The following is a 57,671-nucleotide window of genomic DNA, read 5'->3' on the forward strand; positions in this document are numbered from 1 at the left end:
TTGTGATATTATTTTAAAAAGTCATAAAAATGTAACATATTTCTATCTTATCAAACTTTTTGTTTGCTTTATATGGAGGGAACACAATGAATAAAACAAAAAATCGTTGGCTGATCGCTACAAGTGCTGTGGGGATTCATTTATCTATCGGATCTGTTTATGCATGGAGTGTTTTTACGAATCCTTTACATCAAACCTTTCAATGGTCATTAACAGAAATAAGCCTGACATTTAGCATCGCTATTTTATTTTTAGGTTTATCAGCTGCCTTTATGGGGCATTTCGTTGAAAAGTATGGGCCGAGGGCATCAGGGCTCTTCTCAGCTATTTTCTTCGGCATTGGGATGACTGGATCAGGGTTTGCTGTCCACATGTCTTCATTACCTCTCCTCTATTTATTTTATGGTGTACTCGCTGGAATCGGATTAGGTGTAGGCTATATTGCTCCAGTATCAACATTAGTCAAATGGTTTCCAGATCGAAGAGGACTCGCAACGGGTTTAGCCATTATGGGTTTTGGGTTTGCTTCTCTGATTTGCAGTCCCATTATTCAATTTCTCATTGAAAAAGTTGATATTGCAAACACCTTCTATATTCTCGGAATCTCTTATTTTATTATCATGGTCGTTTCATCTCTTTATTTATCACCACCAACACCTGATGATGTCAAACAATTTAACGTGCTAAAAACAAGCCAAAGGAAAATTCCTCAAGATTTATCACAGCTCACCGCAAATGAAGCCATTAAAACACGGCGTTTTTATTATTTGTGGGTCATGCTCTTTATTAATATCACATGCGGAATTGCTATTATTTCTGTAGCATCACCGCTTGCTCAAGAAAGTGTTGGTTTCACGGCGGGTGCAGCAGCTACTCTTGTTGGAATTTTAGGTGCTTTTAATGGGCTAGGACGGATCGGATGGGCATCCTTCTCTGATTATATCGGAAGGCCAAATACGTATACGATTTTCTTTACTATACAGCTCATTGCTTTTCCCTTACTTCCCTACTTAAAAGAACCGCTCATCTTTTCAATCGTGATGGCGATCATTTATACGTGCTACGGAGGAGGGTTTGCTTCAATTCCAGCCTATATCGGAGATTTATTTGGTACGAAGCAGCTAGGTGCCATACACGGTTATATTCTCACCGCTTGGGCCGCTGCTGGTTTAGCAGGACCTTTATTTTCCTCCTTTATTCGTGACATTACAGGCAATTACACACAAAGTCTCATGGTCTTCTCTGGCCTATTTTTCATTGCGTTTATCATATCTCTTCTCATTCGGAAGGATATTAAACAACTTCGTGAATCAAATCTTACTGCTCCTTCTTCTGTCACGGTCCGCTCTTAATATGAATTTGACAGAATGACAATCTACAGGTAATTTTTAGATATGAAAACGCTTTACAAAATGATAGGAGGGTGACGATATCATGGGAAAAACAAAACACAAGGGGCCTATTAAACTCAACAAAAAACCCTCACCAAAGCTATGGGCCTCTTTTGCTCCTATGGGGCTTGGAAAAGTAAAACCGAAACACATTCGAGACACAATGAAAGTGGCATGGGAGAACAAAGATAATCTCCCCTATGCGTACCGTATATTGACTCAGGGCGTTTGTGACGGCTGTGCTCTTGGTGTATCAGGTTTATACGATCAAACACTAGCAGGACCCCATATATGCACTACAAGACTGAATGTGCTACGGCTTAACACAATGCCAGCTATTGATCCAAAATGGTTCGAAGATATTGAGCGGCTCAAACAAATGGATAGCACGTCTCTTCGAAAACTTGGGCGTATTCCTTATCCCCTGATTCGAAAAAAAGGTGAGAATGCCTTTACACGCATTTCTTGGGATAGTGCATTAGATCAAATCGCCGCTAAAATCAAATCGATTGATAAACGTCAGCTTGCTTTCTATTTAACGGCTAGAGGGATTACAAATGAAGTGTACTATACTGCGGCGAAAGCTGCGCGATTTATGGGAACAAATCATATCGATAATGCTTCTCGTATTTGCCATTCACCAAGCAAAACCGCTCTTAAACGCTCCCTTGGTATAGGTGCATCCAGCTGTAATTACAGTGATTGGATTGGAACAGATGTATTGATATTTTGGGGCTCTGTTGCAGCAAACAACCAGCCGGTTTCGACTAAATATATGTACGCCGCTAAAAAGAAAGGAACCAAGATCATTGTCATCAATCCATATAAAGAGCCTGCAATGGAAAAATATTGGGTCCCTTCTATCCCAGAAAGTGCTTTATTCGGCACAAAAATAGCGGATGATTTTTATCAAGTCAATATAGGCGGCGATATTGCGTTTATGAATGGTGTCATCAAACATTGGTTTGATATGGAGGAGCAAGCGCCCCATTCCGCTCTTGACCATGAATTTATCCAAGCACATACAACCGGCATAAAAGATGTAAAGCAGCATGTCACTCAGTTAAAATGGTCGGATCTCGAAGCATCGTCAGGCTTATCTAAAGAAAGAATGAAGGAATTCGCTGTACTGCTTGCCAATGCCAATTCAGGGGTGTTTATTTGGAGTATGGGTCTCACTCAGCATCGCTTTGCAACTGATAATATATCACAAGTCGCAAACCTTGCCATGTTACGCGGATTTATTGGCAGAAAACATTGTGGCGTTATGCCTATTCGTGGCCATAGCGGTGTCCAAGGTTCAGGCGAAATGGGTGCCGATCCATTCGTATTGCCCGGCAGTGATTTTGATGAAGAGAATATTAAAAGAATCGAGAAGATATGGGGATTTGATATTCCAAAATGGCATGGTGACACGATTGGGCAATCATTTGAAAAAATGGCTCTTCCAAAAGAACACCCGCAAAAGCTGAAGATGCTGTTTACTAGCGGTGGAAACTTTTTAGAAACGATGCCAAATCCTGAAGCGATTGAAAAAGCACTATCCGAGCTTGAACTCCGTGTCCATCAAGATATTATTTTGAACACCTCTACACTGGTAGAAGCAGAAGAGACTGTGATTGTTCTGCCTGCAATGACAAGATATGAACAGCCAGGCGGCGGTACATCAACCAGTACGGAACGCATGGTGTATTTCAGTCCGGAAATTGAAGGACCTCGCATTGAAGAAGCCAAGGCTGAATGGGACATTTATATTGACCTAGCAAAAAGAGTTCGCCCAGAAGACGCGAAGCTGATTCATTTTGACCATGCTGAAGACATTCGTCGTGAGATTGCCATCGCAAATCGGAACTATGATGGGATCCAGCATTTGCGTCATAAAGGGGATGTCTTTCAATGGGGTGGCGCATGGCTTTGCGAAGATGGGGTGTGTCCAACACCGGATGGAAAAGGACACCTGCTCCCAGCACAGCTGCCTCAATACCGAAAAACTGAGGGGCATTTCAATATCACGACAAGACGAGGCAAGCAATTCAACTCTATGATTTACAGTGAAAAGGATGCCTTTAATGGTGGAAAGCGGCATTCTATCTTGATGAATGAAGAAGATGCGAAAGAGCTTTACGTCCAAGAAGGCGATCCCGTTGTCCTTTTTAATCAATATGGATCCTACCAAGGAGTTGCTCAATTCGGAGAGCTGAAACGTGGAAATATCGCAGTTTATTGGCCTGAAGGAAACGTGTTAATACCAAAAGGGGTTTACGAAAGCTATTCTCAGATTCCAGAATACAATACCACCGCAATATTAGAAAAAGCCGAAACCTTTCATGCAAGAAAAGATCAGCACTACGTGGAGAAACGGATTGATGAATTGGAAACGACTTTAAATTGATCCTTAATGAAAAAACAGCTGGGGGTTTCTCCCCAGCTGTCTTTTCACATCCTATTGACCAAAAGAGTTCGCTTCTTTTTGAAGAATATGATTCAATTCTTCTGCATTTGCTGCTGGTTGATATTGTCCACCACCAGCTTTGGCAACAGATTTTAGACTTTTTGCTTCTTTTTCATTTACATCGAAGCCAATGATATTGACGATTGTGTCAATACCTTCTTCATGTAATTGCTTTGCTGCTTGTGATGGGCTTCCGCCACATGTTTCCTCACCATCGCTGACAACATATACAATATTTTTTCCTTTAGCTTGGTGATCTTCAAAATCTTGTTTCGTATCAGTTAATGCTTTGGCAAGTGGTGTCCATCCTGTTGGACCATACACATTTAGCGCTTGTTGAAAGGTTGCTTGCTCATATGTTCCAAATCCATAAACTGCTTCGGAACTTGCACAAGAAACGGCTTTTCCTGCATTTTTATTCGTTCCTTCATGACCAAAAACACGAAGCAAGACTTGTGTATCTTCTGATAAAATACTTGCGAAACTTTGGATCGAGCGTTTTGCGATATCGATTTTCTTTTCGCCTTCAACCGATTGTGCCATGCTTCCGCTTAAATCAAGTAAAATCACCACATGAGCAGGCTCCTTTTTCGTTACAGCATGAGCTGGTGAAGAAAGAAGCAGAACAAGACTCGCTAAAATGGTTAATATAATATTTCTTTTCATTAAAAAATCTCCCTTTTTTTCATTTGTACAGAAAAAGAGAAACGAAAGCATCAATCAATCGTTTCCCTTTTCTTCAGCAAGTTATTCGTGTAGTTTTAATGATTCTGCTGTAAGGATAGAACCCATTTCTTTCCCAGTGCTTGCTTGGTAGTAATGACCTTTACCAGCTTTAGCTACTTGCTTCAATTGACCTTCATAGCCATCGTTAAAGTCTAATCCAATCACATTGACTACAGTAGATCCCTTTGAGTTATGAAGCTCTTTCGCTACTTTCACTGGATCTCCACCACAAGTTTCTTCACCATCAGTAATTAAGTACACAATGTGTTTTGTTCCCTTATGAAGCTGCTTATCTGCTTGCTTTGCACTTTCAAGAGCACGTGCAATCGGTGTCCAGCCATTTGGTCCAAGACCGTTTAGAGAGTTTTCGAAACTATCCTTTTCATAAGGCTGAACGCCATAAACGCCTCTAATGACTTCACATGATTGGGCTTTACCTGAGTTTTTGTTGTTTCCTTCAGACCCAAACAAGCTCATACGGATTTTAGCATCTTTCGGAAGAGACTGAGCAAATTTAAATACCTCTTGTTTTGCTAAATCGAATTTGCGCTCTCCATCCACTTTTCTTGCCATACTTCCACTTGCATCAAGTAAGATCGTCACTCTTACATCTTTCTTATGTTTTTTGGCTGATGCTGCTTCTGCAAATACTGGTGAAGAGATTGACATTGATAATGTCAATACAGCTAAGGTTACGAGTGTAAATACTTTTTTCAACATGCTTTTCCTTCCTCCTTATGTATTTGATTGAAACATCTTAATCGTAAAATATTCTGTCTTGGAATGGTATAGGACTCGATCCCTTTTTCTCTTTCATCAAAATCACTAAAATTCTGTCAGATGTCTAGATATATTCACCTAACGACTCTTTTGTCACCCTCGTTTTCTCATTCTTTCGAGGGGCTTTGTATCGGCCATCGGTTCTTGTCGGGATGTAAATGTTTAAGATTTCCTGAGGTGCGTCTTAAGTCGCAATTTGTCACATTCTGTTCAAACCTCTTCACACATAAAAAAAGATGCCCCCATTTTGAGGCACCTTTGCTTTTATTTCTTAGCCATATATGTGTTCAGAAAGCGATCAGCTGATTCAATTTTTATCCCTTGATAATAATGTTTCACGATCGCCTCTACTTTTTTGCCTGACTGTGCCATATAATGTGCACCATACTGACTCATGCCCACACCATGGCCATACCCTTTTGTCGTAATCACGATTTGCTGACCCTTTCGTTCCCATGTAAAGTCTGCAGAGTGCAATCCTAGTGATTCGCGAATGTCTCTGCCCGACAATGTTTTTCCGTTAATGACGGCTTTGGCTACTTGATTGCCTGGTGTTCGTTCTACAATTTCTCCCACCTGCTGCTGGCCAAGGGTCACACCCAGTTTTTGCTGAAATTCGCTCACTTTGATGGTTTTCTTGTTTTGGAATTTGGGTGATTTTTCGTCCCATTTGCTTGAGACGCTTTTCAAATAAGGGATTTCATTTTTCCAATAAGCTTCTGCATTTTCGGTTTTCCCATTACTTGTTGAAAAGAAGGAAGCATCAATTGGTTTTTCGTCATACGTCAGTACTTTCCCTTGTGTACTGGCGACCGCTTCTGTGACCTTTTTTAATTTCCAATTGTACGCTTTTCCCCAAATTTTCTTCAGTTCCTGTTTATTTTTGTACACTTGGAACATTTGGGTGTCATCTACAAGAGAACCCTGTGGAGATTTGACGGTTTTATCAATGATCATTTGTCTGACGATATACGTTCTAGCGGCGAGTGCCTGTGCCTTGAGCGCCTCTATTTCAAAATCGGCTGGCATTTCAGAAGCGACGACACCGATCACATACTCTTCTAAGGGGATGTTTTCTACCTGCTGATGCGCTGAACGGTAGACGGGAATGGAGACGGGTGATTGTTTCAATTTGACTGAACCTTTCACTTCTTTTTTAACTGATGGTTCTGCTGCTACGTGTTGGCTGGCTGCTGGTTTTCCTTGGAACGTCGGCAACACGAGTAAGGTTGGAATCATTAAAATGATGATGCAAATTCCTGCGATTGTCCATATCATTGGTTTCATATTGGCTGCCCCCATTTGTCATTGAATCTCTTTTATCCTATGGGCAAGGACAAGCTAATATGACAGCTTCTTTCATTCATTGGACAAGTCTTTTGCTGATATGTTTGTGCTCTTCATCATTTGATTTACTGTTCGTCTTTATGAATAAAATTTAAAATGATTGGATACACTAATGATAAGCTTTTGAAAATGCAACCAGTCTATGATTCTAAAAAAAATCAGCATGCCCAAATGGACACACTGATTTCTTTTATGATTATGCGTTTAGATCTGATACAACTTGTTCTTGTGTCACATCTGCTGATTCATCATTTACTCTTTCAATGTCTGCACCGATTGCTGCTAGTTTTTGGTGGAAGTTCACATATCCACGGTCAATATGCTTCAATTCAGTGACACGTGTATGACCTTCTGCCACTAATCCAGCAAGTACAAGTGCTGCTCCTGCTCTTAAATCAGTCGCTGCCACTTCAGCACCTTGAAGTTGAACAGGTCCATTGATTATCACAGAGCGACCCTCAATTTTAATATCGCCATTCATGCGGCGGAATTCTTCAGCATGCATAAAACGATTTTCAAACACAGTTTCTGTGATCATGCTTGTTCCGTTCGCACGAAGCAATAGCGCCATCATCTGAGATTGCATATCCGTCGGGAAACCAGGATGCGGCATTGTTTTTAGATCGATTGGCTTGAGCTCAGATGGTCCAATGACTCTTAAACCTTCTTCTTCTTCAATGATCTGAATACCCATTTCTTCCATTTTCGCCACAAGTGAAGTCATGTGCTCAGGCACAGCGCCTTTTACAAGAACATTTCCTTCAGTAATGGCTGCTGCCACCATAAACGTACCAGCTTCAATTCGGTCAGGGATGATGTTGTGTTTTGCACCGTGAAGAGTTTCTACACCTTCGATTTTGATTGTACCAGTTCCAGCACCGCGAACCTTACCGCCCATGGCATTGATGTAGTTTGCCAAATCAACAATTTCAGGTTCTTTTGCTACGTTTTCTAAAATCGTCGTTCCTTCAGCCAATGCTGCTGCCATGATGATGTTTTCAGTTGCCCCTACACTTGGGAAATCCAAATAGATTTTTGCACCTTTTAAACGACCATTTACTTCAGCCTCGATGAAACCATTACCTACTTGAATTTTAGCTCCCATTGCTTCAAAGCCTTTTAAATGCTGATCAATTGGTCTTGAACCAATCGCACAACCACCAGGTAATGCAACTCTTGCATGACCTGTTCTAGCTAAAAGTGGTCCCATGACGAGCACAGATGCTCTCATTTTACGGACGTACTCAAACGGAGCCTCAGTTTCTAGTGCATGAGATGCATCTACTGATACTTCGTTATTTTCAAAATGTACTTCTGCTCCTAAATGACGTAACACTTCATTGATTGTATATACATCGGAGAGCGTAGGTACATCACAAATTACGCTTTTTTCTGTACTTGCTAACAAAGATGCAGCGATAACTGGTAAAACGGCATTTTTTGCGCCTTCTACTTTAACTGTGCCGTTTAACTTTTGACCGCCGCGGACGATGATTTTTTCCAAGGTCTTCCCCTCCGCGTCCCAAATTCTCTATATTAATATTCAGTCGTTACGATTGGTGTGCCAACCGTAATCGTATGATTTTCGTTCATTTCCGAACTTCTGATGGCAATTTGAACATTCATTTTATCATTTGAAGTCATAATGAACTGTTCCCACTTCTCTGTGTAAGCGGAAAGCGACACAAAATTAGACTCAACGAGATACTCAACAGGTTTTGCTTGAAATTCATTTGCTATCATTTCAGCTTTTTTTTGCAAAACAACATCCATCATACCATTTACATGACCATCGAGACAAGTAAAAATCACAAATTTTTCTTGTAATATGCTTTTTGCATGACGTACGAACTGATCATATGTATGCTCCCAGGTATTCAGTGGGCGAGCACCTTTTTGCTCATATAATAAATACGACTTTTGGTTTGATTTTGTGTCGGTCTTCACGAGTAAAATTTTCGATAATGTATCATTTTTTTCATCTTTGTAAATTCCTGTGACTTTGGTGACATGTTTCTCTTTTTTTTCGGTCCACTCATACTGTCGTAGTTCGTCTTTCAAACGTTTCACTTTTTTTGAAAATTGTTCGGATGAAATGTCTATATTTGTTTTGGCATGAAGCGTCCATCCACTTACTTCGATTTGCTGGTTTTTCATACCTTCTGCTATTTGGGCGAGCGTGGATGTTTCTTCCGCCCGAACACCTTGAATCATCAGAACAAAAAAAAGAATAAATGCAAATAATGGCCAACCTTTTAAATACTTTCTCACTTGTCATTCCCCCTTGCTACAAGTGTTGCCGCAAGGAGATCAATGCATACGTGGAAAAGTCATCAAAGGCCATATTTTTGACACTTCTTTTTACGTTCCCGCAGAAGGCAGTGACCAAACCTTTTATGTTAAAACATATAAGGGATTTGTCTGGAGAAATTTAAATAATCAAGGAAGAAATTGCTGACTGCCGATGCAATAGCAATCGTGATCAGCATCATGAGCAATCTAGCTTGAATAATTTTTCCTTTTTTAATCAGTGGATCGATATTCACCGCAAGCAATGCCCACCACGTAATGGCAATAAAAAATAGGTGGATCACAATACTGACAATTGCTTGTTGTCCTACGTCTTCCATACACTTGAATCCTCCTTTTATTGATTTCTGTAAAGGAAAACTCCCTTTCATTATATCCTCCAAAATCGGAAAGATGAATCATTTGGAAAAAAGAGCTACATTTAGAGTGAATCCCCTCTTATTCTGATGCGAAGGAGATGATATACTGCGGTGGAAGGAGCTGATCATATTTGAAAGATTCTTTTCCTGACTTTGTTGATTTGTACGGAGAACTGGTTCCCTCATTTGAACATGAATGGGAAGCCATTGCTTTCTACTTTGATTATAGACAGACACAGCTAGAAGAATTAGCACAATTGTGTCATTTTCATAACATTTCTTTGGATTACTCAGAGGAAAGCCTTTATCAGTTAGAGTCATTATACTTCGATGCCTTCCGTCAGCAGCTTTTTGCTGAGTGGAAAATACCTATTGATGCATTGGAAGCGATGTTAAGTGTGTACATGGGTGAGGTTGTCATCAAGCATCATTCAGATGCTGATTGGGTCGTGCGGCCTTATATGGACTCTTCGCACCAATATACGCTTGGCTTACGCAGAAATAATAAAACATGGCATTGCAGTACGCAATTTTGCGAGCAGTTATATCTAGAAAAGCAAGCATCTCATCCTTATGTGTCGATGTATCAATCTCTCATGTCATCCTAAAAAAAATCCTTCTTATCACAGTGATAAGAAGGATTTTCTGTTTTATTTCCCTGCTACATTTAAACGGTTTAATGCCCGTTTTAATGCGAGTTCCGCCCTGCGTACATCACTTTCATTCGGGTGGTTCAAATGCTCTTCAGCACGCTGTTTCGCTGATTTTGCACGATCTACATCAACTTTGTCTGATGTTTCAGCAGCCTGAGCAAGAATGGTTACTTTTTCAGGGCGAACTTCAACAAATCCACCGCTTACTGCAACCAATTCAGTTGATCCACTATGTTTTAAGCGAACTGCACCGATTTTTAGCGGAGCAACCATTGGAACGTGGCCAGCTAAAATCCCAAGCTCACCGCTTTCTGCTCTTACACTGACCATTTCCACATCCGCTTCATACACTGGGCCGTCGGGAGTAACGATATTGACTTGAACGGTCTTCATGCTTTTACCCTCCTAAGGACCAGATTAGGCCTCTACACCCATCTCTTTGGCTTTTTCAACCACTTCTTCAATGCGGCCGACTAAGCGGAATGCATCTTCTGGAAGGTGATCGTATTTACCAGATAAGATTTCCTTGAAGCCTTTAACAGTTTCTTGCAATGGCACATAAGAACCTTTTTGGCCAGTGAACTGTTCTGCTACGTGGAAGTTTTGAGATAGGAAGAATTGAACACGACGAGCTCTGTGTACCACAAGCTTATCGTCCTCAGATAATTCATCCATACCTAAAATGGCAATGATATCTTGCAATTCTTTATAACGTTGCAATGTTTGCTGAACTTCACGCGCGATCGCATAATGCTCTTCGCCAACAATCTCAGGTGCAAGGGCACGAGATGTTGAAGCAAGTGGATCTACCGCTGGGTAAATCCCCATCTCTGTCAACTTACGCTCAAGGTTTGTCGTTGCATCAAGGTGAGCGAACGTTGTAGCTGGAGCTGGATCTGTATAGTCATCCGCAGGTACATAGATCGCTTGAATCGATGTAACCGATCCTACGTTTGTAGACGTGATACGCTCTTGAAGTTGACCCATTTCTGTTGCAAGAGTTGGCTGATAACCTACCGCTGAAGGCATACGTCCAAGAAGGGCTGATACTTCAGAACCTGCTTGTGTAAAACGATAAATGTTATCGATGAAGAACAATACGTCTTGACCTTGTTCATCACGGAAATGCTCTGCCATTGTCAAACCAGTTAGAGCTACACGCATACGTGCACCTGGTGGCTCGTTCATTTGACCGAAGACCATCGCTGTTTTTTCGATAACGCCAGAATCTTTCATTTCGTAGTAAAGGTCATTTCCTTCACGTGTACGCTCTCCAACACCAGCGAATACAGAAATACCGCCGTGTTCTTGTGCGATGTTGTTGATCAATTCTTGAATCAGAACGGTTTTACCAACACCGGCTCCACCGAATAGACCGATCTTTCCACCTTTGATGTAAGGAGCAAGAAGGTCAACAACTTTGATACCTGTTTCAAGAATTTCAACTTCTGTAGAAAGTTGATCAAAAGAAGGCGCTTGTCTGTGGATTGGGTCTCTTTGCGCTTCCACACCAAGTGGCTCATCTAAGTCAATGTTATCTCCCAGTACGTTGAATACACGTCCAAGTGTTACGTTACCAACTGGTACTGAAATTGGTTTTCCAAGGTCTACAGCTTCCATACCGCGCTTCACACCGTCTGTTGATGCCATTGCGATGGTTCTCACTGTATCATCACCTAAATGTAGTGCTACTTCTAAAGTTAAGTCGATATCAACTTCACTTTCGCTTTCCGCTTTATGCGAAACTTTGATCGCATTATAAATCTCAGGCAAGTGACCGTCTTCAAAACGAACGTCTACGACTGGTCCCATGATCTGACTGATGCGTCCTGTTTTCATTGCATTCCCTCCTGACAATTATTTCTATTCTAAGGCAGCTGCTCCGCCGACAATTTCTGTAATCTCTTGTGTAATCGCTGCTTGACGAGCACGGTTGTAAGAGAGTGTCAGGCTGTCGATCAATTCTTTTGCGTTGTCTGTTGCACTCTTCATTGCTGTCATCCTTGCAGCATGTTCACTTGCTTTGCTGTCAAGAAGCGCACCGAAAATCAAACTCTCTGCATATTGAGGAAGGAGAACTTCAAGAATTTCTTCTTCAGAAGGCTCAAACTCATAAGATGCGGAACGTTTATTTGGTGTCGCTGCGGCCGAAAGGTCCGTTAGCGGCAATAATTTTTTCTCTGTTACTTCTTGCGAAATGGCACTGACGAAATGGTTATAGAACATGTAAAGCTCATCAAACGCTTCATCAGAGAACATTTGCACTGTACTGCTTGCTAATTCTTTAATATCAGCAAACGCTACTTCGTCTCCAAGCCCTGTGACTTCAGAAATAACTGGAATACCACGCTTTTTGAAGAAGTCGCGTCCGATTTTACCAATCACAATCACCGCATATTCATCAGCAGATTGATGACGAGATTGAATGGCTTGGTAAGCGGCACGTAAAATCGAGCTGTTAAAAGGTCCTGCAAGTCCTCGATCAGATGTAATGACGAGATACCCTGTTTTCTTAACAGGTCTTGAAAGAAGCATTGGGTGCTTAGCACTTGTTCCAGTTGCGATTGCCGCAACGACTTCTTGGATTTTCTCCATGTAAGGAACAAAGGACTTCGCATTATTTTCAGCACGATTCAGTTTCGCAGCTGATACCATTTGCATCGCTTTTGTGATCTGACTCGATTTTTTTGTTGACGTGATCCTTGACTTAATATCGCGTAATGAGGCCAAAGATTTCACCACCTTTTTTCAGGAATCCGTGTTCATTTACGTGAAAAGAGAGAAAAAGAGAATCTTTTTCTCTCGGAAAGATTACTAATTAGTTGCTTGGTGCAAACGTACGTTTAAAGCCTTCGATCGCTGCTTTCCACTCTTCATCAGCAGGCATGTTTCCTGTTTGAGAGATTGTGTCAAACAAGTCTTTATGGTTTTCTTCAATGTACATGAATAACTCAGCTTCAAAGCGTTTGACATCAGCAATCGCTACATCATCTAAGTATCCTCTTGTCAGCGCATAAAGAATCGCTACTTGTTTTTCAACTTTCAGCGGCTTGTTCAAGTCTTGTTTTAAGACTTCAACTGTTCTAGCACCACGGTTTAATTTAGCTTGAGTCGCTTGGTCTAGATCAGATCCAAACTGAGCGAATGCTTCAAGCTCACGATAAGAAGCAAGATCCAGACGAAGTGTACCTGCTACCTTTTTCATCGCTTTGATTTGTGCAGAACCACCTACACGAGATACAGACAATCCTGCGTTTACCGCTGGACGTACGCCTGAGAAGAAGAGATCCGATTGTAAGAAGATCTGTCCATCTGTGATTGAGATAACGTTTGTTGGGATATATGCAGAGATATCACCAGCTTGCGTTTCTACGAAAGGCAATGCTGTGATAGAACCGCCACCCTTTTCATCACTAAGCTTCGCTGCACGCTCTAATAAACGAGAGTGAAGGTAGAAAACATCACCAGGGAATGCTTCACGACCTGGAGGACGACGAAGCAATAATGAAAGCTCACGGTAAGCTGCCGCTTGTTTAGAAAGGTCATCATACACTACAAGCACATGCTTGCCGTTATACATGAATTCCTCACCCATCGTTACACCTGCATAAGGAGCAAGGTAAAGAAGTGGAGCTGGCTGTGATGCAGAAGCTGTGACAACGATTGTGTAGTCAAGCGCACCATGCTTACGAAGTGTTTCAACAACACCACGAACAGTTGATTCTTTTTGTCCGATCGCTACATAGATACAGATCATGTCTTGATCTTTTTGGTTCAGGATCGTATCAATTGCAACAGATGTTTTACCTGTTTGACGGTCCCCAATGATCAATTCACGCTGTCCGCGTCCGATTGGAATCAAGGCATCAATTGCTTTAATTCCCGTTTGAAGCGGCTCATGTACCGATTTACGATCCATAACGCCTGGTGCTTCACTTTCGATTGGACGTGTTTTGCTTGTTAAAATTGGACCTAGTCCATCAACAGGCTGACCAAGTGGGTTCACAATACGTCCGATTAACTCTTCTCCTACTGGAACCTCCATGATACGACCTGTACGTTTTACGTCGTCACCTTCACGGATATCTTTGTAAGGTCCTAAGATTACGATACCTACGTTAGACTCCTCAAGGTTTTGAGCCATACCCATTACACCGTTAGAGAACTCAACAAGCTCTCCTGCCATAATGTTGTCAAGGCCATGTACACGCGCGATACCGTCCCCTACTTGAATGACTGTACCGACATCTTTTACTTCAATTTCAGATTGATAGTTTTGGATTTGCTGCTTTATCAGCGCGCTAATCTCTTCAGCTTTGATACTCACTAAGGTTTCACCCCTTCTAACGATTTTCGCCTGCAAGCTGACGTTCAATGCGGGAAAGCTTTCCGCTGACACTGCCGTCATAAATGCGGTTTCCGATACGGATTTTCACTCCGCCTATTAGATCCTTGTCAATCACGTTTTCTACACGCAGTGATGTGACTCCGGCTTTTTTGGCAAATACTTCAGATAAAGATTGAATTTCAGCTCCGCTGAGCGGTTTCACTGAATACACGATCGCATCGTCTATTTGTTTCGTACGGTTTGCAAGTTTCACAAACTCAGACGCCATTTCAGGAAAAATATTCGTGCGTCCACGGTCAATCAGTAAATACATTGTGTGCAAAACATATGTCGAAACACCTTTGAAAGCTTCTGCAATCAGATGTTTCTTTTTGTCTGCCGTAATCTTCGGATGAACAAGAAAGTCATTTAATTCTTGGTCAGCCTTGAGAACTTTTTTGATCTCATTCAGCTCTTTTTCAGTTTCGTCTACTGCCGAAGAAGCAAGAACGATGTCAAAAAGAGCAGAAGCGTAACGCTTAGAGACAATAGTCACGCTCATCGGCTTTCGCCTGCCTCTTTAAGATACTCTTGGATCAATTTCTCTTGTGCTTGCTCATCAAGTTCTTTTTCAATCACTTTAGAAGCAATTAATACAGAAAGTGATGCAACTTGCTCGCGCAGTGCAGCCACAGCTTGTTCTTTTTCTTTCACGATTTCAGTTCTAGCAGACTCTTTCAAGCGCTCTGATTCTTGACGTGCTGCTTGAATGATGTCTTCTTTTTGTTTCTCACCAATCTTTTTCGCATTTTCGATGAGTGTATGTGATTCTTCGCGTGCTTCTTTCAATAAGACACGTTGTTCTTCAAGAAGCTTTTCAGCTTGAACGTGCTTTTCTTCAGCACTTGAAATTTCATTTCCTATATAATCTTCACGCTGTTTCATAATCCCTAATAAAGGCTTAAGCGCAAATTTCTTTAAAAGTGCAAGCAGGATGAGCATAGCGATCAGCTGGAATATGATATCTCCGGTGTTTAGACCTGCTCCTAAAACTACTGGTAACTGAGACATTTAGTACGGCAACTCCCTTCTTTAAATAATATGTTAAGAAACAAAACATAAAGGAATGGCGAAGTTTCGAACTAATCTGATCTTCGCCATTAAAATTCATATTAGAACGCTTCTCACATATTAACCAAAGAATGCCAAGAATGCGATAACGACAGCGATAATTGGAAGTGCCTCAACTAAAGCTACCCCGATGAACATAAGAGTTCTTAGTTCTCTACCAGCTTCTGGCTGACGAGCGATTCCTTCAACTGTTTTAGATACGATTAGACCGTTACCAATACCTGCTCCTAGTGCTCCTAAACCGATTGCAATTGCTGCTGCTATTAAATTCATTAAAAAGCTCCTCCTTTAAAATAACGTCCTTTTTGGACTCTCAATTTTTTAGTGTTCGTCGCTGACTTTATGGGAGATATACACCATTGTCAGCATGGTGAAGATAAATGCCTGGATGGTTCCGACAAACAAACTGAATGCCTGCCATACAATCATCGGCACGATGGCACCTAATGTACCAATGATACCTAGTGCAAGGTTTTGCGAATAGAAATTAGTCGCAAGTCCTGCAAGTAAACCAAGAAGAATCTCTCCAGCGAAAATATTTCCATAAAGACGCAAACCAAGTGTTAATGTGTTTGCAAATTCTTCAATAATTTTCAGCGGTACTAAAAGTGGGATTGGTCTAAAGTAGTCTTTTGTATATTCCTTGACTCCTTTTGCTTTAACACCATAGTAGTGTGTCAATCCCATGACCATAACCGCTAGTGTCATTGTGATTGCAGGATCAGCAGTTGGTGATTTCCACCATAAGTTGTGATCGACCGTAATCGAGAATGGCAGTCCAAGCATGTTTGAAACAAATATGTACATGAGTAATGTAACGCCAAGCGCTAGAAATGGGGCTCCTGTTTTCATGTCCATCGAACTACCTATGATATTTCGAACAAAATCAACAATCCATTCCATGAAGTTCTGCGCCTTTGTCGGACGAATAGCCAGAACACGAGTAGTCAGCACCGCTATGAGAAGAACGATGATACTAGCAATCGTAATCATGAGAACATTGGATAAGTTGAACGTTAACCCTAAAAATTCTGTAGTTTTTGAACTGTGACCCAAAGAGTATTCACCTCTCTTCCATAGTAGAACGTTTAAGTTGAATGAAGGAATCTATCATAATGACAGGATATATTGTCATTAATCCTATAACAACACCTGCCAGATGAACTTCGTTAGGGTAACGCCAAGCAATCGCTACTGCGAGAATTGCGTTGGCCCACCTGGCTGTACTTCCCATTGAACGAATAGATTTTCCTTTTTTAACTGCTCGATCAAAAGCATGCATTCTCCGAATAAGCAGGAATAAATTAAAGAAAGCAAAAATTGTGCCGATAATGAAACCAAGAAACAGTGGTTTAAAACCAGGCATGGCATAGCCAAACACAAAAATTGCCAATAAATAGAACATATATTTACTCTGTCTGCGGAAAATGACGTTTGGATCGTTCATTCATCTGACTCCCGATGAAAAATATTGTAAAAAAGGTGATAAATGGTGATGAAAACTGCGTAGAAGACGGTTATGATAAGCCGTCCTATTTGAAAAAAATCAATCACCCATCGGTCTAATTGTGCAATCAGACTTGAAATCTTTAGATCTATGGGATTCTGCTTCATTCGCTGATACAAACCCTGATTATTAAAGGGTTCACAATGAGGATTAGTAGAGTGCTATAGGCTATGAAAACCTTACCATAATACCCTCGTTTAGCATACAATAGCGTCTATGATGTGTCAATCCGTTGAAAGTTAAAAAACTTTTCTATAATGAGAGAGCACACAAAATGTTCACAATTTCATCAAACTTTAGGAGAGTTGTGACATTCATTCAAAAAAACTGCTAATGTTCAGTATACATTGATTTTTCTAAGAACGATATCAAACGTTTGTCATATTTTTCAAAAAAGCCCACATGCACGTTTGCATGTGGGCTTTTCATGAATCTTTCTTATTTTGTTCCATACATACGGTCACCAGCATCACCAAGACCTGGGATGATGTAACCTTTTTCGTTTAACTTCTCATCTAATGCCGCAATGTAGATATCAACATCTGGATGATGTTTTTGCATTTCTTCTACACCTTCTGGCGCAGCAATCAGACACATGAAGCGGATGTTTTTCGCACCGCGTTTTTTCAAGCTGTTTAATGCTTCTACAGCTGATCCGCCCGTTGCAAGCATTGGGTCTACTACGATAAATTCACGCTCTTCCACATCAGATGGAAGCTTCACATAATATTCAACAGGCTTTAATGTCTTCGGATCACGGTATAAACCGACATGTCCCACTTTGGCAGCTGGAATGAGTTTCAAAATCCCGTCTACCATTCCAAGACCTGCTCTTAAAATCGGCACAACTCCGAGTTTTTTACCTGAGATCACGTTTGATTTAGCGACTTGTACAGGTGTTTCTACATCTACCTCTTCAAGCGGTAAGTCTCTTGTGATTTCAAATGCCATTAATGTTGCGACTTCATCCACTAGCTCTCTAAATTCTTTTGTTCCTGTATGAACGTCACGAATATATGTAAGTTTGTGCTGAATAAGCGGGTGATCAAATACATAAACCTTTGCCATTGCTTGCTACAACTCCTTTTCTGTCATCTTCCGGTGAACTTTGCACACTTCCTACAATTCTACATAAAAAGACATCATCTTTCAATATGATTCGCAAATCCTACAAAAAAAACCCACATGCCAAAAATAGGCAAATGGGTCTGCATCTTAATAATCTAATTCTTGATATAGAGGGAAACGAGCTGTCAGATCAGATACACGCTTTTTCGCCTCTTCTAATTTCGCTTCATCTTCATGATGTTTCAGAGCAAGCGCAATAATGGAACCGACTTCTTTCATCGCTTCTTGATCGAAGCCACGGCTTGTCACTGCTGCTGTACCTACACGTACACCACTTGTAACAAATGGTTTCTCTGGATCATATGGAATTGCATTTTTGTTCACCGTGATACCAATTTCATCAAGAACGTTTTCTGCAATTTTTCCTGTAATGCCAAGAGAGCGCAAGTCGATGAGAACAAGATGGTTATCTGTTCCACCAGATACAAGCTGAATATCCTCAGATAAAAGTGTTTCAGCTAGTTGTTTTGCGTTATCAATCACGTTTTGTGCATATGTTTTGAAATCTCCGTTCAATACTTCACCGAAAGAAACAGCTTTTGCAGAGATCACATGCATGAGTGGTCCACCTTGAATACCAGGGAAGATCGATTTGTCGATCTTTTTACCAAACTCTTCACGGCATAGAATCATTCCGCCGCGAGGTCCGCGCAATGTTTTGTGAGTTGTCGTTGTCACAAAATCAGCGTAAGGAACAGGATTTGGATGAAGACCTGCTGCAACAAGACCCGCGATGTGAGCCATGTCCACCATAAAGTAAGCACCGACTTCATCGGCAATTTCACGGAACTTTTTGAAATCAATTTGACGTGGGTAAGCACTTGCCCCCGCTACGATTAGTTTCGGCTTATGCTCACGTGCTTTTTCAAGTACATCTTGGTAGTCGATATGTTGTGTTTCTTTATCTACACCGTATTCTACAAAGTTGTACTGTACGCCGCTAAAGTTTACAGGGCTTCCATGTGTTAAATGCCCGCCATGTGATAAGTTCATGCCTAGCACTGTATCGCCATGCTCAAGGATTGTAAAGTATACGGCCATATTCGCTTGAGCTCCTGAGTGAGGCTGTACGTTCACATACTCAGCGCCAAAAATTTCTTTTGCGCGGTCACGTGCGATATCTTCTACAACGTCTACATGTTCACAGCCGCCATAGTAGCGTTTACCAGGGTAACCTTCTGCATATTTGTTTGTTAAGACAGAACCCTGCGCTTCCATGACTGCTTCGCTTACGAAGTTTTCTGATGCAATTAATTCGATTTTGTCCTGCTGGCGTTTCCGCTCTAGTTGAATTGCTTTGAATACTTGTGCGTCTTGCTCAGGTAAATGTTTCATCAGCGAAATCCTCTCCAATCTATTTCCATTCGATGTTTTCACCATCTCATTGTACACGGTTTTTGAGTAAAATGTAAAAGTTTTTTTTGGAAAATCGACTTCTTTTTTATGAAAACCCGAATATTCAAAGGGTGAAGCGTCTTCATCATTCAACATTATATTAGAAATATATCCTAACTATGATCTTGTATAAACGGCTCGTTCTCCGCCAATCAGCTTTGGACGAGTTTTTGCAAACGTCACATGTGCTTGTCCTAATTGATGACGGCTGAGACGGACCGGTACGGCTACCCGCTTTAAGTGCATGCCGATTAATGTATCACCGATATCAATCCCTGCATGTGCTGAAATGGATTCAACCAGCACAGGGTGTTCCATTTGCTGATACGCATGCGCCGCCATAGAACCACCCGCCTTACGGACAGGTACAGCCGCTACAATTTCTAAGTTAAGCCGGTACGCCACCTCTTCTTCCACAACGAGGGCACGATTCAAATGCTCGCAGCATTGGAAAGCCAATTCGATTCCTGTCTCGCGTCTCAGTTGATCGAGCTCTTGATAAATAGCTTCAGCAATTTGCTCACTTCCCGCTGTCCCAATGTGCTCGCCAGCCACTTCTGACGTACTGCAGCCAATCACTAAAATGTGGCCGGCTCGCAGTTCAACTGTTTGATGAAACTCTTTTAACATTTCAAGCCAATCTTGACCAATGTTCATGTTAAGCGCTCCTTACAGATGCTTTTCTTCGTAATCAGCGATTTTACCAATCCGCACAGCATGACGTCCTGCAGTAAATTCTGTTGTCAGCCAAATGTGAGCAATCTCTCTTGCCAATCCTGGTCCAATGACTCGTTCTCCCATCGCAAGAACATTTGTATCGTTATGTTCTCTCGTCGCCTTTGCACTGAATGTATCATGCGCCAGTGCACAGCGGATGCCTTTCACTTTGTTTGCTGAAATGCTCATTCCGATACCTGTCCCGCAAATCAAAATGCCGCGATCGACTTCCCCGTTTGCCACCATATTGGCTACAGGAAAAGCATAGTCAGGGTAGTCTACAGAACCTGATCCACATTCACAACCCATATCAATGTATTCAATCTTTAATTCATCCATTAGTTGTTTGATTTCTTCACGAATATTCGTTCCGCCGTGATCGGATGCAATGGCTACTTTCATCGGGCAATTCCTCCTAAGGGTGAGTTAATCTGTCATGTCTTACATTCATTCTTTATTTACAGTTATATTTTAACCTCTGCCTAGTCATTTGCAAACAAAAGCAGAAAAACCGTTTGCGCAACGGTTTTACAGGTTGTCCATTTATGAGGATTTGTGATCCTGTTTAAGCTTTTTAGCAAGTTGATACAATAGCGTTTCTAGTTCATCTCGTGTCTCCTGATAAATGGAGAGGCTCCCTCCAAATGGATCCGACACGTCACCTTCTGATCCTGTCGCAAATTCTTTTAGAGTGAAGACCTTGTCTTTCACATGAGCATATTGCTCCACAATCAACTGCTTATGCTGAATCGTCATGGTGAAGACATAATCTGCTTCACGAAGAAGTTCTTCTGTTAGTTTAGACGACGAGTGATTCAGTGGAATGCTTTTCTCAAATAATGCTTCGACTGCTTGAGGAGAAGCCTTCCCTGCATCAGAGGCGAAGATACCCGCTGATTTTACAGTGACCTGTAAGCCTTTTTCATCTGCAATGGAGGAAAAAAGGGCTTGAGCCATCGGACTTCTGCAAGTATTTCCCGTACAAACAAATAAGATATTCATCTTTCGACCTCCTTTTCTTCTATTATATAGCATTTCATTCTACATGTTATGTAAGGAGACTGGCTAGAGCGGAAATAATAATTTGATTCCAAAGGCTAGTAAAATCAATCCGCCAAGCGCCCCGCTGTATGAACCTACCCATGACCGAACCTGTTTACCGAGTAATAATCCAAGCCATGTGAGCATCATACTAAAAAAGCCAAACAATATAATGGTCATCAACACCCGAGAACCGTAAATCCCCAGGCTTAAGCCAACGGAAAAACTATCTAAACTCACACTTGTTGCAAAAAGAACGAGACCGGCCCCAACAGGTGCGATAAATGGCTTATCTTCTTTTCGGATAGAAGCGATGATCATTTGCAGACCTAGCACCAAAAGCAGCGCCCCGCCTATATAGGTTGCTAGGAGCCCAAGCCAGCCAGATAAAAGCTGACCTGTTAGCATGCCAAAAAGAGGCATAAACATATGAAATATCCCAATGACAAGTCCAATATAAAGGATCTGGCGGAATCTCAGCTGAATCATCCCCATGCCGAGTCCAACCGAAAAGGCATCCATTCCAAGTGCAAAAGCCATGATACTGAGTGTGAGCAATTCGCCAGCTAGTTCATTCATGTAAATCCCCCTTGGACACGCATTCTCCTTTAACCTATGTTTGTCCAAGAGAGGTTAGAACTATTTGAATGAAGAGAGAGTGCGCCCTCCTGCCGCTTTTTGCAGACGGTTCATGATCGCAGAACCAACTCCCTGCTCTGAGAAGGCTTCTGAAATGATCAAGTCTACATCCGTTTCATCAAATTGTCTCAGCACACGATATAAGTTTGCCGCAACCGTTTCAGGCTTTTCTCTCCATCCACAGCTAAAGATAACATCTGCCGCAAACCATTCCTTCTTTTCTTCTGTTGTCAGCACACCTACTTTTAGCCCTTCAGCTCGGTACTTCTGAATGTGCAGCTGCATGTCTTCATCACTTCCATGAAATATATACATTTGTGCTTCAGGTGCATAATGTGTGTATTTCATTCCCGGCGATACTGGCGCCTCATCCTTTTTCGTCAGCCCTGGATCCATGTTGACCGTTCCTACGACCTCTTCTAACGCTTCTTTTGTAATACCCCCCGGCCTTAAGATCACTGGAATCTCGTCTATACAGGATACAACCGTTGACTCCACGCCAATACCTGTTGAACCACCATCGACAATGCCAGCAATTTTCCCATCAAGATCACTCGCGACATGATCCGCAAGTGTCGGCGACGGTTTTCCCGAACGGTTGGCACTAGGCGCGGCAATTGGCAGACCAGCTGCTCGGATGAGTTCAAGCGCAACAGGATGATCAGGCATTCTTACGCCTACTGTCGTTAAACCTGCCGTCACCTGCTTTGATAATGTGCCCGGCTTACAAGGTAGAACAATGGTGAGAGCGCCTGGCCAAAAGGCATCCATCAGCGCTGTTACTTTTTCATTTTCTATTTGCGCAAATTCATGAAGCTGTTGAACGTCCGCAATGTGAACAATCAACGGATTATCACTTGGGCGTCCTTTCGCTTCATAAATTTTCTTCACAGCCTCTGTCTCTTTTGCATTTGCCCCTAGTCCATACACCGTTTCTGTCGGAAAAGCGACTACTTCATTCTGCCGCAACAACAGAGCTGCTTGTTCAATTTGTGGATAGTATGTGGATAAATCCTTTTTTAAATCCACAGACCATCTTTTTGTATTTAACATCATACAAACTCCTTTTAAAAAAGATAAAACTGTTGATATATCTCAATTATCCTTTTGAAAGTATAAAAGATGATGCTAAATAAAACAAGCGTTGTCCACAATTTGTGGATAACGCTTGTTTTACAGTGGATAAGTATGTGAATAAGTCCGGTGTTTTGTGATTAACTCGCTGTTTTTTGCAGCACAACCGCCTGCTCTTTTCCCAACGACTCTTTTGCATGCGCAGATACCCACACACTTTCTGGGATTTCCTCTATAGGCGTAAAGCCCATCAGCGCTAAAAAATCATGCGAAGAGGAGTGATTGGCTACAACATAAAAGGTGTCCACACCTTGTTTTTCCCCTAGCGTTTGAACACTTTGGAACAGAGAAACGATATGCCCCTGACCAAGTTTATCTGATATTACAAGTGATCTTAGCAATCCTTCTTGTTCATTTAGTCGTTCAAGACCTAAACAGCCTGCAAGCTCACCGTCTGCATCTTCCATGACCACAAATGACGTACGCTCTGCAATCGTCACCCCGCCTTTTGCTTGGCCTTTTTCAAGAAAAGCATTAATGGCCGGGGCATCTTCTTCTGTCGCTATTCTTAATTGATAATACATGCTTTCACCTCTTTTTGTTCTCTTACTTCAACTCTATGAGGCAAAAACAGATTTAGACCTTTTTTAAGAGAAAAGACTAGAGACCCATTCGAACAGAAAGAATTTCACTTCACCCGTCTCTTCTTCTTTTACCACTTCATTGACAGATTCATTTGATGGCTCTGCGGCTACCTGCTCTTTATCATCTCCTTCTGGTGAGGCGATCGCTTCTCCGTTTGAAAAATCGATAAAGCAGAGAGGTGGGAATAACACACACCACCAATTGGCTCCGTCTCCTTCCCCTAACGTAATCAAAATGGCTTCATATTTCCCAGCAGGATAAACAAAGTTGCCATATAGCTTTGTTGGAAATGAGGCTTTTTGAAAGCTGACCGATACGGATTGATCAATGTGTTGTTCCTTTAATTTTGCTTTGGCAATACGATTGATGTCTGGAAGCTTTGAACGAATCACACGTCTAGCTTCTTCAATGGATGTGAGGTCTTTCACCCACTCCGTTATATTGGCATTGACCTCATCTCGAATACTTCGTTTCACATCTTGATCTGCCGACCGGTCACTGTTGGCTAAAATGCGTAAACGAATGGCTTCATCTGGAATCACAACAGGCTGATTGGCAGAAGCAGCCGCCGTCTCCTCTTTTCCAAGGTTTGCAAAAGCACCACATAATAATAGAAACATATAAAGACAAATCATCATTTTACTTTTGAACATAATGTGTTCCCCCCACTTTTTCTCTTCGCTACAAACATTGTGTCCAGGAAACGCATCTCGTAAACAGCAAAAATGATTTTTTTAATAGATTATGAGTAAAAAAACAACTACATGAGGAAAGCGAATCAATGTTTTTTCTGCATGCAAAAAAGCCATTCAACAACTTATGAACGGCTTTTTAGTGAGGATTGGTAATCGGAAGGGTACAGTCTTCCATCCCAATCTCGGCTGATTTTTAATCCCGAATCTGTTTTGATAACTGTCATTGCACCTTTTTTCTCAATTTCCTTTTTGACCTTTCCTTTATGGTCAATAAATTGAATGATCATTTCATAGTCAAATTCAATCCTGTCATCGCTTTCATCTGAAGGTGTAAACGTAATTTTTTTCAGTTTAATTTGACAATCTTGATCTTTTGCTGCTTCTAATACACTTGGAAACATGCTGTCTTGTGTATATTCTTGATATTCATGCTCTGTTAAATAATCCTTCAACTTCTCCTTCATGTCAGATAGGTCATCCGTCCGATTCACTGTGTATTGTGCTTTTTTATAGTTTTCCCCAAATGCTGCTGCTTCTTTTTTAAAGCTCGGTTTACCGCAAGCACTCACAATCAATAGTACACTGACGATGACCAACACCATCGCATACCTTCTGTTCACACCATTCGCTCCTTCAAAACAAATTTATGTAAAAAATCATGATCAGAATGTTCATTCTTCTATATATACGTTTCCCTTTTACCATAAGTTTCATCTTTACATAATAAAATAGTCCGACTTTATTCAGCCGGACTTCCGTTTTGAATGTGTGCGCAAACCGCTCGATCCTTTCCGTTGATATCCTTAATGATATGAACATCAGCTGAAGGGAACGCCTGCAAAAGAAGCGCTTTTACATCTTGTGCTTGTGTATGTCCTATTTCAAGGACAACCACTGCTTGCTGATGAAGTACCTTGTGGAGATCACAGGCGATACGCTCATAAAACCACAGGCCATCACGCCCATCTGTCAGCGCATTGACAGGTTCATGCTTTGTGACAACCTCTGATAAACCATCCATTTCTTCTGCCGCAATATAAGGCGGATTGGAAATAAACACATCGACTTTGATGCCTTGAGCCATAATCGGTTCAAGTAAATCCCCTTGGACAAAATGAACGTCTGCACCAAGCGCTTCTTGATTTCGCTTTGCTACTTCAAGTGCTTCATGTGAAATATCCGTCGCTGTCACAGTGAGAGATTTTTTTTCAAGAGCTAACGTAATCGCAATTGCACCGCTACCTGTTCCTACATCAACAGCTTTGAGCGGCTGATCATTAGGAAACACACGATTCATCATATTCAATGCCGCCAGCACCACTTCCTCCGTTTCAGGACGAGGAATCAGAACGTGTTTGTTTACCTCAAAAGGACGCCCATAAAAAAATTCAACACCCGTTAAATGCTGCACAGGCACTCCACGCTTGTGCTGTGCGACGAACTTGCTGAATTGTGAATCTTGCTCCTCTGGCAGTGGATCATGAAAACGGGCAAGAAGTTCACTTCTGCTCCATCCAAGCACATGCATCAACATTAACTCTGCTGCGTTTTGGTCTCTGCCCGCTTCCGTTAACAAAGAAGAAGCCCATTTAAGGGCTTCAAAGATCGTTCGCTCTTTATTTTGCATTTTGAAGTTTTCTTGCTTGGTCTTCCATAATTAATGCATCAATGACCTCGTCAAGTTTTCCTTCTAAAATTTGATCAAGCTTTTGAATCGTCAATCCGATACGGTGGTCCGTCACGCGGTTTTGCGGGAAATTGTACGTACGGATACGCTCTGAACGATCCCCTGTTCCAACAGCAGATTTACGGGTTTGATCATATTCAGCTTGTGCTTCACGCTGGAATTTATCATAAATTCTCGCACGCAAAACTTTCATCGCTTTTTCTTTGTTTTTGATTTGTGATTTCTCATCCTGACAGGAAACCACTACACCGGTTGGAAGGTGAGTCAAACGAACAGCAGACATTGTGGTATTAACACTTTGTCCCCCTGGTCCGCTTGATGCGAATGTATCCACACGAATATCTTTTTCGTGGATATCAATTTCAACTTCCTCAGCCTCTGGTAATACAGCAACTGTCGCTGTTGATGTATGAATACGGCCGCCTGACTCAGTTTCAGGAACACGCTGCACGCGGTGTGCACCGTTTTCAAACTTTAGTTTAGAATATGCACCTTTACCGCTAATCATAAAGATGATCTCCTTATAACCGCCAGTTCCAGTGACACTCGCTTCCATGACTTCCGTTTTCCAGCCTTGCATTTCAGCATAACGGCTGTACATACGGTACAGGTTTCCTGCAAACAGCGCAGCCTCTTCTCCGCCCGCTGCACCACGAACCTCCACAATAACGTTCTTATCGTCATTCGGATCTTTCGGGATGAGCAAGATTTTCAGCTCGTCTTCTAAACGTTCTGTTTCCTCTGTGAGCTCTGAAATTTCTTCTTTGACCATGTCGCGCATATCGGCATCGAGCTTATCTTCCAGCATGGCTTTCGCATCACTTAGCTGATCATATGCCGCACGATATTGTCTATATACCTCAACAGTTTCTTGAATATCAGATTGTTCTTTCGAATATTCACGAAGCTTCTTAGGGTCGTTCACCACTTCAGGGTCACTTAAATATTCATTTAGCTTTTCATAGCGTTCTTCAATTGATTTTAAACGGTCTAACATGGTCTTCACCTCTGTTTTGTGCGTAACAGTCTAATTATAGTATAGCGGGGTATGACAGTCAAAAAAATTTCCAAAACAATTGATTTTCTGCAATTTTTCACTAGAAAACACGATCTTTGGCGATTGGTTACTTGTTTTGTCTAACGTGAAGGAACGGATGCTCACGAAAGAGAATGGTACTTGTAATTGAAAAAAGGGAGGGCATTTGGTTTGAATACAAATGAGGTTGCAAAGGAAATTGGTGTATCTTCAAAAACCATTCAGCGCTGGGTCAAACAGCTCAACATCCCTGTCGCCCGGAATGAACTTGGACATTACGAATTTCATGATGACATTGTCCAGCTGCTCAAAGAGGTCCAACACCAAATGAACGAAGGTGTGATTCTCCATGACATTAGACTGCCGATCCATGAAGAAACAGCCCAGCAATTATCACCTGCTGTAGAAACTTCTGACTCATCAAAACGGATAGAAGCCTTAGAAGAACAAGTAAAACAGCTCCTTCAAGAGCAATCACATGTCAGTCATATTGAAGCCCGTTTTCAAGAAATAGAACGGAAACTCGCTAAGAAAGCAGATGAAGGCGTTTCCTACCAGCTCCTCCAGCACAGAAGAGAAATTGAAGAATTAACTGCAAAATTAGAACGCCTCACAGCCACATTGACAAAACCAAAACCATTAAAAGAAGAAGAAAAGGAAAAGGCACACCCCGAAATGAAAAAAAAGCGTGTGCTCTTCCCTCTGTTTCATTCATTTCGCTAAGAAAGGCTGCCTATAAGGCAGCCTTTCTACTATATTATACGGTAAGTGCAATAATGATCGGTAGTGTAATGAGTGACATGATCGCACTGATCACAAATGCCGATGCTGTTTCTGCTTCCTGTTTCTCAAATCGAGTGGCGATCATGGCCGCAACAGCTGAACCTGGGAAGGCAACAAGCAATACAGCTTTTGTAATTTCATCCGCCGAAAGACCCATAAGAATGGCGATAAAATACATAAGTACCGGTTGTACAGCTACTTTGAGCAATGCGATACTGAAAGCTGGTAAGCTCAGTTTAATTTTGCGGATACCGACTGTGACACCGACTGCAAAGAGCGCAACCCCTGATGTCACACTTCCAATTTCCTCTAGCATTTCATGTCCGATTTCAGGAAGTTTAAATCCTAAAAGAACAAGAATGATACTTGCTAACGGTGCAAGCGCAAGCGGCTCTGATAAACCGTGCAAAATCGCTTTCGTCGTCATTTTTAGGAAACTTTCGCCGTCTTTGGCTTTTCCTTTTGTTTTTTCACCGACAGTTGACACAATAATAGCAATTGGATCAAGCAATGCATTTACAACTATTCCGGTAATAGCAATCGGAATTGCAACTTCTTGAGCCCCAAATAAACTGCCCAAGACCGGAATCCCCATAAATGCAAAGGTCGGTTGTGCTGAGTTTAATGAGAAAACAGATGAATCTGTTAAATCATATTTAAAAGCAAATTTCGTAACTAAAAGGATAATGATATAAAAGCCTACGATTCCGAGAATCAATGCAACGAAAAATGGAATTTGACTATAGAATTTATCTTTTGGTGTTGACAGAATGCTGGCGATAAAGTGCGCTGGCAAAGCATACTTTGTAACAAGTGTACTTACACCTTTTGCAGATTTAGCGTCATAGCTGCCGAAGTTCCCTGCGAACCAACCCAGCGCGATAACGAAAAAAATCGGTGCTAGGAGGATCAAAATATTTAAAAAGTCCATCTTACTATTCCTCCTTGAATCCTTTACATGTTTCTTATTTTATAGCGGCATTGCTTACATTACCCGAAACAATGCCGCGTTACACATTTTATTATGCTCTTACAATTTTTTTATATTCAGGAATCCACATAGCATCTTTCACAGCTTGTTCGATGTTGTCAGGTGTTCTTCTTGCGACACCATCTTTAATTGCTGCTTTTGCTACTTCAACAGCTACCTTGATTGATACTTCTTGCAATTTATCAATGCTTGGAAGCAGTCCAGCGCCTGGTTTTTCATGATCAACCATTTCAGCGATCGCATTTGCAGAAGCAACGAACATGCCTTTTGTGATAATTTTTGATTCCGTTACGATTGAACCAAGACCAAGTCCAGGGAAAACGAACGCATTGTTTGATTGTCCGATTTCATGTTCAATTCCGTTATACTCGACATTTTCGAATGGGCTTCCAGTTGCAACAAGCGCACGACCGTCTGTCCATTTGAATAGATCTTCCGGTACTGCTTCAGCAAGTGGAGTTGGGTTAGACATCGGCATGATCACTGGACGCTCTGTATGAGCTGCGATTTCTTTAATAATTTCTTCAGTGAATGCGCCGCCTTGACCTGATGTACCAATAAGAATAGTTGGCTTCACCTTGCGAACAGCTTCAGCAAATGAGATTTGTCCTTTTTCATCACGAGCCCAGCCTTCTACTTCATCAGAAGAACGAAGGTATGGTTTTTGGAAATCAAGCACTTCATCTTCAAACTGATCTGTTAGCAATCCTCTGTAGTCTAACGTCCAGAATGCATTGTTTGCTTCTTCTTCACTTAGACCTTCAAGAACCATTGTGTCACGCATTTGATCGGCGATTCCGATTCCAGCTGATCCAGCTCCGAAAATCATCACACGGTGATCTTTCAATTGAGTACCAGTTTTCTTGACAGCTGCAAGAACACCCGCTAAAGTAATGGCACCAGTACCTTGGATATCATCATTAAATGTTAAGATGTTGTCGTTGTATTTTTTCATGATGTTACGCGCATTTTTGTTTCCAAGGTCTTCCCAGTGAAGCAATGCTTTCGGGAAGAATTTAAGTGCTGCTTTGACATACGCATCAATGAACTCTTCGTATTTTTCACCTTGTACACGTTTGTGGTGGTTCCCGATGTACAATGGATCATTTAATAGTTTTTCATTGTTAGTTCCAACATCTAATACAACTGGAATCACGCGGCTTGGATCAATCCCTGCTGCAGCCGTGTAAACAGCTAATTTACCAATTGCGATGTTGATACCACCAACACCCCAGTCACCAATTCCAAGAATACTCTCAGAGTCAGTTGCTACGATGAGGTCGATGTCGCCTGCTGTTGCATGTAAGTTTTCAAATGCTTTCTCAATACCGTCAATGTTGTCGATTGAAAGGTAGACACCATGAGGTCTTCTGTATTCATGGCTGTATTCTTGAATCGCTTCACCAACAGTTGGTGTGTAAACAACAGGAAGCATTTCACGAAGCTTGTCCGTTAGAAGCTTATAGAATAATACTTCGTTACGGTTTTGCAAATCACTTAAGTATACGTTTTGACGAAGACGATCTGGCTGAGCTAGAAATTGTTTGTATGCTCTCTCTGCTTGCTGTTCTAAAGTCAGAACAGTTGGAGGAAGTAATCCTTCTAGTCCAAGCTCTTGTCTTTCTTCTTCAGAGAAAGCAACGCCTTTGTTCAACGTTGGAATCGATAATACATCTTTACCTGTCAAAGTGGTTTCGAGGTACCCTTCTTTTGTTTTCTTCACGTTGTTCATCAAAAACTACCCTCTTTCTAAAATATAAATAAAGTGAACTATTAATACAAAGAACGATCAAGGAGAAAAATCCTTAATCAAAAAAATTATGACAAGAAATCGAACTTTTCGTTTAAATGCTTTACACTACAGTTAGTCATTTTATGCCTGCTTATACCAAAACGCAAGCGTTGAAAATTAGATAATTTTTTCGTAGCGTTATTTAATTTATTTAAGTACAAATGATGGGTGTTCAGCCAAAAACTCGAAAAACGAAACACAGCGGCATTTGCTATTTTTTTAATTGTCAAGTGTTGTACCAACATCTAGTTTTGGTACTTCATGGTGATGTCTGCATCGTGCTTCGTATGATTCCTGCGCACCTACTAAAATAATGGGATCATCATAAGATGCGGGTTTACCGTCGATCAAGCGTTGTGTTCTACTCGCTGGGGAGCCGCATACCGAACAAACTGCTTGAAGTTTTGTTACAAGCTCTGCACATGCCATTAAATGCGGAACAACACCAAATGGCTCTCCTCTGAAGTCTTGATCAAGGCCTGCAACAATGACTCGGTAGCCTTTATCAGCCAACTGAGTGACAATATCAATGATTGTCTCATCAAAAAATTGCACCTCATCAATGCCAATGACATCGGTTCGTTCTGATATGTGCGTTATTATGTCTTTTGGTGAGGTTACTGCAATCCCATCGACGGATGAACCGTTATGTGACACAACTGAGCTTGTGCTATACCGGTTATCAATCGCTGGTTTGAATATTTTTACTTCTTGTTTGGCAAAGGTGGCTCTTTTGGCTCTCCGAATCAATTCTTCCGACTTTCCAGAAAACATACTTCCGCAGATGACTTCAAGCCAACCGCTTTGTTTCATCACATACATAAGGTCTTCTCCCCCGTTTTAAAGTTCCATCAATCCACGTAAAAAAACAGGCAAGAACGGATTCCTGCCTGTTTATTGTATCTATTATTACTTAAGACCGTATTTTTTGTTAAAGCGGTCAACACGTCCATCAGCAGAAGCGAATTTTTGACGGCCTGTATAGAAAGGATGGCACTCAGAGCAAATCTCGATGCGTACCTCTTCTTTTACTGATCCAGTTTCAAACTCATTTCCACAAGCGCATTTGACTGTAGCTTTTTTGTAGTTAGGATGAATTCCTGTTTTCATCTACTGTCATCTCCTTCCGCCCTGAATCCAATTCGGAAACAGAGTTAATATCTCAGAATAAATTCTGAAACGCACATGATAAAATTATAACAGTGTGAGTCTATGATTGCAAATGTATTTTTTCAGGAAGCTATCTTCTTGATGCAGACATATTTGCTTGTTTCCACTCTTGCGTTAAAATATCGAAAAATTCTTGGTTTGTCTTTGTTTTTCTCATTTTGCGCATGAATTTCTCAGCGAAATCAGGTGTATCTGACATTGATTTTCTCATCGCCCATAGACGATCAAGATGTTCTTTAGGCACAAGCAGTTCTTCTTTTCTTGTACCGGAACGACGAATGTCGATGGCTGGGAAAATTCTTCTTTCTGCAAGAGAACGATCTAAATGGAGCTCCATGTTTCCTGTTCCTTTAAACTCTTCATAAATCACATCGTCCATACGTGATCCCGTATCAACAAGTGCAGTAGCTAAAATGGTCAAGCTCCCACCTTCTTCGATGTTACGCGCAGCACCAAAGAAGCGTTTTGGACGGTGGAAAGCCGCTGGATCAATACCGCCGGAAAGCGTTCGGCCGCTTGGCGGGATGACAAGGTTGTATGCACGAGCAAGCCTTGTGATGCTGTCCATTAAGATGATGACATCTTTTTTATGTTCAACAAGACGCATCGCACGCTCTAATACAAGCTCTGCTACTTTAATGTGGTTTTCCGGTACTTCGTCAAAGGTTGAGCTAACGACATCACCTGCAACAGAACGTTCGATATCTGTTACTTCCTCTGGACGTTCGTCAATAAGAAGAACAATCAGTTCTGCCTCTGGATGATTTTCAGAGATGCTGTTGGCAATTTCTTTGAGCAAAATGGTTTTCCCAGCCTTAGGCGGTGCAACAATTAAACCACGTTGCCCAAACCCAACTGGCGCCATCATATCCATAATTCTAGTAGACAGGTGATTAGGCTGTGTTTCAAGAATCATTTGACGATCAGGGAATAGCGGCGTGAGTGCAGGAAAGTGAACACGTTCCTTAGCTGATTCTGGGTCGTCCCCATTTACCGCTTCGACATGAAGGAGGCCATAGTAGCGTTCATTCTCTTTTGGAGGTCGTACCTTTCCAGACACCTTATCACCATTTCTTAAATCAAAGCGTCTGATTTGTGAAGCTGAAATATAAATGTCTTCAGAACTTGGGGAGTAGTTAATTGGTCTTAAGAAACCAAATCCCTCTGACTGAATAATTTCTAGAACCCCTTCCATAAATAAGAGATCCTCTTGCTCAGCATTCGCCTTTAAGATGGCAAAAATTAATTCTTTTTTTGTTAGTTTGCTGTAATAAGAGATTTTGTACTTTTTTGCTAACTCATACAGCTCTTTTAATTTCATATTTTCCAAAGATGAAATCGAAACATCTTTCAATATGGACACCACACTTTTCTAGTCAATGTATTTCATTACAAATGCATGACCATTGTATTTGATTAGCTTTTAATTCCGTTTTTGTTGGAATGACCTCGCTCTCATGGTAACGCTCCCACTCGTTTTATCGTAAAGATAGGAACAATGTGAAATTGAGCTTTGTCAACATAGAGAAGGATAATGAGTATATCGTCATGATGCGGCAGTATTTAAACTTGTTGAAGCTTAAAAGAAGTAAATTCGCAGAAAATTTCGCAGCACTCTTTAGTTTTACCTCATTTGCAGGGAATATTCAACTTTAAAAAGAAAATGATATATATTTGACACCTATATGAAAAGCGGGTAAAGAATACCCGCTTTCAGATTACGGACGAATGACAAGATTCGGTTTTTTCTTTAAACTGTGTCTGCCATCGACGAATCGAACAGTACCTGATTTCGCACGCATGACAACACTATGTGTTGTTCCAACAGAGCCTTTAAATTGAACACCTTTTAATAACTCGCCATCTGTTACACCTGTCGCTGCAAAAATGGCGTCATCGCCTTTCACGAGGTCTTCCATTCTGAGGACTTTTCCAACATCCAGTCCCATTTTCTCACAGCGTCTCAGCTCTTCTTCACTTTGTGGAAGAAGCTTACCGTGGATTTCTCCACCAAGTGCTTTTAACGCAACAGCAGAAAGGACACCTTCAGGCGCTCCACCTGAACCAAATAGAATATCAACACCTGTGTGATCAAATGCTGTATTAATGGCTCCTGCAACGTCACCATCATCGATCAGCTTGATTCTTGCACCAGCTTCTCTCAGCTCAGCAATGATCTTTTCATGTCGCTCTCTGTTTAAAATTGTCGCAACAACATCTTCAATATCTTTGTTTTTTGCTTTTGCAACAGCACGAAGATTGTCAATGACAGGCGCTTCAATGTCGATGCAGCCTACCGCTTCTGGACCTACTGCGATCTTATCCATGTACATATCAGGTGCATTCAGCAAGTTGCCATGATCTGCAACAGCGATAACAGCTAAAGCATTCCAGCCGCCGCTTGCCACAATATTTGTTCCTTCCAATGGATCAACAGCGACATCCACGCGAGGTCCATATCCGTTTCCAAGCTTTTCCCCAATATAAAGCATTGGCGCTTCGTCCATTTCTCCCTCGCCGATGACCACAGTTCCCTTCATCGGAATCGTATCAAATACATCACGCATGGCACTTGTTGCAGCATCATCCGCTTCGTCTTTTAAACCTCTACCCATCCAACGAGCAGATTTTAATGCAGCTGCTTCTGTCACCCGTACTAGTTCCATCGATAAACTTCTTTCCATTTTTGTCCAAATCTCCTCTCACAGTCAAAGCCTTATGAATTTTGAAGTTCTTCTATTTCTTGGTCATTCAGCTTTTCACGCCAGATGGTTGCACCCAAGCCTTCAAGCTTCTCCTCAAGCATACTATATCCTCTGTCTATATGTTCAAGCCCTGTGATTTCGGTCACACCGTCTGCCATTAACCCTGCAACAACGAGACAAGCACCTGCTCGCAGATCACTTGCTTTGACCTTTGCACCTTGAAGCTGCGTTTGACCTGTAATAATGGCAGATCTTCCTTCCACCTTCATATTAGCACCCATTCGACGCAATTCGTCAATGTGTTTAAAGCGGGCAGAGTAAATGGTATCTGTCACGACACTCGTGCCTTTCGCCTTTGTTAACAAAGCCGTCATCGGCTGTTGAAGATCGGTCGGAAAGCCCGGATACACAAGGGTTTTGATATCGACAGGCTTGAGTCCTTCATTTCTGCCAACGATCAGCATTTGATCGTTGCTTGTTTCAATTGTGAATCCCATCTCTCTAAGTTTCGCCGTAATTGATTCTAAATGAGTTGGGATCACATTATCAAGCACAACTTCATCCCCCATCGCTGCACCTGCAATTAAAAATGTACCTGCTTCTATGCGGTCAGGGATGATGGAATGCCTGCAACCATGGAGAGATTCCACACCTTCGATCCGAATCACATCCGTCCCCGCACCTTTGATTTTAGCTCCCATGCTTGCAAGCAGTGTCGCTACATCAATAATTTCGGGTTCTTTTGCGGCATTTTCAATCACTGTTTTCCCTTCAGCCAGCACGGCTGCCAGCATGATGTTGATGGTCGCACCTACACTGACAACATCAAGATAAATACGGGCTCCGACTAATTTTTCAGCGCGCAAATAAATCGCACCCTGTTCGTTTGTCACCTCGGCTCCAAGTGCTTCAAAGCCTTTGATATGCTGATCGATCGGTCTAGGTCCTAAGTGACATCCCCCTGGCAATCCAATGACAGCCTGCTTGAATCTACCGAGCATAGCACCCATTAAATAATAGGATGCCCGTAGTTTCTTCACTTTCCCATTAGGAAGCGGCATACTGATCATGGAAGCAGGATTGACAACCATCTCACCTTTTTCAAACGTGACCTTTCCGCCAATCTCTTCTAACAGATCTCGTATTGTGTCAATATCTGAAATATGCGGAAGGCCTTCAATGGTTACTGGAGAATCAGCGAGAATCGTGGCAGGAATCAGTGCCACAGCACTATTTTTCGCACCACTAATATGTACGGTCCCGCGCAAGGGGTCACCGCCGGCAATGTTTAACTTTTCCATATTTGTCTCCCTTCTTAAAGAAGATCACTGTTGGAGTTATACTGTTTGTGGATGTCGCGCTTTAAAAGGTCTTGTCCAAAATTTAGCCAATATCAAGAGAAAGAATACAGGTTAAACGAAATTTGTCGGAAGAAAAATAATCGAAGCTTTGCGAGGCTGTGATGTTCTCTTCTTTGCACAAAACATTTCTTAGCGTATTTAAGGAAAACTGCGGCAAACGGATGCGTATCCGTCTGCCACAATCACTTATTTATTCCAGTCTGCTAAAAATTGCTCAATGCCTGCATCCGTTAATGGGTGTTTTGTCAGCTGCTTGATGACTTTCAGCGGCATTGTGCCGATATGAGCACCTCTAAGCGCAGCTTCTGTCACATGTTGCGGGTGACGAATGGATGCAGCAATGATTTGTGTATCTAATCCATGAACATCAAAAATGGTTTTCACTTCACTAATGAGATCAAGACCATTTTGGCCAATGTCATCTAAGCGGCCGAGGAATGGAGAGACATACGTCGCACCAGCTCTAGCTGCAAGAAGTGCCTGGTTTGCACTAAAAATCAACGTGACGTTTGTTTTAATTCCAAGGTCAGTTAACGCTTTGACCGCTTTAAGACCGTCTGTTGTCATTGGAATTTTCACTGTGATATTTGGTGCAATAGCAGCCAGCTCTTTTCCTTCTTCGATCATTTCTTCTGCTTTGAGAGAAATGACTTCCGCACTAACTGAACCTGATACCACGTCAGTGATTTCACGAAGGCGGTCGTGGAACGATACGTCCTTTTCTTTCGCTACTAAACTAGGGTTTGTTGTCACGCCTGCTAAAATGCCAAGCTCGTGTGCCTCTTTGATGTCTGCGATATTCGCTGTGTCTACGAAAAATAACATAACTGTGCCACTCTCCTATCAATAAATTGTCTGAAATGTAAATTTGATTGCGCTTTCTCAAGATATGGAGAAAACCGCCTGTGACTCAGGCGGCTTTCGGTTCTCATCAAATTATGCTTGGTTAGAAGAACCAAATTCACGCATTTTGCCGATAACAGTCGCTTTAATTGCGTCACGAGCTGGTCCAAGATATTTACGTGGATCATACTCTTCTGTTTTTGCAGCAAGTGTTTCGCGAACTGCTTTCGCAGAAGCAATTTGGTTTTCAGTGTTTACATTGATTTTTGCTGTACCAAGTGAAATCGCACGCTTGATGTCAGCAGTTGGGATACCTGTTCCGCCGTGAAGAACAAGTGGAAGTCCAGTTGTTTTACCAATTTCTTCCATTTCAGCGAAACCAAGGTTTGGTTCACCTTTGTATGGACCATGAACTGAACCTAGTGCAGGCGCAAGGCAGTCAATACCAGTACGTTCTACAAGCTCTTGGCACTCTTTTGGATCAGCATAAATAACGCCCTCAGCGATGACGTCGTCTTCTTGTCCACCAACAGTTCCAAGCTCAGCTTCTACAGATACACCGTGGAAATGTGCAAGCTCAACCACTTTTGCAGTTGTCGCTACGTTCTCATCAAATGGATGGTGAGAAGCATCAATCATCACAGAAGTAAATCCTGCATGAATAGCTTTTGCACAAGATTCAAAACTTGAACCGTGATCTAAATGAATCGCAACAGGAACTGTTACATTATATTCTTCGATTAACGCTTTTACCATTGCGACAACTGTTTTGAAGCCGCCCATGTAGCGTCCTGCTCCTTCAGATACTCCTAAGATAACTGGAGATTTCTCTTCTTCAGCAGCTTGTAAAATCGCTTGCGTGAATTCTAAGTTATTTAAGTTAAACTGTCCAACAGCGTAACCTTTTTCCTTTGCGTCTTTCAACATTTCTGTCATTGAAACTAAAGGCATGATGAAAAATCCTCCCTATGTAGCTAATTTGCTTACTAAAAAAAGCTCTCCACCCTAGCATGACCAGAATTTCTCGCCATATGTAAACTTTCAAAGTCAGATCGCTTTCTTCTTCTTATCTAGAATACCAATTATTCGACAAATCGGCAACAGAATGACTTGATTCAATCATTTCCATCTAGCCATTTGTTTCGAGCGGCAAGTATTCTTTGACTGCATCACGGATTTCATCAATATCAAATGGTTTAGCAAAATGCGTTAATGCACCGAGCTCTTTAGACTCTTGAATCATATCTAGTTCGCCATAAGCTGTCATAATGATCACGCGGATGTCTTCATCAATTAATTTCATGCGTTTTAAAATCTCAATGCCATCCATTCCGGGAATCTTCATATCAAGCAGGACGAGGTTTGGTCTATGGTTTTTCACAATATCTAATGCCTGTAGTCCGTTAGCGGCTTGAAAGGTTTGATAGCCTTCTTTATGAAACACTTCATTCAGCAATATTCTAATACCGTACTGATCATCGACAATTAAAATTTTCTCATTCATCTGTTACACCCCATTGCTTTCATTTTTCGCCATAAAAAGAGCTGTTGTTAAATAATTCTGTTTGATTTTCACATTTCCTTTAATTATAATAGTTTACTTTACGACATTTTCTGAGCATTTTTCCTAATATTCTCTTTATATTCTATTATAAAATGATCTGACAGAAGGAGGAAATGAGTCTTGTTAAAAATTTTCACTACCCAATTATCAGGTATTTTTTCACGTATTGGAGATAAGCAGGCCGAAGCGATTGAAGACGGTGCACGCCTTCTTGCTCAGGCCGTTGTCAGTGGACATGCCGTGTATTTTCATGGCAAGAATGAACTGGCGGCTGTAGCCTTAGAGGCATCTGAGAGCAAGGAGCCGTTTCCGGGTGCGAAGGTTCTGCCGCTGGATCAAAAGGAGCGCAGCTTACTTCATCCAAGTGACAGGGTGCTTTTATTTTATTCAGATCCAGAAGATCAAGAGATTCAATCCCTTGTCAAAGAGCTTCACGAACAAGGTACACCTATTGTTGGGGTCGGTCCTGCACAAAAGGAGACATCATTCATTGAAGAGCATTGTGATGTCCACATTGATTTTCAGCTCAAAAAACCACTTGTGCCTGCTGAAGATGGAACAAGGTTCGGCTATCCTGCATTGATGACCTGCTTATATGTCTACCATGCTCTATCGTTTACTGTGAAAGAAATCGTTGAGGAATATGAATAAAAAAACTGCCGAGAAGATGATATTCTCGGCAGTTTTTTGTTTTATTTTGATTCAGATGCCTGTAGTGAAGCACCAACGAAATCTCTAAATAACGGCTGTGGTCTTGTCGGTCTTGAAATGAATTCTGGATGGAACTGAGAAGCAAGGAACCATGGGTGATCCTTCAGTTCAATGATTTCAACAAGGCGTCCGTCTGGGCTTGTACCAGAGAAGACAAAACCTGCTGCTTCCATTTGCTGTCTGAATTCGTTATTAAACTCATAGCGATGACGGTGGCGTTCGTACACGACTTCGTCATTGTATGCAGCAAATGCTTTTGAGTCTTCGTTTAATTTACAAGGGTATAGGCCGAGGCGAAGTGTTCCACCTAAGTCATCAACATCCTTCTGTTCTGGAAGAAGGTCGATGATTGGGAATGCTGTTTCTGGATCAATTTCAGCGGAATGTGCTCCCTCTAAACCTAGTACGTTTCTCGCATATTCGATAGATGCGACTTGCATACCTAAACAAATTCCGAAGAATGGCACTTTGTTTTCGCGCGCATATTGTGTTGCAATGATTTTCCCTTCTACTCCGCGGTCTCCGAAGCCTCCAGGAACAATAATGCCGTCTACATCTTGAGCGAAATCAGCCATATTTTCCGCTGTGACTTCTTCTGCGTTGATCCATTTGATTTGAACATCCGCATCAAATGCATAGCCCGCATGACGAAGTGATTCAACGACAGAAATGTATGCATCTTGCAGCTCAACATATTTCCCTACAAGACCAATTGTGACTTGTTTTGAAAGGTTTTGCACTTTATCAACAAGCGCCGTCCACTCCGTCATGTCCGCATCTTGACAGTCAAGCTTCATGTGCTCACATACAAGCTTGTCTAATCCTTGCTTTTGTAAATCAAGCGGAATCGAATAAAGGGTATCTGCATCCTGACATTCGATGACTGCTTTCGTATCAATATCACAGAATAGCGCAATTTTGTCCTTCATGTCTTGTGCCAATGGCATTTCAGTTCTGACCACAATGACGTTTGGCTGAATACCTAGACTACGAAGTTCTTTTACACTATGCTGTGTTGGTTTTGTTTTCAGTTCGCCTGCAGCACGGATGTAAGGAACAAGGGTACAATGAATGTACATCACGTTTTCACGGCCGATGTCACTCTTCATTTGACGAATCGCTTCTAGGAATGGAAGGGATTCGATATCTCCAACTGTTCCACCGATTTCTGTAATGACCACATCTGCACCCGTTTCTTTCCCTGCACGGTACACACGGTCTTTGATTTCATTTGTAATATGGGGAATGACCTGTACGGTTCCACCTAAATAGTCGCCGCGGCGCTCTTTTTTCAGGACTGTAGAATAGATTTTACCAGTTGTGACGTTGCTGTATTTATTCAAGTTAATATCAATGAAGCGCTCGTAGTGACCTAAGTCAAGATCTGTTTCAGCACCGTCGTCTGTGACAAATACCTCACCGTGCTGGTATGGACTCATTGTCCCTGGATCTACGTTGATATATGGATCAAACTTTTGAATGGTGACATCCATCCCTCTATTTTTCAGAAGGCGGCCTAACGATGCAGCCGTGATCCCTTTTCCAAGTGAGGAAACAACTCCTCCTGTTACAAAAATATACTTTGTCATTTCGTATGCTCCTCTCTTTTTTACCCTTGCATGACTAGACATGCACAGCTTCATCCTTTTAGAGTGTATCCCTAAATCTCTTGAAAAATAAGAAAGCTCCCTTTCAAATAAATGAAAGGGAGCGTAAATGAACGTATCTTTACGTACTCTTTTTTAGAGAGCCCAAAATACATACTACATAGTTCGCTCTGGAAAGTCAAGACGGTTTTGTCCTGTTTTCAGGACCGGTTTGTGAGGGTTATTTGTCTTCCTCATCATCGTCTAAATCATCTTCATCAATTTCCGTTAAGCCGTCATCATCTTCATCATCATCTTCGTCGAACTCTTCTATCTCTTCATCGATTTCTTCATCGTCTAGGTCAAGGTCCTCGTCGTCTTCAACAAGATCAAGATCTTCTTCAAGCTCGTCGATTTCTTCTTCCTCTTCAATATCATCGAAGTCTTCTTCAACGACAGCAGCTTTTGTTTTTTTCTTTTTCGCTTTTGTTTTCACAGCTGGCTGAACTTCTTCTTCGATTTGATCAACTGGATACCAGCTGCGAAGTCCCCATCTCTGATCACCTAACGAAATAAAGCGGCCATCTATATTTAAGTCTGTATAAAATTGAGCAAGTCGATCATCAAGATCAGATTTTTGTATCCCTTGCAAACGGACCATTTCATCTATTAACTCGGAAAACGTAATCGGCGTTTTGCTGTCTCTGAAAATTTCATAAGCAAGTTCAACTAAAGACATTTGTTTGAGCTGTTCCTGTGAGTATTCTTTCAAACTCAAGGTCAGACACTCCCTTTCTATTACATGTATGTATCCATTTATCAGTGAAATAATAAGTATTTATACCTTATTCTTACGACAAACCATACCTCTCATTATAAACAAATTAGGGGAGTTTATGCCACCTTTATTGATGTTAATTTTTGATTTTTTCACAAGAGGAGCCTCTAGCGGTCAATCATTTGCGCCGAATTGGCATAATTCATGTGTGGAGCACACGTTTTGCATGCTTTTTTGTCTTATCTTTTGATGAATACAAAGCCATTTACTCTTCTTAAAAAAGGGGATTTATTCCTTCACAAAATGTTCACTTACGACGAATTGAAACAGAAATCTATAATAAATAGACTAATTTTGAGAGGTTGATCGAATTGCCAATGACAAAAAAAGAAGATATACAATTTGGTGTCTTGATGTGTTTTTGTATGTTTTCAGTGATGTTCTTTTATAACCTATTTCTAAATGGACGGCTTGGACATATGACATGGTTAGAAGGTGTACTCACCTATGTGATCGGTTTTGCCATCACGTTGTTGATTGAGATGTGTATTATTGGGCCTTCAGCAAAAAAAGCAGCCAACCGTTTTGCCCCAAAAGGCAAGAAAATCTATTTTATTCTCACTCTTTCTATCTTTATCGTGTTTGGGATGGTGTGTCTCATGTCTTTATGCGGATATGTCGTGCAAAGCATCAGCACAGGATTTCAAACACAATCGATTCTATCTGATTACTTAACGATTTTCGGTCATAATGTCATGCTGGCGTTCCCTTTGCAAATGTTGATTATGGGACCGCTTGTCCGTTTTGTTTTTTTCAAATGGGTGAAATTAAAACAGACAGCAGCAGTTTAGTCGAATGGATATGTTACACCTGGATATTCTGAATGAGTGAAAAAACCAAAGGTACGGTGAATAAAGTGCCCGCAGACACGAGTACAATGAGTTTTCTGCGGCTGTTTTCTTTTTCTTCCTTCCTTTTTGGAGACTTTGAAAGCTCTGTGGAGACCATAATCCATATGATCATCGTGACGATTCCTAAAATGCCAATAAATGTTGTGTTCATCATGATAACCTCCATTTTGGTTCTTTTCCCAATTTTACCATAGTGATCAGGTGATATGAGATCATATTGGAGAGATTTCACATTTCACACAAAAACAGACCACCTCATATCAGGTGGTCTTTCTTGGTTTCTACATATCTAGCAGTTTCCGTGAGATGACCAGCCGCTGGATTTCTTGTGTACCTTCATAGATTTGAGTGATTTTCGCCTCACGCATGTATCGTTCGACTGGGTAATCCTTTGTATAGCCGTATCCGCCGAAGATTTGTACGGCTTCTGTCGTCACCTTCATGGCTGTATCACCGGCAAAGAGCTTTGACATAGCTGATTCTTTCCCATACGGAAGCCCTTTCGTTTCAAGCCATGCTGCCTGATAGGTGAGCAGTCTTGAGGCCTCAATTGCCGTTGCCATATCCGCTAACTTAAAAGCAATGCCTTGCTGCTGAATGATTGGTTTGCCGAATTGTTTACGCTCCTTTGCATAATTGACTGCTGCATCCAGAGCACCTTGAGCAATGCCAACAGCTTGTGCGGCAATACCGTTTCTGCCGCCGTCAAGTGTCATCATCGCTATCTTAAAACCTTCGCCTTCTTGACCAAGCCGGTTCCTTTCGGGTATACGACAGTCTTCAAAGATGATTTCTGTCGTTGGCGATGAGCGGATGCCCAGTTTGCTTTCTTTTTTGCCGATTGAGAAGCCTTGCGTCTCTTTTTCTACAATAAAAGCGGTTGTATTGCGCGATGAAGCATCCTGGTCAGTAACAGCAAACACAATATAATAATCCGCAATGCCTCCATTGGTAATAAAAATCTTTGCCCCGTTCAAGACGTATTCATTCCCTGCTTTTACTGCTGTTGTTTTCATTCCGCCGGCATCTGAACCCGAGCCGCTCTCGGTCAGTGCGTATGCGCCGATCTTCTGTCCTTCTGCAAGCGGCTTTAAATACGTCTCCTTTTGCTCATCTGTTCCGAATGTATAGATTGGCCATGAGGCGAGTGATGTGTGAGCAGATAGGGTGACGCCTGTTGAGGCGCACACTCGTGAGAGCTCTTCAACCGCTATGACATAGGCCAAATAATCACTACCAATCCCCCCATTTTCTTCTGGCCAAGGGATTCCCGTTAAACCAAGCTCCGCCATTTGACGAAAAATAGCGGGATCATACGATTCTGTTTCATCTCGCTCTGCTGCTGTTGGCTCCACTTCATTTTTCGCAAAGTCTCTCACCATTTTTTGTATCATTTCGTGTTCGTCACTTAATTGGAACTGCATCATGAGCCACCTCACTTCATATTAGCTGTTTACAAATAACCATCCTTTGTATTTCACTTGTTCCTTCATAAATCTCACAAATTTTCGCATCACGAAAGTACCGCTCTGCTCGGTATTGCTTCGTGTAACCGGCTAGACCAAGCAAATGGATGACTTCAGTACTAATATCAACCGCTGTTTTAGATGCAAATAACTTCGCCATCGACGCTTCCTTCGTGACAGGGCGATTGGCCTCTTTATAAGAAGCCGCTTGATAGACAAGAAGTTTTGCCGCTTCCAGCTTGGTGCCCAGATCGCCCAACCGAATGGTCGTTTCAAGGCCAGCTGGATGCTGCTTTAAATACGTGACCGCCTCAGCTAATGCGGCTTCTGCAATACCAAGGCTTTGAGCCGCAATGCCAATTCTCCCCGCATTTAAGCTAGACATGGCAATCCGAAAGCCTTCTCCTTCTGCGCCGAGCAGCTGTTTTTTTGGAATTCGAACACCGTCAAAATGAAGTGTGACTGTTTTTGATCCATGCAGGCCCATTTTCTTCTCATCTTTTCCGATCGTAAATCCTGGTGTCCCCTTCTCCACAATGAACGCTGATATATTTTTCTTAGCAGAAGCAGGGTCTGTCACCGCAAATACAAGATAGACTTCCGCTTCACCGCCGCTTGTGATAAAAATTTTCGTTCCATTTAACACATAGTGATCGTCTGCCCGCTCTGCTTTCAACTGAATACTAGAGGCATCTGATCCTGCCTTCGGTTCAGTTAGACAAAAGGCGCCCAGCTTCTGCCCGGACGCAAGCTTGGGAACGTAGGATTCTTTTTGTTCAGTCGTTCCAAACGCCAAAATCGGCATCGTCACAACGGATGTATGAACGGATACAATGACACCGATGGTTGCACTTACTTTGGAAAATTCATGAATCGCCATGATATAGGTTGTGAAATCTGCCCCTAATCCATGATACTTATCTGGGATCGGAATGCCTAAAAAGCCTTGCCGACCCATTTCAGCTAAAAGCGTTTTCGGGAACACGCCCTGTTCCATCGCTTCTATTTCAGGGAATACATGCTGGCGTGCAAATTCTGCTACTCGTTTTCTCCAAAGACGTTGTTTTTCTGTCAGCAACACATCCATCTTGACTCCCCCTATGAGTGGTCGTGGTAAGTGTAAAAACCTCTCTTTGTCTTTTTGCCCAGCCAGCCTGCGTTCACGTATTTTTTCAAAAGAGGACAAGGTCGATATTTGCTATCTCCAAGACCCTCGTGAAGGGTATTCATAATAAATAAACAAGTATCGAGCCCGATGAGGTCGGCGAGACGAAGCGGGCCCATTGGATGGTTCATTCCAAGCGTCATGATGCCGTCAATACTTTCTACATCTGCCACGCCTTCATAAAGGGTATAAATGGCTTCATTGATCATCGGCATCAAAATACGGTTTGACACAAACCCAGGGAAGTCTTCCACTTCTATTGGGGTTTTGTCTAATGTCTTTGCGGTGTCAAAAACAAATTGGTACGTGGCATCATCCGTTTGTAGCGCACGGATTACTTCCACAAGTTTCATCACGGGAACTGGATTCATAAAATGCATGCCAATCACTTTCTCAGGCCGTTTCGTCACGGCTGCTAATTCTGTGATCGACAAGGAAGACGTATTTGTCGCAAATATCGTGTCATCAGGTGCAAATTGATCGAGGGTTTCAAAGATTTGTTTTTTGATCTTCATTTGTTCAGATGCGGCTTCAATCACTAAATGCGTCTGCTGCACATCCTTTAAATCTGTTGAAACAGCCAGTCGCTGTGTAATATCACGGACTGCCTGATGTGCCAGCTTTCCTTTTTCTGCTCGTTTCGTCAGTTGTTTGGTCATAGAGGAAATGGCTCGATGAATCTGCTCCTCTTCCGTATCATGGAGCAGGACGGTATAACCTGACTGTGCAAATACTTGGGCAATACCCGAGCCCATTTGCCCAGCCCCAACGACCATGACGGTCTCTTCTATACTCATGACAATGAACGCCTCCCTTTTAATCCACCTTGATCATGATCGCATCACCTTGACCCCCGCCGCTGCAAATCGCCGCAATGCCGATCCCGCCGCCTCTTTGTCTGAGTGCATGGATCAAGGTCAATATAATACGTGTTCCGCTTGCTCCAATCGGGTGACCAATCGCGACTGCCCCTCCGTTCACATTCATTTTCCGCCGATCCAGTCCAAGAATTTTTTCGCATGCCAATGCAACCGCTGAAAAAGCCTCATTGATTTCAAACAAATCGATATCCTCTACTCGCTTCCCTGTTTTCTTTAACACTTTTTCGATGGCATAAGCTGGTGTTTTCGGAAAGTCCTTTGCCTCTACTGCTACTTGCGCATGCCCAAGCACAACTGCCAGAGGTTTTTCACCTTGCTGCATGGCATATGTGTCTTTCATTAATAGAAGCGCACTTGCACCATCATTGACACCCGGTGCATTGCCAGCAGTGATCGTACCTGCCTGATCGAAAACGGGCATCAGTTTTGACAAACGTTCATATGACGTATCACGCCGCGGGGCTTCATCTTCTGAAATCAGCTGATCTCCTTTTTGATTCTTGACGGTAACGGGAATGATCTCATTTTTAAAAAAGCCGCTTTTTTGCGCCTCAATGGCTCGTTCATGACTTCTTAACGCCCAAAGGTCTTGTTCTTCTCGTGTAATGCCAAGCTCTTTCGCCGCCATGCTTCCATACTCACCCATATGAACACCTGTAAACGAACAGGTTAATCCATCTAAAATCATGGCATCTTGTACAGCACCATCTCCCATTTTGTAACCCCATCGTGCTTTTTTCAGAAGATAAGGAGCATGGGACATGGATTCCATGCCGCCTGCCACGATCACATTGGCATCTCCCGCTCGAATGATTTGATCGGCTGTCGTGACACTGCGCATTCCTGAAGCACAGACTTTGTTGATGGTTTGCGTCGGAACCGACCAAGGGAGATCTGCATGTCTAGCTGCCTGTCTTGAAGGAATTTGACCTTGTCCTCCTTGAAGGACACTGCCCATGATGACTTCATCCACTTCATGAACATTTGAGGCTCTTTCCAGCGCAGCTTTTATCGTCATCCCGCCTAATTCTGCAGCAGTCAAACGACTTAAAGTTCCACCTAGTTTTCCAAATGGTGTTCTCGCCCCAGATACAATGACCGTCGTGCTCATTTCTTTCCCCTCCTATTTGTTACCGCTTACATAAATGCTAGACAGTTCATAAAATATCGGTGTCCACTGGCCGATGAACAGTCGATCCATCGGCCTGACACCTTTATGAAGCCTGCGTTCTCGTTTCGCCAAACACTGATTTTTCAAGAAGTTCTGCGACATCAAATGTGCCGACCTGCTCTTCTACTTCCTTCGCTTTCGTCCCATCCCCAAGCATGGTTAAACAATATGGGCACCCTGAGCTGATGATGGACGGCTGTACCTGTAAGGCCTGCTCCGTCCTCGCTGTGTTAATTCGAGTACCTGTCTCTTCTTCCATCCACATTAAGCCACCGCCGGCACCACAGCACATCCCCGATTCACGATTCCGTTCCATTTCTTTCAGTGTCACACCAGGAATGGCTTTTAAAATATCTCTTGGCGGATCATAGACCTCGTTATATCTGCCTAGGTAGCAAGAATCGTGGAAAGTAATGACTTCGTTCACTTCATGAATAGGCGTTAATTTCCCCTCTTTTACTAGCTCTGCCAGCAATTCTGTATGATGATACACCTCAGCCTCAAGTCCAAAGTCTGGGTATTCATTTTTAAATAAATTGTAAGCATGCGGATCGATCGTGACGATTTTGGTTACGTCATTTTTTTGGAATTCTTCGATGTTTTTTGCAGCAAGCTCTTGGAACAAAAATTCATTCCCAAGTCTTCTCGGTGTATCACCTGAGTTTTTCTCTTTATTGCCTAGGATGGCAAAAGAAACCCCTGCTTCATTGAGCAGTTTTGCAAAGGCAAGAGCAATCTTTTGGCTTCTATTGTCATATGCCCCCATCGATCCAACCCAGAATAAATAGTCGAAGGTTTGATCTGCTTTTTTCAGTTCTTTCACTGTCGGTACGTGCACATCTTCTCTTAGATCACGCCAGTTTTCTCTTTCTTTTCGATTCAATCCCCATGGGTTCCCTTGTCGCTCGATGCTTGTCATCGCACGCTGTGCATCTGCATCCATTTTTCCTTCTGTCAGTACTAAGTATCTGCGCATATCAATGATTTTGTCGACGTGTTCGTTCATGACAGGACACTGATCTTCACAGTTTCGGCATGTCGTGCATGCCCAGATTTCTTCTTCTGTAATGACCTCACCAATGAGAGAAGGATGATACATTGCGCTCGCCGCAGATTCTTCCGCTCCAGCTCCCCTTGCCTGTAATGCCAGCTGATTTCCTGTCGTCTGTTTGAAAGCAAGCTGCGGAACCCACGGTGTCTTTGAAGTAATGGCAGCCCCTTTATTTGTTAAATGATCTCTTAATCGTAAAATTAAATCCATTGGAGACAGCATTTTCCCCGTCCCTGTCGCCGGGCACATATTCGTACAGCGCCCACATTCCACACAAGCGTAAAGATCGATCAGCTGAGATTGACGGAAATCTTCAATTTTCCCAACGCCGAACGTTTCTTGTGTTTCATCTTCAAAATCAATTTTTTGCAGTTTGCCTGGCGGGTCCAATCTGCTGACAAATACGTTGACCGGGCCAGCGATGAGATGGGCGTGCTTAGACTGCGGGACGTACACTAAGAACGTCAGTAAAATAAGAAGATGCACCCACCATGCGACATAGAACACAATTGTTGCCGCAAGTGGTGACAGCCAGCCCAGCAAGAAAGCAATGCCGGAAGCAATTGGCTCAGTTGCTGATAGTGAGTGCCCATGCCAAATGATGTTCATTCCGTTTCCCAGTAATACGGTCAGCATCAATCCGCCAATAAACAAAAGGACAAGCCCTGACTTAAAGCCCCTTTTTAAACGGACTAACTTCTCGACATATCTTCTATGGAATGCCCAAACCACCGCCACTAAAATGAGAAGTGTGACTACCTCTTGGAAGAATGTAAAGACACCGTAAAGCGGACCTAATGGAAGCCCGCTGTCTGGAACAAGTCCCTTCATAATAAAATCAAGGGCTCCGAACTGCACTAAAATAAATCCATAGAAAAACAGCACATGAATGATGCCGCTCTTCTTGTCCTTCAGCAGTTTCTTTTGACCAAACACATTCACCCAAACACGTTCTAAGCGTTTTTTCATGTCTTTCTGAAATTCTTCTTTTTTGCCAAGACGAATATACGCGGCTCGTGTTCGAATGAGATAAATAAACAAATACACAGCGTAAGCGGTCACTGCCGCAAATGCAATCAAGTTAACAATTAAAAGGCTATTCATCTTGCTCCCCCTTTCATTCCCCAAGACCCACTTTGTTCCGTTTCCATGTTGTACCTCTATCATAAATAATGAATGAGTATTCAGTCAATATTTTTTGCCCATTTGGGTACACTATCGTCATATGTAAAAAAGGAGGAACCTTCATGATCGCATGGATCATTCTACTCGTCGTCTTCGTCATTGTTCTACTCGTCAGGCTAGATCTTTATATAGGGAGAAAATATTTTTCTACCCATGCTTTTGAACGGTCTTTTGACCAAACAAGCGGCGATGCAGTTTTTTATCATGATGGCGAACCACTGTTTGATCAGCTGCTTACGGATATACAGCAAGCCTCTTCTTCTATTCATATGATGTTCTTTATTGTAAAGAACGACAAGATTGGGCAAAGGATTCTGCAAGCACTTAAAGCGAAAGCAGAGCAAGGTGTTTCGGTTTTTTTGCTCACTGATCGGTTAGGCTCCTATCCATTTGATCAAACATCCATTCAGATGCTCGAAAAAAGCGGCATTCAATTTTACTTTTTAAACAAACCACGTTTTCCTTTTTTCATTTATCGCTTGAACATGAGAAATCACCGGAAGATCACGGTGATCGATGGGAAGATCGGCTACATTGGCGGGTTTAATATCGGCGATGAATATGTAGGGAAAAACGGCAGGTTTGGCATTTGGAAAGACTATCATCTGCGCATGACAGGACAGGTTGTCGCAGACCTCCAGCATGTGTTTCTGAATGATTTGTACCGGTCATCTGGTATTCACCAGCTGCAATACGAGGTTTTCCCTACACTGGAACCGGGAACATTACAGTGCACTACACGTGCGACGGCAGGTTTTTCTTTAGAAGCCTTATTTCTTCACGATATTCAACAGGCGAAAAAGCAAATCACCATCTGCACGCCCTATTTTATTCCATCCGCTCCTCTTCTAAGCGCCCTTCTTGACGCACGGAAGCGAGGCGTGACTGTCGACATCATCATCCCAATGAAGGCAGATCACCCGCTTGTGAAAGAAGCTGGATTTCATTATTTGAAAGATCTGATTGCTGCTGGATGTCTTGTGTATCGTTTTTATAAAGGGTTTTATCATGCGAAAGCCATTCTCATCGATCATAGCCGCTGTATGATCAGTACAGCGAACTTTGATAAACGAAGTTTGTTTTTCAACGAAGAAGTGGATGTGGCCATTGATGATCCCGCCTTCACCGCACATGTAGAGGAAAAGATTCGTGAACACATGGAAGTGTCAGAACTGATGACTGAAGAAAAATACAAACAACGCCCACTTCTCACGCGTCCAATTGAGTGGATAGGCGCCCTGTTCTCGTATTTTTTATAAAGGAGTTGACCTATGCGTTATCGATTTGGTTATGTATCCAACGCCGTCACTTTATGGGAAGCTTCACCTGCCAAGTCGCTGACCTTTGCAAGATACAGTAAGCTCTCAAAGGAAGAGAGGACAGAGGCTCTATTGCGAACGACGAAAGCCAACCTCGTCAATACATTAAGAACGCTTTATTTTGCGATTGCCCATGATATTCCGCTTTACCGTTTTTCAAGCTCGATTGTCCCGCTCGCCACCCATCCTGAGGTGCGGTGGGACTTTGTGACACCCTTTCGCAAAGAATTTCTAGAGATTGGTCAACTCGTAAAGCGGCACGGATTACGAGTGAGCTTTCACCCCAATCAATTTACTTTGTTCACAAGTCCAAAACCTTCCATTACAGAAAACGCCGTCATTGATATGACCTATCATTATGAAATGCTTGAGGCCATGGAGCTTGAAAAGGAAGGCTATATGAACATTCATGTCGGAGGTGCATATGGCGACAAGGCATCTGCTTTACAGCGTTTTGATGAAAATATAAAGCAGCTTCCTGCACATATCAAGGCGAGAATGACGCTTGAAAATGATGACAAAACCTATACGTCATTAGAAACGCTTGATGTTTGTGAAAAGCATGGCATCCCGTTTGTATTTGATTACCACCATCACATTGCAAACAAAGATGATGATGCGGCACTTGATGACATTTTGCCAAGAGTGTTTGACACGTGGGCAAACACTGGCATACCGCCTAAAATCCACTTATCCTCACCAAAATCAGAAAAGGCGATACGAAGCCATGCGGATGGAGTGGAGATGTCCTTTGTATTGCCACTTTTTCAAGCTTTAAAGTCGTATGGTCGTGATGTGGATTTTATGATTGAGGCAAAGAAAAAGGATCATGCTTTGCTCCGTCTTGTTGAAGAACTGTCAGCGATCAGAGGCAATCGGCGGACGGGCGGAGGCACCATTGAGAGGAAATCGTAGAGAAAGGTTTACCTCTATCACAACGGGGGTAACAAAGCTATTGTGAGAAAGTATTTAACAGGAGGATATGAAGATGTCACAAATCTATTCAATCCGAATTGCTGCGAAAGCATTGAATTTACATAAGCTTATTTCTCTATACGAAAAGTGCCAACACGCTCAGCATCGTTTATATGTATATTCTAAAAAAACAATGTGCAACATTAAGAACATCGTAGAGCTAGAAACCTTCAGGCTTACTCATTTAGAATCAGACTATTTAATCGTGGTAGAAGGAAAAGAGGCACAAGACCTTCTTCAGCCGTTTGAAAAAGAACATGCTTCGTAAAGGTAGTCTTAAGGCTGCTCTAGATTGTTGATAAAGGGCTAAAATAAAATTTATTTTAGCCCTTTATCTTCTTTTCAGTGTGATAGAAAACCTTTGACGTCTAGGAAGGACGAGGAGCGAATTGCGCATTCGTGAGCACCTCTTTTTCTTATATCCATGCTTCTGTCAGCCAAACCTCGCGTGACGTTGCATTCATTTTTACTTGTGTACCGATTGGCATCGTGAGCATCGGATGCGTATGGGCACTGTCAAATTCTGCGATGAGCGGCCTCTTTGTATCTCCCAGTACTTCAAGTAAAAGATCGTGCGGCCTTTTGCCCGTTCCTTCATCATCAAACAGCTCATGTTTCCCTAAGAGGATACCAGATACCCGTTCAAACACACCATTTATCTTTAACAGAGAGAAGTTCTTTTCGACGGTGGAGGCGGTTTTCATACAATCTTCAATGAGAAGGATATCGCCTTTTTGGATTTGAGGCATGAATTCACTTCCCCATATGCCATACATGGCATTTAGGTTCCCGCCGATCAGTCTGCCTTCTGCCTGCCCTTCAATGACGCACATCCAATCGTTTGGACGTTTTTCTTTTTCTCGTATTTTCTCTTCCCAGTTGATCCGTTCGTCCGTCCAGAAGGGCGGCTTTTTCACCTGATATGGGATGGGCTGCGGATGAATGAGAATGTCCTCGAAAGATTGATATGTATGATTAACAAATGGTTCAAACTCTCCAAAAGACGGCACAAGTGCAGGCCCGTAAAAAACAGGCAGACCCGTTTTTTCATAAGCCGCTAAAAGAATCGCCGTCGCATCTGAATAACCAATCATGATTTTCGGATGCTTCTTCAGCAGCTCAAAATCAAGATAAGGCAGCAAACTATTCGAGTTCGTCCCCCCAATCATCGACATGATACAGGACAAATCTTCTCTCGCCAGCAGCTCATTCAGCTCAGCTGCTCGTTCTTGAATCGTTCCCGAACGATAGTGATCCTCTTTCCCTGTTAATGATCCTGGTACTACAATGAATCCTTTTTGTTCAAGCCATTCCTTCGCCCGCTCATACCTAAGAGGCGAGGTGGCAGATGCTGGACTTGAGGGAGAATAAATACCTATTTTATCGCCCTTCTGTAAATGCCGAAGCCCCTTCATTCCATCAGATCCTTCCTACACGAGTTTTTACTATCCTAGCAAAAAAAGCCCTTTTTCAAAAGGGCTCAGATTTAATATAAGAGCTTAAACAGCCCAAACAATATGACAGCAAAACTGATGGCCAGCATCGCAAATATCTTTTTTCTGCTCAGAGAACTACCTATGACGTTCACTCCAGTATTGATGCCAAACAAAATCATTCCCACATAAAAAAAGACTGGATTGAGTCCAGCGGGAATGATTAAGATAAATAAGCCAACGAGCGTCACGTAGTGAATTCTTTTGATCATGACTGTTTTTGCCGTTTCACTCAAGCCATCCTCTCCTTTTGAATCCAATTGCCTTATAGTATATCAACATTCCATTTAAATGGAAAAGAAGATTTTATCCTATCAAAAAGAGCCCAGCTTAATAGCTGGACTCATTCAATCACTTCTCTTCAATGACCAAACTGCGCTTCATGCAGTCTGCTATAAACACCGCCCATTCGAATTAAATCTTGATGGCGGCCTTGTTCTTCAATGCCTTCCTCTGTCACGACAATGATTCGGTCTGCATGTTTAATTGTCGCAAGGCGGTGAGCAATGACGAGTGTCGTCCTGCCGACTGCCAGTTCGCTTAGTGCGTCTTGGATCGCTTTTTCTGTTTCTGTATCAAGTGCTGACGTCGCTTCATCCAAAATAAGAATAGACGGGTTTTTCAAAAACATCCGTGCAATTGACAGGCGTTGCTTTTGACCGCCGGATAGCTTAACGCCGCGTTCACCAATGACCGTATTCAACCCTTCTGGGAAACGCTGAACGAGCTCCTCTAAATGGGCACGTCGCACCGCCTCCCAAATGTCTGCATCACTCGCTTCTAGGTTGCCGTACGCAATGTTTTCACGAATGGTGCCTGAGAATAAAAAGACATCCTGCTGCACAATGCCAATCTGCTGTCTTAAAGAGGACAAGGTCATCGATTTTGTGCTCACACCATCAATGGTGATGTCTCCTTCGTCCACATCATAAAAACGAGGCAGCAGACTACAAATGGTCGATTTCCCCGCTCCTGATGGCCCGACAAACGCAACAGTTTCCCCTTGTTTGATCTTTAAGTTGATATCCTTCAATACATGACTGTGCTCATCGTAGCCAAATGTCACGTCTCGATACTCAATTTCACCTTTCAAGCCGTAAATATCACGTGCTCCTTCTGTATCCTTCACATCTGGCTCTGTTTCAAGCAAATCGACATAGCTTTTAAAACCGGCAATGCCTTTTGGATACATTTCAATCACCGTGTTGATCTTATCAATTGGTCTGAATAACACATTTGTGATCAAGACAAAGGCGATAAATCCGCCTGCCGTTAATTGACCTTGAAGGACAAACCATGTACCTGCCAGAAGGACAAACAGCGTCACAAGCCTTGTGAGAATATAGCTGATTGATCCGTTAACTGACATAATTTTATAGGAAAGAAGTTTCGCTTTTCGAAAGCGGTTGTTGTTTTCAGCAAAGCGCTTTTTCTCAAAATGTTCATTTGCAAAGGCTTGAACAAGACGAATACCGCCAATATTGTTTTCAACCCTTGCATGAAAATCTCCAATGTCATTGTTGAGTTGTGTAATCGCCTGTGTCATTTTTTTATTAAAATGAAGGGCTAACCAGATGATGACTGGCATAATCAAGAAGGTTAAAATGGCAAGCTGCCAGTTAATCATGAGCATGACGGCAAAGGCGCCAAGAATGGTCATAATCGCAATAAACAAATCCTCAGGTCCGTGATGAGCCACCTCACCAATGTACATGAGGTCATTGGTCATTCGAGACATAAGCTTACCCGTTTTGTTGTTATCAAAGAACTTAAATGAGAGACGCTGAAAATGATCAAATAGCTTTTTTCTCATATCGGTCTCAATGTTAATGCCAAGCATGTGTCCCCAATACGACACGATAAATTGCATCACTGAGCTGAGTGCGTAAATGACAAACAGCGCAAGTGCGGTCCAGGCAATGACCGTCCAGTTCCCTGTTGGTAATAATGTATCAATGAAGTAGTTCACGATGAGCGGGAAACCTAGTTCCATGAGCCCAACGGCCACAGCGCAAAAGAAATCTAAAAAGAACAGACCACGATAGGGCCTGTAATAGGCAAAAAAGCGTTTTAGCATATGTAAAAGAACCTCACTTCCTCTATAATTGATAATCATTTTCAATTATAGAGGAATCATTATCGAAATACTAGATCAGGAAATGATTTCTTTCTCTGGAAACCCTCACAATACACCTGAAAACAATCGCGCAAACGATTCCTTTAAACGTTCCTTTAAGCCCCTTTTATAAAAATGAACCGGCCCCATTTGCTCACATTCTTTCATATCTTCCTCATAATGAGCCATCAATTGCTCGATCGGTTTCTTTGCCGCTGTAAAGACATTGACCTCAAAATTGAGTTGGAAGCTTCTCATATCAACATTGGCCGTTCCGACAGAGGCAAGTTCTCCATCTGCAATCATGACCTTTTGATGCATGAACCCTTTTTGATAGTGATACACCTTGATGCCCTCTTTCAAAAGCTCAGAAAAATAAGATCGTGTGGCGTATTGCGTGAGAAATCCATCATTAATCTCAGGCACCATCACACGCACATCCACCCCTCTTGTCGCCGCAATTTTTAACGCTGTGCGAATAGATTCATTTGGGACAAAATAAGGGGTCGCAATCCAGACAAATTGCTGTGCATTCGAAATGAGTGCGTCATATAAATCACTCATACTTTCCTTCATATCAGGTCCAGTCGGCACGACCTGAATGACATCTTCTCCTGTCACAGGATGCGGGGTGTGATACTTCGGATCATCAATTAACACTTCATCTGATACATACTCCCAGTCCAGCATAAATATGGAGTGAAGTGTCTGAACGGCTTCACCCTTTAACATCGTATGCGTGTCACGCCAAAAGCCGATGTTTTCATCGCGTCCTACATATTCCTTCCCGACATTGAGCCCACCAACAAATCCTGTTTCTCCATCAATAATCACGATTTTTCGGTGATTTCGGAAATTGAATTTTTGATTAAAGAATCCGTATTTTAATGGCAGAAAAGGAGCGACCTTTATCCCTGCCTGCTTCAATCGTTTAATATCTTTTCGTGAGAAGCGAATGCTGCCAGCCGCATCATAGATGAAGCGGACCTCTACTCCTTCTTTCACTTTTTCAATCAGGATCTCCATCATCCGGTGACCGAGGAAATCAGATTTGAACATGTAATATTCTATATGGATGAACGTTTTTGCCTTTTTTAATTCTTCAAAAATACGTGGAAAGGTTTCCTCTCCATTCTTTAAAATCTCCATATCACTATTTGTATTTACATGCATCCCTGTCGCTTTTTCTGTGTAATGAAAAAAAGCACGCTGATTATCGGTTAAACGCGTCTCATCCGGCTTACTCTCAAGCTCTGATATTCTGCGTAATTTTTCTCGGTTATACATTCTCTTTGATTTAAACAAATGTCCTTTGACATAAAGCTGCCCCGAGAACAAATAAAACATATAGCCGATGATCGGGAAAAAGATCAGTACATACATCCATAACAGCGTGTGCTGTGATGTCCGGTTCTCTAGCATGAGCGAAATAATACTAAATAAAATGATGGCGATGTAACTAGCTGCGTAAAGCTGAAAACCCCACGCCGGCACTGGCCACCAAAACACCACATATGCCCCAAATATCATGAAATATAAAAATAGAAATTCCAGTCTCCTCTTTTTCACATTCTCCGCCCTCATTCTGTCTTTTTCTTTTCCATACCCTTTGCACAGCTCGTCTGAAACGCTCGGTTTGCTGCTTTCTTTTAGCTTTTACAGACTGGAGCGTTTTGATCCGATATAATGGAAAATATGTGAAGGAAAGGACGAATGACTTATGCGTACACCATCTGCTTTAAAAAAGGGAAGCCACATTCGGGTAATTGCTCCAAGCCGAAGTGCCAGCATTTTATCAGAAGAAGGAATAGCTCAGGCGAAAAAACGTTTAGAGGCATTAGGGTTCACTGTTTCTTTTGGACAACACGTGTTTGAATGTGATCTGCATTCCTCTTCTTCTATTGAACACCGTTTATCTGATCTACATGAGGCATTCTCAAATGATGAAGTCGACGGCATTTTGACAGCAATCGGCGGCTTTAACTGCAATGAGCTTTTGCCTTATATAGATTATGATTTGATTCGTCAACACCCAAAAGTTCTTTGCGGCTACAGTGATATTACCGCACTTGCAAACGCCATTACCGCCAAATGTGACATGGTGACGTACTCAGGCCCTCATTTCTCCAGTTTCCAAATGGAACAAGGACAAGAGGAGCAGACAGCCATGTTTCAAGCGTGCGTGATGAGTAGCGAGCCATTTGATGTCACCCCTTCTACAAAGTGGAGTGATGATGCGTGGTATCTTGATCAAGTAAATAGGCAGTTTCATCCGACAACATGGGGGATTTATCAGGAAGGAACAGCTGAAGGCACCTTGTATGGCGGAAATCTTTGTACACTGAACTTACTGCAAGGGACACCCTTTATGCCTCGCATCAAGGATGCCATCTTATTTGTAGAAGATGATGACTTGGTCTTTCCTGAAACATTCGCCAGAGACCTTGCCTCGCTTTTGCAGCATGCCGAATCCATTAAAGGGTTAATCATCGGACGTTTTCAAAAGAAATCCAAAATGACAGAGGAACATTTGAGGTTCATCCTAGATAAGCACCCAATGCTTCAACACATTCCAGTGATTTACGATGTCGATATCGGACATACACAGCCGGTC

Annotated in this window: 59 protein-coding genes (1 of these 59 only partly in view); 10 read left to right on the plus strand and 49 right to left on the minus strand. The window is 42.2% G+C overall.

Going from position 1 to position 57,671, the window contains the following annotated elements:
- The first annotated feature begins 86 nt into the window (after positions 1-86).
- Together NSQ52_RS17380 and NSQ52_RS17385 are read left to right on the plus strand one after the other, a co-directional pair.
- Positions 87-1,352, plus strand: a complete 1,266-nt coding sequence (locus NSQ52_RS17380; RefSeq protein ID WP_025208127.1) for an OFA family MFS transporter — start codon at positions 87-89, stop codon at positions 1,350-1,352.
- 82 nt (positions 1,353-1,434) lie between these two features.
- Positions 1,435-3,783 carry an FdhF/YdeP family oxidoreductase gene (locus NSQ52_RS17385; protein ID WP_326241843.1) on the plus strand — a complete coding sequence of 783 codons (2,349 nt, stop codon included), beginning with the start codon at positions 1,435-1,437 and terminating at the stop codon, positions 3,781-3,783.
- 51 nt (positions 3,784-3,834) lie between these two features.
- Here the strand turns inward: NSQ52_RS17385 and NSQ52_RS17390 are convergent, their stop codons facing one another.
- From NSQ52_RS17390 to NSQ52_RS17415, 6 genes are all read right to left on the minus strand, one after another.
- Entirely contained in the window at positions 3,835-4,509 is a 675-nt protein-coding gene (locus tag NSQ52_RS17390) for a VWA domain-containing protein (RefSeq protein WP_025208129.1), read from the minus strand.
- Between the two features lie 81 nt (positions 4,510-4,590).
- Complete coding sequence (locus NSQ52_RS17395; protein WP_008343379.1) at positions 4,591-5,289, minus strand: VWA domain-containing protein; 699 nt, start codon at positions 5,287-5,289, stop codon at positions 4,591-4,593.
- A 324-nt stretch (positions 5,290-5,613) separates the two neighbouring features.
- Positions 5,614-6,636 (minus strand): stage II sporulation protein D, encoded by a 1,023-nt coding sequence (gene spoIID, locus NSQ52_RS17400; RefSeq protein ID WP_144679097.1) that lies wholly within the window; start codon positions 6,634-6,636, stop codon positions 5,614-5,616.
- A gap of 256 nt (positions 6,637-6,892) precedes the next feature.
- On the minus strand, positions 6,893-8,200 hold the full coding sequence (murA, locus tag NSQ52_RS17405) for a UDP-N-acetylglucosamine 1-carboxyvinyltransferase (RefSeq protein ID WP_007497616.1): 1,308 nt from the start codon (positions 8,198-8,200) through the stop codon (positions 6,893-6,895).
- Between the two features lie 32 nt (positions 8,201-8,232).
- Positions 8,233-8,967, minus strand: a complete 735-nt coding sequence (locus NSQ52_RS17410; protein ID WP_008343385.1) for a YwmB family TATA-box binding protein — start codon at positions 8,965-8,967, stop codon at positions 8,233-8,235.
- 128 nt (positions 8,968-9,095) lie between these two features.
- Positions 9,096-9,326 (minus strand): DUF1146 family protein, encoded by a 231-nt coding sequence (locus NSQ52_RS17415; protein WP_025208130.1) that lies wholly within the window; start codon positions 9,324-9,326, stop codon positions 9,096-9,098.
- A 170-nt stretch (positions 9,327-9,496) separates the two neighbouring features.
- On the opposite strand from NSQ52_RS17415, the gene NSQ52_RS17420 reads away from it, so the two are divergent.
- Positions 9,497-9,973 (plus strand): hypothetical protein, encoded by a 477-nt coding sequence (locus NSQ52_RS17420; RefSeq protein WP_342473661.1) that lies wholly within the window; start codon positions 9,497-9,499, stop codon positions 9,971-9,973.
- Positions 9,974-10,015: 42 nt separating this feature from the next.
- Here NSQ52_RS17420 and NSQ52_RS17425 read toward each other — a convergent pair whose 3' ends face one another.
- The 21 genes from NSQ52_RS17425 to prfA all read right to left on the minus strand — a co-directional run bounded on the left by NSQ52_RS17425 (position 10,016) and on the right by prfA (position 27,001).
- Entirely contained in the window at positions 10,016-10,411 is a 396-nt protein-coding gene (locus NSQ52_RS17425) for a F0F1 ATP synthase subunit epsilon (RefSeq protein ID WP_008343393.1), read from the minus strand.
- Positions 10,412-10,435: 24 nt separating this feature from the next.
- Positions 10,436-11,857 (minus strand): F0F1 ATP synthase subunit beta, encoded by a 1,422-nt coding sequence (atpD, locus tag NSQ52_RS17430; protein ID WP_008343395.1) that lies wholly within the window; start codon positions 11,855-11,857, stop codon positions 10,436-10,438.
- Positions 11,858-11,881: 24 nt separating this feature from the next.
- On the minus strand, positions 11,882-12,748 hold the full coding sequence (locus tag NSQ52_RS17435; protein WP_007497628.1) for a F0F1 ATP synthase subunit gamma: 867 nt from the start codon (positions 12,746-12,748) through the stop codon (positions 11,882-11,884).
- An 88-nt stretch (positions 12,749-12,836) separates the two neighbouring features.
- The gene (gene atpA, locus NSQ52_RS17440; RefSeq protein WP_008343398.1) at positions 12,837-14,345 is read right to left on the minus strand and encodes a F0F1 ATP synthase subunit alpha; all 1,509 of its coding nucleotides are present in this window, start codon (positions 14,343-14,345) and stop codon (positions 12,837-12,839) included.
- 16 nt (positions 14,346-14,361) lie between these two features.
- Positions 14,362-14,907 carry a F0F1 ATP synthase subunit delta gene (locus NSQ52_RS17445; RefSeq protein ID WP_007497632.1) on the minus strand — a complete coding sequence of 182 codons (546 nt, stop codon included), beginning with the start codon at positions 14,905-14,907 and terminating at the stop codon, positions 14,362-14,364.
- A complete protein-coding gene (gene atpF, locus NSQ52_RS17450) occupies positions 14,904-15,416 on the minus strand; it encodes a F0F1 ATP synthase subunit B (protein ID WP_007497634.1) in 513 nt (170 codons plus the stop codon). Before atpF ends, NSQ52_RS17445 begins: the two co-directional genes overlap by 4 nt.
- A gap of 120 nt (positions 15,417-15,536) precedes the next feature.
- Positions 15,537-15,749 (minus strand): F0F1 ATP synthase subunit C, encoded by a 213-nt coding sequence (atpE, locus tag NSQ52_RS17455; protein ID WP_003214968.1) that lies wholly within the window; start codon positions 15,747-15,749, stop codon positions 15,537-15,539.
- A 48-nt stretch (positions 15,750-15,797) separates the two neighbouring features.
- Complete coding sequence (atpB, locus tag NSQ52_RS17460) at positions 15,798-16,532, minus strand: F0F1 ATP synthase subunit A (RefSeq protein ID WP_007497637.1); 735 nt, start codon at positions 16,530-16,532, stop codon at positions 15,798-15,800.
- A gap of 7 nt (positions 16,533-16,539) precedes the next feature.
- Positions 16,540-16,923: an ATP synthase subunit I gene (locus tag NSQ52_RS17465; protein ID WP_007497639.1), complete on the minus strand. Its 384-nt coding sequence runs from the start codon at positions 16,921-16,923 to the stop codon at positions 16,540-16,542.
- A gap of 498 nt (positions 16,924-17,421) precedes the next feature.
- The gene (upp, locus tag NSQ52_RS17470) at positions 17,422-18,051 is read right to left on the minus strand and encodes a uracil phosphoribosyltransferase (protein ID WP_003214553.1); all 630 of its coding nucleotides are present in this window, start codon (positions 18,049-18,051) and stop codon (positions 17,422-17,424) included.
- A gap of 147 nt (positions 18,052-18,198) precedes the next feature.
- Positions 18,199-19,446, minus strand: a complete 1,248-nt coding sequence (glyA, locus tag NSQ52_RS17475) for a serine hydroxymethyltransferase (protein WP_024718755.1) — start codon at positions 19,444-19,446, stop codon at positions 18,199-18,201.
- A gap of 177 nt (positions 19,447-19,623) precedes the next feature.
- On the minus strand, positions 19,624-20,163 hold the full coding sequence (locus NSQ52_RS17480) for a TIGR01440 family protein (protein ID WP_135009591.1): 540 nt from the start codon (positions 20,161-20,163) through the stop codon (positions 19,624-19,626).
- Positions 20,164-20,175: 12 nt separating this feature from the next.
- Positions 20,176-20,625, minus strand: a complete 450-nt coding sequence (gene rpiB, locus NSQ52_RS17485) for a ribose 5-phosphate isomerase B (RefSeq protein ID WP_003214714.1) — start codon at positions 20,623-20,625, stop codon at positions 20,176-20,178.
- A gap of 141 nt (positions 20,626-20,766) precedes the next feature.
- Positions 20,767-21,225 (minus strand): low molecular weight protein arginine phosphatase, encoded by a 459-nt coding sequence (locus NSQ52_RS17490; RefSeq protein WP_165379183.1) that lies wholly within the window; start codon positions 21,223-21,225, stop codon positions 20,767-20,769.
- A gap of 63 nt (positions 21,226-21,288) precedes the next feature.
- Positions 21,289-21,843, minus strand: coding sequence for a manganese efflux pump MntP family protein (locus NSQ52_RS17495; protein ID WP_342467640.1), 555 nt, complete (start codon positions 21,841-21,843; stop codon positions 21,289-21,291).
- A 60-nt stretch (positions 21,844-21,903) separates the two neighbouring features.
- The gene (locus NSQ52_RS17500; RefSeq protein WP_081105462.1) at positions 21,904-22,956 is read right to left on the minus strand and encodes an L-threonylcarbamoyladenylate synthase; all 1,053 of its coding nucleotides are present in this window, start codon (positions 22,954-22,956) and stop codon (positions 21,904-21,906) included.
- Positions 22,957-23,117: 161 nt separating this feature from the next.
- Entirely contained in the window at positions 23,118-23,561 is a 444-nt protein-coding gene (locus NSQ52_RS17505) for a general stress acyl- n-acyltransferase (RefSeq protein WP_007497650.1), read from the minus strand.
- Between the two features lie 63 nt (positions 23,562-23,624).
- The gene (spoIIR, locus tag NSQ52_RS17510; RefSeq protein WP_007497652.1) at positions 23,625-24,275 is read right to left on the minus strand and encodes a stage II sporulation protein R; all 651 of its coding nucleotides are present in this window, start codon (positions 24,273-24,275) and stop codon (positions 23,625-23,627) included.
- A 164-nt stretch (positions 24,276-24,439) separates the two neighbouring features.
- Entirely contained in the window at positions 24,440-24,919 is a 480-nt protein-coding gene (locus tag NSQ52_RS17515) for a hypothetical protein (RefSeq protein WP_017360046.1), read from the minus strand.
- A 137-nt stretch (positions 24,920-25,056) separates the two neighbouring features.
- Entirely contained in the window at positions 25,057-25,944 is an 888-nt protein-coding gene (prmC, locus tag NSQ52_RS17520; protein WP_342473663.1) for a peptide chain release factor N(5)-glutamine methyltransferase, read from the minus strand.
- A complete protein-coding gene (gene prfA / locus NSQ52_RS17525) occupies positions 25,934-27,001 on the minus strand; it encodes a peptide chain release factor 1 (RefSeq protein WP_008343422.1) in 1,068 nt (355 codons plus the stop codon). Before prfA ends, prmC begins: the two co-directional genes overlap by 11 nt.
- A gap of 210 nt (positions 27,002-27,211) precedes the next feature.
- On the opposite strand from prfA, the gene racA reads away from it, so the two are divergent.
- The gene (racA, locus tag NSQ52_RS17530) at positions 27,212-27,763 is read left to right on the plus strand and encodes a chromosome-anchoring protein RacA (protein ID WP_047945750.1); all 552 of its coding nucleotides are present in this window, start codon (positions 27,212-27,214) and stop codon (positions 27,761-27,763) included.
- A gap of 34 nt (positions 27,764-27,797) precedes the next feature.
- On the opposite strand, the gene NSQ52_RS17535 is transcribed toward racA, so the two are convergent.
- From NSQ52_RS17535 to NSQ52_RS17580, 10 genes are all read right to left on the minus strand, one after another.
- Positions 27,798-28,754, minus strand: coding sequence for an AEC family transporter (locus tag NSQ52_RS17535; protein WP_342473664.1), 957 nt, complete (start codon positions 28,752-28,754; stop codon positions 27,798-27,800).
- Between the two features lie 91 nt (positions 28,755-28,845).
- Positions 28,846-30,546, minus strand: a complete 1,701-nt coding sequence (gene malS / locus NSQ52_RS17540; RefSeq protein WP_024718762.1) for an oxaloacetate-decarboxylating malate dehydrogenase — start codon at positions 30,544-30,546, stop codon at positions 28,846-28,848.
- A gap of 279 nt (positions 30,547-30,825) precedes the next feature.
- Positions 30,826-31,428, minus strand: coding sequence for a thymidine kinase (locus tag NSQ52_RS17545; protein WP_007497666.1), 603 nt, complete (start codon positions 31,426-31,428; stop codon positions 30,826-30,828).
- An 87-nt stretch (positions 31,429-31,515) separates the two neighbouring features.
- Entirely contained in the window at positions 31,516-31,716 is a 201-nt protein-coding gene (rpmE, locus tag NSQ52_RS17550) for a 50S ribosomal protein L31 (RefSeq protein WP_003215407.1), read from the minus strand.
- A gap of 130 nt (positions 31,717-31,846) precedes the next feature.
- Complete coding sequence (gene rho, locus NSQ52_RS17555; protein WP_007497667.1) at positions 31,847-33,130, minus strand: transcription termination factor Rho; 1,284 nt, start codon at positions 33,128-33,130, stop codon at positions 31,847-31,849.
- 364 nt (positions 33,131-33,494) lie between these two features.
- The gene (gene glpX / locus NSQ52_RS17560) at positions 33,495-34,460 is read right to left on the minus strand and encodes a class II fructose-bisphosphatase (RefSeq protein WP_007497670.1); all 966 of its coding nucleotides are present in this window, start codon (positions 34,458-34,460) and stop codon (positions 33,495-33,497) included.
- Positions 34,461-34,492: 32 nt separating this feature from the next.
- Positions 34,493-35,782 (minus strand): UDP-N-acetylglucosamine 1-carboxyvinyltransferase, encoded by a 1,290-nt coding sequence (locus NSQ52_RS17565; RefSeq protein WP_342473666.1) that lies wholly within the window; start codon positions 35,780-35,782, stop codon positions 34,493-34,495.
- 246 nt (positions 35,783-36,028) lie between these two features.
- Positions 36,029-36,667, minus strand: a complete 639-nt coding sequence (gene fsa / locus NSQ52_RS17570; RefSeq protein WP_003215343.1) for a fructose-6-phosphate aldolase — start codon at positions 36,665-36,667, stop codon at positions 36,029-36,031.
- Positions 36,668-36,778: 111 nt separating this feature from the next.
- Complete coding sequence (locus tag NSQ52_RS17575; RefSeq protein ID WP_007497678.1) at positions 36,779-37,636, minus strand: class II fructose-bisphosphate aldolase; 858 nt, start codon at positions 37,634-37,636, stop codon at positions 36,779-36,781.
- 178 nt (positions 37,637-37,814) lie between these two features.
- Positions 37,815-38,189 (minus strand): response regulator, encoded by a 375-nt coding sequence (locus NSQ52_RS17580; protein ID WP_003214681.1) that lies wholly within the window; start codon positions 38,187-38,189, stop codon positions 37,815-37,817.
- A gap of 180 nt (positions 38,190-38,369) precedes the next feature.
- Between NSQ52_RS17580 and NSQ52_RS17585 the strand changes: the two genes are divergently transcribed.
- Entirely contained in the window at positions 38,370-38,900 is a 531-nt protein-coding gene (locus tag NSQ52_RS17585; protein ID WP_008343445.1) for a DUF2529 domain-containing protein, read from the plus strand.
- A 41-nt stretch (positions 38,901-38,941) separates the two neighbouring features.
- On the opposite strand, the gene pyrG is transcribed toward NSQ52_RS17585, so the two are convergent.
- A complete protein-coding gene (pyrG, locus tag NSQ52_RS17590) occupies positions 38,942-40,549 on the minus strand; it encodes a CTP synthase (glutamine hydrolyzing) (protein WP_017360053.1) in 1,608 nt (535 codons plus the stop codon).
- Positions 40,550-40,787: 238 nt separating this feature from the next.
- Positions 40,788-41,324 carry a DNA-directed RNA polymerase subunit delta gene (gene rpoE, locus NSQ52_RS17595; RefSeq protein WP_017360054.1) on the minus strand — a complete coding sequence of 179 codons (537 nt, stop codon included), beginning with the start codon at positions 41,322-41,324 and terminating at the stop codon, positions 40,788-40,790.
- A 371-nt stretch (positions 41,325-41,695) separates the two neighbouring features.
- Here rpoE and NSQ52_RS17600 point away from each other — a divergent pair, with 371 nt between their 5' ends.
- Positions 41,696-42,175, plus strand: coding sequence for a DUF2798 domain-containing protein (locus NSQ52_RS17600; RefSeq protein ID WP_338704447.1), 480 nt, complete (start codon positions 41,696-41,698; stop codon positions 42,173-42,175).
- Positions 42,176-42,188: 13 nt separating this feature from the next.
- Here the strand turns inward: NSQ52_RS17600 and NSQ52_RS17605 are convergent, their stop codons facing one another.
- The 6 genes from NSQ52_RS17605 to NSQ52_RS17630 form a co-directional block, all read right to left on the minus strand.
- Positions 42,189-42,386 carry a hypothetical protein gene (locus NSQ52_RS17605; RefSeq protein WP_159145190.1) on the minus strand — a complete coding sequence of 66 codons (198 nt, stop codon included), beginning with the start codon at positions 42,384-42,386 and terminating at the stop codon, positions 42,189-42,191.
- A gap of 130 nt (positions 42,387-42,516) precedes the next feature.
- Positions 42,517-43,659 carry an acyl-CoA dehydrogenase gene (locus NSQ52_RS17610; protein ID WP_342473669.1) on the minus strand — a complete coding sequence of 381 codons (1,143 nt, stop codon included), beginning with the start codon at positions 43,657-43,659 and terminating at the stop codon, positions 42,517-42,519.
- Between the two features lie 16 nt (positions 43,660-43,675).
- On the minus strand, positions 43,676-44,788 hold the full coding sequence (locus NSQ52_RS17615) for an acyl-CoA dehydrogenase family protein (RefSeq protein ID WP_342473670.1): 1,113 nt from the start codon (positions 44,786-44,788) through the stop codon (positions 43,676-43,678).
- Between the two features lie 11 nt (positions 44,789-44,799).
- Complete coding sequence (locus NSQ52_RS17620) at positions 44,800-45,663, minus strand: 3-hydroxybutyryl-CoA dehydrogenase (RefSeq protein WP_007497692.1); 864 nt, start codon at positions 45,661-45,663, stop codon at positions 44,800-44,802.
- Between the two features lie 19 nt (positions 45,664-45,682).
- Positions 45,683-46,858 carry an acetyl-CoA C-acetyltransferase gene (locus NSQ52_RS17625; RefSeq protein WP_277519082.1) on the minus strand — a complete coding sequence of 392 codons (1,176 nt, stop codon included), beginning with the start codon at positions 46,856-46,858 and terminating at the stop codon, positions 45,683-45,685.
- Between the two features lie 103 nt (positions 46,859-46,961).
- Positions 46,962-49,073, minus strand: a complete 2,112-nt coding sequence (locus NSQ52_RS17630) for a heterodisulfide reductase-related iron-sulfur binding cluster (protein WP_024718768.1) — start codon at positions 49,071-49,073, stop codon at positions 46,962-46,964.
- A 143-nt stretch (positions 49,074-49,216) separates the two neighbouring features.
- Here NSQ52_RS17630 and cls (NSQ52_RS17635) point away from each other — a divergent pair, with 143 nt between their 5' ends.
- From cls (NSQ52_RS17635) to NSQ52_RS17645, 3 genes are all read left to right on the plus strand, one after another.
- Positions 49,217-50,413, plus strand: a complete 1,197-nt coding sequence (cls, locus tag NSQ52_RS17635; RefSeq protein ID WP_019743242.1) for a cardiolipin synthase — start codon at positions 49,217-49,219, stop codon at positions 50,411-50,413.
- A 12-nt stretch (positions 50,414-50,425) separates the two neighbouring features.
- Positions 50,426-51,388 (plus strand): UV DNA damage repair endonuclease UvsE, encoded by a 963-nt coding sequence (gene uvsE / locus NSQ52_RS17640; RefSeq protein ID WP_163116005.1) that lies wholly within the window; start codon positions 50,426-50,428, stop codon positions 51,386-51,388.
- A 73-nt stretch (positions 51,389-51,461) separates the two neighbouring features.
- Positions 51,462-51,716, plus strand: a complete 255-nt coding sequence (locus NSQ52_RS17645) for a hypothetical protein (protein WP_017360064.1) — start codon at positions 51,462-51,464, stop codon at positions 51,714-51,716.
- 148 nt (positions 51,717-51,864) lie between these two features.
- Here the strand turns inward: NSQ52_RS17645 and NSQ52_RS17650 are convergent, their stop codons facing one another.
- The 4 genes from NSQ52_RS17650 to cls (NSQ52_RS17665) form a co-directional block, all read right to left on the minus strand.
- The gene (locus NSQ52_RS17650) at positions 51,865-52,863 is read right to left on the minus strand and encodes a S66 peptidase family protein (protein WP_342473672.1); all 999 of its coding nucleotides are present in this window, start codon (positions 52,861-52,863) and stop codon (positions 51,865-51,867) included.
- A 71-nt stretch (positions 52,864-52,934) separates the two neighbouring features.
- Positions 52,935-53,177: a hypothetical protein gene (locus NSQ52_RS17655; RefSeq protein WP_135009584.1), complete on the minus strand. Its 243-nt coding sequence runs from the start codon at positions 53,175-53,177 to the stop codon at positions 52,935-52,937.
- A 125-nt stretch (positions 53,178-53,302) separates the two neighbouring features.
- A complete protein-coding gene (locus NSQ52_RS17660) occupies positions 53,303-55,018 on the minus strand; it encodes an ABC transporter ATP-binding protein (RefSeq protein ID WP_100324676.1) in 1,716 nt (571 codons plus the stop codon).
- 105 nt (positions 55,019-55,123) lie between these two features.
- Positions 55,124-56,626, minus strand: coding sequence for a cardiolipin synthase (gene cls / locus NSQ52_RS17665; protein WP_025208143.1), 1,503 nt, complete (start codon positions 56,624-56,626; stop codon positions 55,124-55,126).
- 151 nt (positions 56,627-56,777) lie between these two features.
- Here cls (NSQ52_RS17665) and NSQ52_RS17670 point away from each other — a divergent pair, with 151 nt between their 5' ends.
- A protein-coding gene (locus NSQ52_RS17670) for a S66 peptidase family protein (RefSeq protein ID WP_163116002.1) crosses the window boundary here: on the plus strand, positions 56,778-57,671 show its 5' portion. The gene runs 75 nt beyond the window's last position; the window shows 894 of its 969 coding nt (coding positions 1-894); the start codon lies at positions 56,778-56,780; its stop codon lies off the right edge, out of view.

The sequence above is a fragment of the Bacillus sp. FSL W8-1141 genome (genome assembly GCF_038593205.1).
Classification (GTDB): Bacteria; Bacillota; Bacilli; order Bacillales; family Bacillaceae; genus Bacillus; species Bacillus altitudinis.

Bases quoted from the DNA above. Each gene is read 5' to 3' on its own strand.
- NSQ52_RS17465 (WP_007497639.1), bottom strand. From the start codon at position 16,923: ATGAACGATCCAAACGTCATTTTCCGCAGACAGAGTAAATATATGTTC.
- NSQ52_RS17650 (WP_342473672.1), bottom strand. From the start codon at position 52,863: ATGAAGGGGCTTCGGCATTTACAGAAGGGCGATAAAATAGGTATTTAT.
- NSQ52_RS17505 (WP_007497650.1), bottom strand. From the start codon at position 23,561: ATGTATTATCAATTAAGAATAGCGACAGAAGAAGATGCCCCGGCCATT.
- atpF (WP_007497634.1), bottom strand. From the start codon at position 15,416: ATGTCTCAGTTACCAGTAGTTTTAGGAGCAGGTCTAAACACCGGAGAT.
- NSQ52_RS17645 (WP_017360064.1), top strand. From the start codon at position 51,462: ATGTCACAAATCTATTCAATCCGAATTGCTGCGAAAGCATTGAATTTA.
- NSQ52_RS17630 (WP_024718768.1), bottom strand. From the start codon at position 49,073: ATGAATAGCCTTTTAATTGTTAACTTGATTGCATTTGCGGCAGTGACC.
- NSQ52_RS17480 (WP_135009591.1), bottom strand. From the start codon at position 20,163: ATGAACATTGGTCAAGATTGGCTTGAAATGTTAAAAGAGTTTCATCAA.
- pyrG (WP_017360053.1), bottom strand. From the start codon at position 40,549: ATGACAAAGTATATTTTTGTAACAGGAGGAGTTGTTTCCTCACTTGGA.
- NSQ52_RS17625 (WP_277519082.1), bottom strand. From the start codon at position 46,858: ATGAGCACGACGGTCATTGTATCTGGGGCGAGAACACCATTTGGAAAA.
- NSQ52_RS17395 (WP_008343379.1), bottom strand. From the start codon at position 5,289: ATGTTGAAAAAAGTATTTACACTCGTAACCTTAGCTGTATTGACATTA.
- uvsE (WP_163116005.1), top strand. From the start codon at position 50,426: ATGCGTTATCGATTTGGTTATGTATCCAACGCCGTCACTTTATGGGAA.
- prmC (WP_342473663.1), bottom strand. From the start codon at position 25,944: ATGCAAAATAAAGAGCGAACGATCTTTGAAGCCCTTAAATGGGCTTCT.
- NSQ52_RS17610 (WP_342473669.1), bottom strand. From the start codon at position 43,659: ATGCAGTTCCAATTAAGTGACGAACACGAAATGATACAAAAAATGGTG.
- cls (WP_019743242.1), top strand. From the start codon at position 49,217: ATGATCGCATGGATCATTCTACTCGTCGTCTTCGTCATTGTTCTACTC.
- NSQ52_RS17565 (WP_342473666.1), bottom strand. From the start codon at position 35,782: ATGGAAAAGTTAAACATTGCCGGCGGTGACCCCTTGCGCGGGACCGTA.
- NSQ52_RS17580 (WP_003214681.1), bottom strand. From the start codon at position 38,189: ATGAATGAGAAAATTTTAATTGTCGATGATCAGTACGGTATTAGAATA.
- NSQ52_RS17515 (WP_017360046.1), bottom strand. From the start codon at position 24,919: ATGGTGTTGGTCATCGTCAGTGTACTATTGATTGTGAGTGCTTGCGGT.
- glyA (WP_024718755.1), bottom strand. From the start codon at position 19,446: ATGAAACATTTACCTGAGCAAGACGCACAAGTATTCAAAGCAATTCAA.
- NSQ52_RS17425 (WP_008343393.1), bottom strand. From the start codon at position 10,411: ATGAAGACCGTTCAAGTCAATATCGTTACTCCCGACGGCCCAGTGTAT.
- glpX (WP_007497670.1), bottom strand. From the start codon at position 34,460: ATGGAAAGAAGTTTATCGATGGAACTAGTACGGGTGACAGAAGCAGCT.
- fsa (WP_003215343.1), bottom strand. From the start codon at position 36,667: ATGTTATTTTTCGTAGACACAGCGAATATCGCAGACATCAAAGAGGCA.
- NSQ52_RS17660 (WP_100324676.1), bottom strand. From the start codon at position 55,018: ATGCTAAAACGCTTTTTTGCCTATTACAGGCCCTATCGTGGTCTGTTC.
- NSQ52_RS17500 (WP_081105462.1), bottom strand. From the start codon at position 22,956: ATGTTAAATACAAAAAGATGGTCTGTGGATTTAAAAAAGGATTTATCC.
- NSQ52_RS17385 (WP_326241843.1), top strand. From the start codon at position 1,435: ATGGGAAAAACAAAACACAAGGGGCCTATTAAACTCAACAAAAAACCC.
- NSQ52_RS17535 (WP_342473664.1), bottom strand. From the start codon at position 28,754: ATGGACTTTTTAAATATTTTGATCCTCCTAGCACCGATTTTTTTCGTT.
- malS (WP_024718762.1), bottom strand. From the start codon at position 30,546: ATGAACAACGTGAAGAAAACAAAAGAAGGGTACCTCGAAACCACTTTG.
- rpiB (WP_003214714.1), bottom strand. From the start codon at position 20,625: ATGAAAGTAGCCATTGCATCCGATCACGGCGGAACGAATATTCGTGAA.
- NSQ52_RS17495 (WP_342467640.1), bottom strand. From the start codon at position 21,843: ATGAATGAACTAGCTGGCGAATTGCTCACACTCAGTATCATGGCTTTT.
- NSQ52_RS17545 (WP_007497666.1), bottom strand. From the start codon at position 31,428: ATGTATGTGATGAAACAAAGCGGTTGGCTTGAAGTCATCTGCGGAAGT.
- prfA (WP_008343422.1), bottom strand. From the start codon at position 27,001: ATGTTAGACCGTTTAAAATCAATTGAAGAACGCTATGAAAAGCTAAAT.
- spoIIR (WP_007497652.1), bottom strand. From the start codon at position 24,275: ATGTTCAAAAGTAAAATGATGATTTGTCTTTATATGTTTCTATTATTA.
- NSQ52_RS17605 (WP_159145190.1), bottom strand. From the start codon at position 42,386: ATGAACACAACATTTATTGGCATTTTAGGAATCGTCACGATGATCATA.
- NSQ52_RS17390 (WP_025208129.1), bottom strand. From the start codon at position 4,509: ATGAAAAGAAATATTATATTAACCATTTTAGCGAGTCTTGTTCTGCTT.
- NSQ52_RS17380 (WP_025208127.1), top strand. From the start codon at position 87: ATGAATAAAACAAAAAATCGTTGGCTGATCGCTACAAGTGCTGTGGGG.
- upp (WP_003214553.1), bottom strand. From the start codon at position 18,051: ATGGCAAAGGTTTATGTATTTGATCACCCGCTTATTCAGCACAAACTT.
- NSQ52_RS17415 (WP_025208130.1), bottom strand. From the start codon at position 9,326: ATGGAAGACGTAGGACAACAAGCAATTGTCAGTATTGTGATCCACCTA.
- spoIID (WP_144679097.1), bottom strand. From the start codon at position 6,636: ATGAAACCAATGATATGGACAATCGCAGGAATTTGCATCATCATTTTA.
- NSQ52_RS17615 (WP_342473670.1), bottom strand. From the start codon at position 44,788: ATGGATGTGTTGCTGACAGAAAAACAACGTCTTTGGAGAAAACGAGTA.
- NSQ52_RS17490 (WP_165379183.1), bottom strand. From the start codon at position 21,225: ATGAATATCTTATTTGTTTGTACGGGAAATACTTGCAGAAGTCCGATG.
- rpmE (WP_003215407.1), bottom strand. From the start codon at position 31,716: ATGAAAACAGGAATTCATCCTAACTACAAAAAAGCTACAGTCAAATGC.
- atpE (WP_003214968.1), bottom strand. From the start codon at position 15,749: ATGAATTTAATAGCAGCAGCAATTGCAATCGGTTTAGGAGCACTAGGA.
- NSQ52_RS17445 (WP_007497632.1), bottom strand. From the start codon at position 14,907: ATGAGCGTGACTATTGTCTCTAAGCGTTACGCTTCTGCTCTTTTTGAC.
- NSQ52_RS17575 (WP_007497678.1), bottom strand. From the start codon at position 37,636: ATGCCTTTAGTTTCAATGACAGAAATGTTGAAAGACGCAAAGGAAAAA.
- atpD (WP_008343395.1), bottom strand. From the start codon at position 11,857: ATGAAAACAGGACGCATCAGTCAGATCATGGGACCAGTCGTAGACGTT.
- NSQ52_RS17620 (WP_007497692.1), bottom strand. From the start codon at position 45,663: ATGAGTATAGAAGAGACCGTCATGGTCGTTGGGGCTGGGCAAATGGGC.